The following is a 57,671-nucleotide window of genomic DNA, read 5'->3' on the forward strand; positions in this document are numbered from 1 at the left end:
CACCATCCTGATTGACCGCCGAACCCCGCACCACCGCCAACACCCGATGCCCACGACGCCGCGCATCCGACAACCGCTCCACCAACAACACACCGACGCCCTCACCCCAGCCCGTACCATCCGCCGCCTCCGCGAACGCCTTGCACCGGCCATCGGCCGCCAAACCACCCTGACGACCGAACTCCACGAACGCGCCCGGCGTGGACATCACCGTCACACCACCGGCCAGCGCCAGATCACACTCCCCCGCCCGCAACGACTGCACCGCCAGATGCAACGCCACCAACGACGACGAACACGCCGTGTCCACCGTCACCGCCGGACCCTCAAGACCCAGCACATACGACACCCGGCCCGACGCCACACTCGCCGCGTTCCCCGTGCCCACGTACCCGCCGAAGTCACCCTCCGACACACTCAACAACGCCGGATAATCCTGCCCGTTGGTGCCCGTGAACACCCCCGTACGACTCCCCCGCAACGACCCCGGAGCAATACCCGCCCGCTCCACCGCCTCCCACGACGCCTCCAGCAACAACCGCTGCTGCGGATCCATCGCCAACGCCTCACGCGGCGACACACCGAAGAACTCCGCATCGAAATCACCAACACCGGACAGGAAACCGCCGCGTGCGGTGTGGCTCGCGTAGGGGTTGTCCGGGTCGGGGGCGAAGAGCAGGCCGAGGTCCCAGCCGCGGTCCTCGGGGAAGTCGACGATGCCGTCCCGTCCGTCGGCGAGCAGCTCCCACAGGTCCTCCGGCGACTCCACACCGCCCGGGAAACGGCACGCCATCCCGACGATCGCCACCGGCTCGTCCGGACCGATGCTGCTCTCGGTGGCGACCGAGGTGATGACGTCGTCCCCGTACAGCTCGCCGTACAGGAACGCGGCCAGGGCCCGGGGTGTGGGGTGGTCGAAGACGACCGTGGCGGGGAGCGTCACACCCGCCGCGGCCGCCAGCGCGTTGCGCAGTTCCACCGCGATCAACGAGTCCACGCCCAGATCGCGGAACGCCCGCTCCGCACCGACCTGTTCGGGACCGGAGTACCCGAGAGCGGCGGCCGCCCGGGTGCGCACCACGGTCAGAAGTTCACGACGACGGGACTCGGCGTCGAGGGTGCGGAGGCGGTCCTGCAGTCCGCTGGTGACGGTCTCGGCGCTCGTCCCGGGAGCGCTGGGCGCGCGGAACACCTCGCCGAGCAGGGGGCTGTGGCGGACGGCGGTGAAGGCGGGGCCGAAGCGCTCCCAGTCAATGTCCGCCACGAGCGCGGTGGCCGGTGCGTCTCCCGCACAGGCCGCGAGGGCGTCCAGCGCCTCCTCGGGAGTGAGCAGGCCGACGCCGCCTCGCAGTTGGCGGCCTTCCGCGTCCGCGTCGGCAGCCATGCCACCGCCCGCCCACGGGCCCCACGCGATCGACGTGGCCGGCAGGCCCGCGGCTCGGCGCCGCTCGGCGAGAGCGTCCAACAGGGCGTTGGCTGCCGCATAGTTGGCCTGCCCGGCGGAGCCGACGGCGCCGGCGAAGGAGGAGAACAGGACGAAGGCCGAGAGGTCGCGGTCGCGGGTCAGCTCGTCCAGATGGCGGGCGCCCGTCACCTTGGCCGCGAAGACCGTTCGGAACGCGGCGGGGGTGAGACCGTCGAGGACGCCGTCCTCCAGCACGCCGGCGGTGTGGACGACGGCGTCCACGGGGTGGGTGTCGAGCAGGGCGGCCACGGCCGTGCGGTCCGTGAGGTCCAGTGCCGCGAAGGTCGTCTCGGCGCCGAGGTCCCGCAGTTCCGTGCGCAGTTCCTCGGCCCCGGGGGCCTGGTCACCGCTGCGGCTGACCAGGAGGAGGTGCGCGGCGCCGTTCCGGGCCGCCCAGCGGGCGACCCTGGCACCGAGCGCACCGGTGCCACCGGTCACCAGGACCGTACCGGAGGGCTGCCACGGCGCCTGCGCCCCGGACGGCGCCGCGACGAGACGGCGGCCCAGCAGTCCAACGGGGCGGACGGCGGCCTGGTCCTCGCGTACGCCGTCGGCGAGGAGGGCGACGAGACGGGTGGCCGAGCGCCGGTCCAGCGTGGTCGGGAGGTCGACGAGGCCGCCCCAGCGGTCGGGGTGCTCCAGCGCGGCGACGCGGCCGAGGCCCCACACTGCGGCCTGGTCCGGATCCGGGGCGGGGTCGTTCGCCGTGGCGGTGACGGCTCCCCGGGTGAGCGTCCAGAGCGGGGCCACGACACCGGCGTCACCGAGTGCCCGGGTCAGCACCGCGGTCGCGAGGACTCCGTGAGGAACCCCCTCGTTGTTCCCTGGTGCGAGCGCGAGCGTGGACACGATCCCGCTCACCGGGCCGTCGTCGGTGGCGGCGGAGATACGGCGGGCGAACTCGGTCCGGGTGTCGAGGTGGTGGTGCTCGACGACGGTCAGTTCGGCGCCGGACTCGGCCAGCACGTCGTTCAGCGCGCCGTCCCAGCCGTCGTCGCCGTCCGGTGAGACGGGCCGCACGAGCAGCCAGCGCCCGGACAGGCGCCCGCCCTTGGACCGGCCGGCGACGGTGCGCCAAACGACATGGTGGTGCGGTCCCGGCCCCGCGGCGGCCGAACCGTCCTCGCCGTAGGAGCGCTCCAGCCAGTAGCGGTCACGGCGGAAGGCGTACGTGGGCAGTTCGACCGGACGGGCGCCCGGCAGGAGAGCCTTCCAGTCGACGGCGCCACCGCTCAGGTGGAGCCGTGCCAGGGCGGAGACGAGCGTGTCGGGCTCGGAGCTCTTCTTGCCGAGCACCGGCACGTACAGGGTGTCGCTGCCGGAGGTGCAGGTATGGGCGAGGGCGCTGAGCGTGCCGTCGGGACCGATCTCCAGGAAGCGCGTCACGCCCGCGGCCGCCAGAGCGCCCACACCGCCGGCGAAACGCACCGCTTCACGGACATGCCGCACCCAGTACCCGGCGGACGCCAGCTCTCCCTCGGCGGCGAGCTGCCCCGTCACGTTCGACACGACCGGGACGGCCGGGGACGCGTAGGTGATGCGCTCGGCCACCTCGCGGAAGGCGTCGAGCATCGGCTCCATCAAGGGCGAGTGGAAGGCATGCGACACCCGCAGACGGGTGGTGCGGCGGCCCTGTCGCGTCAGCTCGAAGGCGACCTCCTCGACCGCCACCTCGGCACCGGCGATCACCACGGAGGCCGGACCGTTGACCGCCGCGAGGGACACCTCGCCCGTTCGGCCCTCCAGGAGCGGCAGCACCTCTGCCTCGGCCGCCTCGACGGCCACCATGACGCCACCCGCGGGGAGTTGCTGCATCAGCCGGCCACGCGCCACGACCAGCGCACAGGCGTCCTCCAGCGACATCACCCCGGCCACATGCGCGGCGGCGACCTCACCGACCGAGTGACCGATCAGGAAGTCCGGGCGCACACCGAGCGACTCCATCAGCCGGAACAGCGCGACCTCGAGCGCGAACAGCGCCGGCTGCGTCCACTCCGTACGCTGCAGCCGTTCGACGTCGTCACCGAAGACGACCTCCCGCAACTCCTCCCCCACGTGCCCACAGACCGCGTCGAACGCCTCCGCGAACACCGGGAAAGCCTCATACAGCTCACGGCCCATACCCGGGCGCTGCGCACCCTGACCCGAGAACAGAAACGCCGTCTTGCCCTCATTCGTCGTACCGACGAGAGTCCGGGCCGCCCCGGTCCCTCCACGCTCCAACTCGGACAGAACACCCAGGAGTTCGACTCGGTCGTGACCGAGGACGACCGCCCTGTGCTCGAAGGCGGTGCGTGTGGTGGCGAGGGAGGCAGCCAGGTCGTAGAGGTCCGTGTCCGGGTGTGCGGTCAGGTGGGCGGCCAGGCGGCCGGCCTGGGCGCGCAGGGACTCCTCGTCGCGGGCGGACAGGAGCCACGGGACGACCGGCAGTTGGGCGCGCGGGGCGGTTTCGCCGGGGTCGTCGTCCGCGGTGGGTTCAGGTGCCTGCTCGATGACGACGTGGGCGTTGGTGCCGGAGAGGCCGAAGGCGGACACGCCGACGCGCCGCGGGTGGTCGGTGTGGGGCCATTCGGTGGGCCCCGTCAGGAGCTTGACGTGCCCGGCGGTCCAGTCGACGTGCGTGGAGGGGCGTTCGGCGTGGAGTGTGGGCGGCAGGACGCCGTGGCGCAGGGCGAGGACGGACTTGATGACACCGACGACACCGGCGGCGGCCTGCGTGTGGCCGATGTTCGACTTCACGGACCCGAGCAGCAGCGGGCGGTCGGCGGTGCGGCCCTGGCCGTAGGTGGCGAGGAGCGCCTGGGCCTCGATGGGGTCGCCCAGGGCGGTTCCCGTGCCGTGGGCCTCGACGGCGTCGATCTCGGTCGCGGGCAGGCCGGCGTTGGCGAGTGCGGCGAGGATGACGCGCTGCTGGGAGAGGCCGTTGGGGGCGGTGAGGCCGTTGGAGGCGCCGTCCTGGTTGACGGCGCTGCCGCGCAGTACGGCGAGGACCTGGTGGCCGTTGCGGCGGGCGTCGGAGAGCCGTTCGACGATGAGGGTGCCGGCGCCTTCGGCCCAGCCGGTGCCGTCGGCGTCGTCGGAGAAGGCCTTGCAGCGGCCGTCTCCGGCCAGGCCTCCCTGCCGGCCGAACTCGGTGAAGGCGCCGGGGCCGGACATCACGGTGACGCCGCCGACGACCGCGAGGGAGCACTCCTTGGAGCGCAGCGACTGGGCGGCGAGGTGCAGGGCGACGAGGGAGGAGGAGCAGGCGGTGTCGACGGTGACGGCGGGGCCCTCGAGGCCGAGCGCGTAGGCGACGCGGCCGGAGAGGACGGACATGGAGTTGCCGGTGAGCAGGTGGCCGCGGACGTCGTCGGCGACCTCGCGCAGGCCGGAGGCGTATCCCTGGTCGCTGCATCCGACGAAGACGCCGGAGCGGCTGCCGCGCAGGGTGGTGGGGTCGATGCCGGCCCGTTCGAAGGCTTCCCAGACCACTTCGAGCAGCAGCCGCTGCTGGGGGTCCATGGCGAGCGCTTCGCGCGGGGAGATGTCGAAGAAGGCGGGGTCGAAGCGGTCGGCGTCCGGCACGAAGCCACCGCGCCGGCGGTCTCCGTCGGTACCGGCCGCCGCGTCGGGGGCGGGCCAGCCACGGTCGGTGGGCCAGTCCGTCACCGCGTCGGTCCCCGAGGCCAGGAGGTCCCAGAAGTCGTCCGGAGTGCGTACGTCGCCGGGCAGCCGGCAGCTCATGCCGACGATGGCGACGGGCTCCTGCTCGCGGGCCTCCAGCTGCCGCAGCTTGCGCCGGGTGGTGTGGAGATCGACGGTGACCCGCTTGAGGTAGTCCCGAAGCTGCGCTTCCTTCGTCATGGACTGCCCCCATGCTGTTCGGTTCGGTGACGGAACGGAGTGCGCGCCGGGGCTCCGCGCGTCGGCCCGGGGCGCCCGGTGGGCATGGGTCCGACGGTGTGCTCCGTGTGCGGTGGGGACAGCATGACCCGGGTGACGAGGCTTTTTCGGCGCCCGGCGGGGTTCTCTGGGGAAACGCTTGGAGTTCGGCCGCGCTGCGTCGTTCGCGCAGGCCAAAGCAGTGTCCCGCGGTGCCCCGCACGACGGGACGGGAACCCGAACGACCGTTGCCTGCGGTGGAGTTCGCCTTCCGGCGGTCAGCTGTAAGGGGGTGGGGCGCCGTGGGCGAAGACGGGGCCGAGCACCGCGAAGGCGTCGCGGAGGGCGGCCAGGGCGTCGGGAATGCGCCAGGCCGCGCGGTCGCGCGGCCCGACCGGGTTGGAGACGGTACGGATTTCCAGCATGGGGATTCCGTGCGCGGCGGCGGCCTCGGCGACGCCGAAGCCCTCCATGGCCTCGGCGGCGGCTCCGTGGTGCTCGCGGAGCGTGCGGGCCCTGTCCTCGGTGCCGGTGACGGTGGAGACGGTGAGTACCGGCGCGTGGACGGCGCCGAGGGCGCGGGCGACGGCGGCGGCCAGGTGCGGCGGGCAGGTGTGCTCGGAGGTGCCGAAGCCGAGGCTGTCGACGGGCAGGAAACCGTCGGGGGTCTGGCAGCCGAGGTCCGCGGCGATGACCCGGTCGGCGACCACGACGGAGCCCATCGCGGCGACGGGGGCGAACCCGCCGGCGATGCCCGCGCTGATGACGAGGTCGTACGGCGTCTCCCGGACGGCCGCCAGGGCGAGCGCGGCGCCCGTGGCGGCCGCCGCCGCGGCGGGCCCCACTCCCCCGGCCAGCAGATCGGCGGTCAGCGGGCGGCGGCGGGCGGCCGACGGCACCCGGCGGGTGTCCCCGCAGGCGACCGCCCCGGCGCAGGTGAGACGGAGCAGTTCGCGGCCCGGCGGGCCGGAGGCGGTGACGGGGACGGCGGGACCGAGGCCGGAGACCACGGCGTCGCGCTCGGCCTCGACCGCCGTGACGACGAGCAGGCGGACGGGGTTCATGAGGAGATCTGGACCTGCCCGTGGTCGCCGATGACGAGGCGGTGGGCGGCGGGCAGCCGCGGGGTCAGCGTGACCTTGACGTTGCGGCCGACGAGCGAGGCGGTGACGCGCCTGATGTGCTCGAAGGACGACTCCCGCAGCACGATGGAGTACTCGATCTCGCTGTGGGTGATGCGGCAGTCCTCCGCCACCGATGTGGACGGGCCGATGTAGGAGTCGGTGACCACGCTGCCGGCGCCGATGATCGCGGGGCCGACGATGCGGGAGCGGCGGACCTCGGCGCCCTCCTCGATCCTGACGCGTCCGATGATCTCGCTCTCCTCGTCGACGGACCCGTCGATGCGGGGCTGGAGGCGTTCGAGGAGTGTGCGGTTGACCTCCAGCATGTCGGTGACGTTGCCGGTGTCCTTCCAGTAGCCGGTGATGACGGTGGAGCGTACGGTCATCCCCTGGTCGATCATCCACTGGAGGGCGTCGGTGATCTCGAGTTCGCCGCGGGCCGAGGGCGGGATGGCCCGTACGGCCTCGTGGACGGCGGTGGTGAACAGGTACACGCCGGCGACGGCGAGGTCGCTGCGCGGCCGGCTCGGCTTCTCCTCCAGGTCGACGACGTTGCCGTGGTCGTCGGTCACGGCGACGCCGAAGGCCGTGGGGTCGCCGACCCGGGTGAGGAGGACATGCGCGTCGCGGGGGTCCTTGCGGAACTCGTCGACGACGTCGCCGATGCCGTCGAGGACGAAGTTGTCGCCGAGGTACATGACGAAGTCGTCGTCGCCGAGGAAGGGCTGGGCGATGAGGACGGCGTGGGCGAGCCCGAGGGGTTCGCTCTGCTGGATGTAGGTGACGTCGAGGCCGAAGGCGGAGCCGTCACCGACGGCGGCCTGCACCTCCGGGGCGGTGCTGCCGACGATGACACCGACGTCGGTGATGCCTGCCTCGGCGATGGCTTCGAGGCCGTAGAAGAGGATCGGTTTGTTGGCGACCGGGACCAGTTGCTTGCTGGAGGTGTGGGTGATCGGTCGCAGCCGCGTACCGGATCCCCCCGCGAGCACGAGAGCCTTCATGTTCCATCCAGATCACGGGTGACGGGTAGGGGTGAGAGGGGCGGTCGCCCCGGCCGGGGCATCGGTCGTGGATGCGGCCGGGGCGACCGGGGCCGGGTCAGGCCTCGTCGAGGTCGCCCTCGAGGAAGGCGCGCAGTTCGTCGTCGGACACCTCGTCGGTGTCCGGGCCGGCCGGATCGGCCAGTGGGGCGCCGTCCAGCCGGTCCAGGAGGCCGCGCAACCGGGCACGGACCTGATCGTGCAGCGCGCCGTCCACCGTGCTCTCGCTCAACCGCGATTCCAGTGCGGTGAGTTGATCGAGCAGCGGCGGAGTGTCGGCGGACCGGTCCGTGGGTTCGATGCGCTCCAGGAGATGCGCCGCGAGCCGCCGCGGCGTCGGGTGGTCGAACATCAGCGTGGCGGGCAGTCGTACGCCGGCCAGGGCGCCGATGCGGTTGCGGAGCTCGACGGCGGTCAGGGAGTTGAACCCGCTGTCCAGGAAGCCTCCTTCGGGGTCGAGGGAGTCGGGGCTGTCGTGGCCGATGACCAGGGCTGCCTGGGCGAGTACGGCGTCCAGGACGGCGGTGTGCCGGTCGGCCGGGGCGAGTCGGGCCAGACGCGCGCGCAGCTCGCCGCCCGCCGGTGCCGCCGGAGCGTCGACCTGCGCGGGGGCGGCCGGGCGCCGGGTACGGGCCGGGACGAGGTCGCGGACCAGGTCGGGCACGGTGCCGTCGGAGGCCCGCAGGGTGGCCGGGTCGAGGTCGGCGGGCGCGTACCAGGGTTCGGGGGCGCGCAGTGCCGCGTCGAGCAGGGCCAGTGCGTGGTCGCTGTCCATGGGGCGCACGCCGCTGCGGGCGATACGGCGCAGGTCGGATGTCCCGAGTGTGCCCGTCATTCCGCTGCGTTCGGCCCACAGGCCCCAGGCGAGCGACGTGATCCGGCGTTCGGGGGTGTCGTGGCGTGCGGCGAAGGCGTCGAGGAAGGCGTTGGCGGCCGAGTAGTTGCCCTGTCCGACGCCGCCGAGGGTCCCGGCGAGCGAGGAGTACAGGACGAGTGCGGCGCCGGTGTCGCGGGTGAGTTCCTCCAGCAGGACGGCGGCGTCGGCCTTGGGGCGCAGCACCGTGTCGAGCCGTTCGGGGGTGAGGGACTGCACGATGCCGTCGTCGAGGACGCCGGCGGTGTGGACGACGGCCGTCAGCGGACGGTCGGCGGGTATCGCGCCGAGCAGCCCGGTCAGGGCGTCGCGGTCGGCGACGTCGCAGGCCGCGACGGTGACGTGGGCGCCGAGTCCGGTGAGTTCCTCGCACAGCGCGGGCATGCCCTCGGAGGCGGCGCCGCGCCGGCCGGCCAGGACCAGGGAACGCACTCCGTGGGCGGTGGCCAGGTGGCGGGCGATCTGCCGGCCCAGTACACCCCCCGCTCCGGTGACCAGCACGGTGCCGTCGCCGACGACGGGGCCGGTGGCGTCGGCGGGCGGGGCGGCGGGACCGGTCCTGGTGAGCCGTGGTGTCAGTGCGGTGCCGTCGCGCAGGGCGATCTCGCTCTCCCCGAGGGCCAGTACGGACGGCAGCCGGTCCAGGGACGCGGGGCTGCCGTCGTGGTCGACGAGGGCGAAGCGTCCGGGGTTCTCGGCGCGGGCCGCGCGGATCAGACCCCACACGGCGGCCTGGGCGGGGTCGGTGCGCGGTGCGTCGTCGGGGCCGGTCGTCACGGCGTTGCGGGTGAGCAGCACGAGCCGGGTCCCGGCGAGGGAGTCCTCGGTGAGCCACTCGGTGACGAGCCGCAGGGCGTGGCCGGTGGCGGTGCGGGCGGCGGCGCCGGGGTCGGTGTCCGTGTGGGTCTCCGGCACGGTGGCGAGAACGGTTCCGGGTACGGCCGTCGCGGTGGTGGCCCGCACCAGCGCGGCGGGTCCTGCGTGGCGGACGGCGTCCGGGAGGGCCGGTGCGAAGTCGCCGAGCAGGTGCACGGGCCCGGCCGGGGCCGTGCCGGGTGCGGCGGGCGTCCAGCGGATCCGGTGCAGCGCCCCGCGGCCGGGGGCGGCCGGAAGGGTACGGGTGTCCACGGGCCGCAGGGCGAGGGTGTCGATGTCGGCGACCGGCTGTCCGGTGCCGTCGAGCAGGGTCACCCGGTAGGTGTGTCCGGCCTGGGGAGTGAGACGGACGCGCAGGGCGGTGGGCCCGGCGCCGTGCACGGTGACGTCGGAGAAGGTGAACGGGACGACCGTGCCGCCCGTCCCGTCGGCGGTGAGCGCCACCGTGTGCAGAGCGGCGTCCAGGAGCGCCGGGTGGATGCGGAACCGGTCGGTGCCCTGGAGGTGTTCGCCGTCCTCGGGAGCGATCTCGGCGTACACGGTGTCGCCGTCGCGCCAGGCGGCGCGCAGCCCCCGGAAGGCGGGCCCGTAGGCGAAGCCTCCGCCGGCGATGCGCTCGTACAGCCCGCTCACGTCCACGGGGCTCGCGCCCGGCGGGGGCCAGGCGGCGGGCAGGGGTGCCGGGGCGCCGGCGGCGGGGGTGTCGCCGAGGGTGCCCTCGGCGTGCCGGGTCCAGGGGCCGGGGTCGCCCTCGTCGCGGGTGACGGGCCGGGAGTGGACGGTCAGGGCGCGGTCGCCGTGGTCGTCGGGTGCGGTGACGGTGACCTGGAGCCGGACCGCGCCGTCCTCGGGGAGGACGAGGGGGGTCCGCAGGGTGAGATCGGCGACGCGGGCGGCGCCGGTGTGGGCGCAGGCCTCCATGGCCAGGTCGAGGAACGCGGTGCCGGGGAGGAGGATCCGGCCGTCGAGGGCGTGGTCGGCGAGCCAGGGCCTGGCGTCCACGGACACGGTGCCGGTCAGGACGGTCGCCGAGCCGTCGGCCAGCGGCACTGCCCCCGTCAGCAGAGGGTGGCGTACGGGTTCGAGGTCCGAGCGGCGGGCGTCGGGGCCCGTCGCCTCCAGCCAGTAACTGCGCCGCTGGAACGGGTAGGTGGGCAGGTCGGTGCGGCGGGCGCCGGTGGGGGCGAACCAGGCCTCCCAGTCGACGTGGTGGCCGCGGGTGTGCAGCCGGGCGAGGGCGGAGGTCAGCGACGTCTCCTCCTCGGTCTCGCGGCGCAGTGCCGGGACGAGGGCGGCGTCGCCGTCGACGCACTCCCCGGCCAGCGCGGTGAGGACGCCGCCGGGACCGATCTCGACGTAGGTGGTGACGCCCTGTTCCTCCAGGGCGCGGACGCCGTCGTGGAAGCGGACGCCGTCGCGGACCTGGCGCACCCAGTAGCCGCCGTCGAACGGTTCACCGTCGGTGACGGGGCGGCCGGTGACGGTGGAGACGACGGTCGTCGCGGGCCGGCCGTGCTCGATGCGGGCGGTGTGGGCGGCGAACGCGTCGAGCATGCCGTCCATGTGGTGCGAGTGGAAGGCGTGGCTGACGTTGAGCCGGTGCGTCTTGCGCCCCCGGGCGGCCAGCTCGGCGGCGACCGCGGTGACGGCGTCCTCGTCGCCGGACAGCACGGTGGCGTGCGGGCCGTTGAGAGCGGCGACGGCGACCCGGTCCCGGTGGGCGTCGAGGAGGGGTCTCACCTCGTCCTCACCGGCCTGGACGGAGACCATGATGCCGCCCTGGGGAAGCGCGCCCATGAGGCTGCCGCGTACGGCGACGAGCCGGCAGGCGTCCTCCAGGGTCAGCACGCCCGCGACATGGGCCGCGGCGATCTCACCGACGGAGTGACCGAGCAGCGCGTCGGGCCGTACGCCCAGGCTCTCCAGGAGCCGGTACAGGGCGACCTGCACGGCGAAGAGACCGGCCTGCGTGTAGGCGGTGCGGTCGAGGAGAGCCGCGTCCTTGGTGCCCTGCTCGGCGAACAGCACGTCCCGCAAGGGCAGTTCGGAGCGCGCGCCGGGGTGCGGTTCCAGGTGGGCCTCGAGGTGGGCGCAGACTTCGTCGAGGGCGTCGGCGAAGACCTCGTACCGCTCGTACAGGACCCGCCCGGTGCCGGCCTGCTGGGCGCCCTGTCCGGAGAAGAGGAACGCCACCTTGCCGCCGCGGGCGCGCTCCACGACCGGCAGCGGGTGGTCACGGCCTTCGGCGAGGGCGGTGAGCGCCTCGGCGAGGCCGTCCGTGCCGGCGGTGACGACGGCCGCACGGTCGTCGTGGTGGGCGCGGGTGGTGGCCAGGGACAGGGCGAGGTCCGCCGGGGCGGTGTCCGGGTGGTGGGCCAGGTGGTCGAGCAGGCGTCGGGCCTGGGCGCGCAGCGCGGCGGTGCCGCGTGCGGACAGCAGCCAGGGCAGGACGCCGGGCGTCCGCCCGACCGGCCGGGCCGGCTCCGTGGCGTCGACGGCGTCCGGTTCCTGGAGGATGACGTGGGCGTTGGTGCCGGACACCCCGAAGGAGGAGACGCCCGCGCGGCGCGGGACGTCGCCCGCGGCCCAGGCCCGCTCCTCGTGCAGCAGACGGACCGCTCCGGACGACCAGTCGATGTGCGGCGAGGGCTGCTCGGCGTGCAGGGTGCGCGGCAGGATGCCCTGCCGCATCGCCATCACCATCTTGATGACGCCCGCGACACCCGAGGCGGCCTGGGTGTGGCCGATGTTGGACTTCAGGGCGCCCAGCCACAACGGCCGTTCGGCGGGCCGGTCCGGTCCGAAGACGGCGAGCAGGGCCTGCGCCTCGATCGGGTCGCCGAGGGTGGTGCCGGTGCCGTGCGCCTCCACGGCGTCGATGTCCTGCGGGGACAGCCCCGCGGAGGCGAGCGCCTGACGGATGACGCGCTGCTGCGCGGGTCCGCTGGGCGCGGTCAGCCCGTTGGACGCGCCGTCCTGGTTCACGGCGGACCCGGCCACCGTGGCGAGCACGGGGTGGCCGTTGCGGCGGGCGTCGGAGAGACGCTCCAGCAGCAGCAGTCCGACGCCTTCGGCCCAGCCCGCTCCGTCGGCCTCCGCGCTGAACGCCTTGCAGCGGCCGTCGGGCGACAGGGCGCGCTGCCGGCTGAACTCGACGAAGGTGTCCGGGGTGGAGATCACCGTCACCCCGCCGGCCAGGGCGAGTTCGCACTCGCCGGACCGCAGGGCCTGCACGGCGAGGTGCAGGGCGACGAGGGAGGAGGAGCAGGCGGTGTCGACGGTGACCGCCGGACCCTCCAGACCGAAGGTGTAGGCGATGCGGCCGGAGGCGACACTGCTCGCGCTGCCGGTGGCGAGGTAGCCCTCCAGCTCCTCCGGGGCCCGTCCTGCGCGGCTGCCGTAGTCGTTGTAGTTCGAGCCGACGAACACGCCCGCGCGTGCGCCGCGCAGCCGGTCCGGGTCGATACCGGCGCGTTCGAACGCCTCCCAGGACGTCTCCAGCAGCAGCCGGTGCTGCGGGTCGATCGCGACGGCCTCCCGCGGCGCGATGCCGAAGAACGCCGGGTCGAACCGGTCGGCGTCGTGCAGGAACCCGCCGTGCCGGGCGTAGGAGTGGCCGGTGCGCTCGGGGTCGGGGTCGTAGAGGCTGTCGACGTCCCAGCCGCGGTCGGCGGGGAAGGGGGTGATGGCGTCGGTGCCGTCGGCGACCAGCCGCCACAGCTCCTCCGGTGAGGTGACCCCGCCGGGGAAGCGGCAGCCCATGCCGACGATGACGACCGGGTCGTCGTCCACGGCCGCCGCCGGCAGCTCGGGCCGACCGCCGGCCGCCGGGTCCGCGCCGAACAGTTCACGGTCCAGGTGGGCGGCGAGGGCGCTCGCGGACGGGTGGTCGAAGGCAAGGGTGACCGGCAGGCGCAGCCCGGTGGACTCGGCGAGCCGGTTGCGCAGTTCGACCGCGGTCAGCGAGTCGAAGCCCAGGTCGCGGAAGGCGCGCCCGTCGGGGACGGCGTCGGGGTCGGCGTGGCCCAGCACCGCGGAGGCCTGCCCGCGGACCTCGTCCAGCAGCGCCGCGCGGCGCTCGGCGGGCGCCAGGGCGGCCAGCCGCTTGACCGCCGGCGGCCCGTCGACGGCGTCGCTCTCCTTCTTCTGTACCGCGCCGTCGGCCACGAGGGCCGTGCGGGCCTCGGGGAACTCCCGCAGGGCGGCGAACGCGCGGGCGGTGATGAGCTTCCAGTCGACGTCGGCGACGATCAGGAACTCCTCGTCCTGGTCGAGCGCCTTCTGCAGGGCGGCGACGGCCAGTTCGGGGTCCATCGGGGGAACGCCGTCGCGGCGCAGCCGCTCCGCGACCTCCTCGCCGACCATGCCGCCGCCGGCCCAGGTGCCCCAGCCGATGGAGGTGGCGGGCAGTCCCTCCGCGCGGCGGCGCGCGGCCAGGGCGTCGAGGAAGGCGTTGGCCGCGGCGTAGCTTCCCTGTCCGGGACCGCCGAGGGTGCCGGCCATGGACGAGAAGAGCACGAACGCGTCGAGGTCGAGGTGCCTGGTGGCAGCGTCGAGCGCGAGCGCCGCGTCAGCCTTGGGACGCATGACGCCGTGTGCCCGCTGCGGGGTCAGGGCGTCGATGAGTCCGTCGTCGATGATGCCCGCGGTGTGCACGACAGCGGTGAGTGTGCCGCCGCCCGGCAGGTCGTCGACGAGTCCCCGCACCGCGTCGGCGTCTGCGACGTCGCAGGCGACGACGGTCGCGGTGGCGCCCAGTTCGGCGAGTTCCGCGACGAGTTCGCCGGCGCCGGGAGCGTCCGCACCGCGCCGGGAGGCGAGCACGAGGTGCTCGGCTCCGCCTTGGGCGAGCCAGCGGGCGACGTGCCGGCCGAGTCCGCCGGTCCCTCCGGTGACCAGGACGGTCCCGGACGGCCGCCAGTGGCCGTCGGGCCGGGGGCCCTCACCGGCCCGCACCAGCCGGCGGGCGAAGAGCCCGGACGGCCGTACCGCCAGATGGTCCTCTTCCAGGGTGCCCGACAGTGCGGCGACCAGACGGCGTACCGCACGGCCGTCCATCGTCTCGGGCAGGTCGATCAGACCGCCCCAGCGCTGCGGGTACTCCAGAGCCGCGATCCTGCCCAGCCCCCAGCACATCGCCTGGAGGGGGGTGCGCAGTACGTCACCGCGGTGCACGGACACGGCACCGCGGGTCGCGCACCACACGGGCCCGTCGACCCGGGCGTCACCGACCGCCTGGAGCAGTGCGGTGGTCAGTACCAGACCGGTGGTCAGCACGCCCTCGGTGGACCACGGTGACTCGTCCAGGGCGAGCAGCGAGAGCACGCCGCCGATCTCGACGCCGTCGGTCCGCTGCCGCACGAGGTCGGCCATCCGGTCGCGTTCGGCGGCGTCCGGTCCGGCGACCAGCAGCAGCGCCCCGGCCGACCGTTCGTCGACCGCCTCGCGGACCAGTCGTACCATCGGGTCGTTCTCGTGTCCGGCGGGCACGACGATCAGCCAGTTGCCCGGCAGGCCCTCGACCCGGCCGGACTGCTCGGTGCGCGGCCGCCAGGCGACCCGGTAGCGCCAGCCGTCCAGCGTGGAGCGGTTGATCCGGTCACGTCGCCACGAGGACAGGGCGGGGACGACTTCGGCGAGCGACCGCACGTCCTCGATCCCGAGGCTCTCGGCGAGGGAGTCCACGTCCTCGTTCTCGATGGTGGCCCAGAACCCGTCGTCCACGAGGTCGACGGCGCCCAGGCTCCGGTCGTCGGCGCCATGGCGCGGGGCGACGGGCTCGAGCCAGTAGTGGCTGCGCTGGAAGGGGTAGGTGGGCAGGTCGACCCGGCGCGGCGACCGGTCCGCGAAGAGCGGGGTCCAGTCGACGTCGAGCCCCTTGGCCCACGCCTCGCCCAGGGAGAGGTGGAAGCGGTCCAGGCCGCCCTCACCACGGCGCAGGGACCCGATGACCGGCGCCTGTGAGCCGGCGGCCTCGACGGTCTCGGCGACCGGGACGGTCAGCACCGGGTGGGGACTCATCTCCAGAAACGCTCCGTGGCCTTCGGCGAGGAGCGTGGTGACGGCGGGTTCCAACTGCACCGTCCGACGCAGGTTGCGATACCAGTACCCGGCATCCGTCTGCGCGGAGTCGATCCACTCCCCCGTCACCGTCGACAGGAACGGCACCGACGGCTCCAACGCCACCACCGGCGCCAAAACCTCCGCCAACTCCGCCTCGATCGCCTCCACATGCACGGAATGCGAGGCGTAGTCCACATCGATCCGCCGCACCCGAATGCCGTGAGCGTCGGCGTGGGCAACCAACTCATCCAGCGCGTCGGCGTCACCGGACACCACCGTCGACGTCGGCCCGTTCACCGCCGCCACCGACACCCGCCCCGGCCACCGCGCCGCCAACTCCTCCGCGCCCTGCGCCGGCAAAGCGACCGACACCATGCCCCCACGACCGGCCAACGCCACGATCGCCCGCGACCGCAACGCCACCACCCGCGCACCATCCACCACACTCAACGCACCCGCCACCACCGCAGCGGCAATCTCACCCTGCGAATGCCCCACCACAGCAGCAGGCCTGACGCCATACGACTCCCACACCGCCGCAAGCGACACCATCACCGCCCACAACACCGGCTGCACCACATCCACCCGGTCCAGCCCCGGCACACCCTCCACACCGCGAACCACGTCCACCAACGACCAGTCCACGAACCCACCCAACGCCTCGCCACACTCAGCGAACCGAGCCGCGAACACCGGACACGTGTCGAGGAGCTCCACCGCCATCCCCACCCACTGCGCCCCCTGCCCCGGGAACACGAAGACCGGCTGGACGGACTCGCCGTTGTGCGGGGCACCCCCCCGGACGAGCCTGGTGTCTGCGGTACCGGCGGCCAGGGCTCGCAGACCGTCCAGCAGGGCGGAGCGGTCGGTGCCGACCACGACGGCGCGCTCCTCCAGAGCGGCACGGCCGACGGTCAGCGCATGGGCGACGTCGAGCGGGTCGGTGTCCGTACCCTCCAAGCGGGCCACGAGCCGCACGGCCTGCTCACGCAGCGCCGCCTCCGAACGAGCCGACACCACCCACGGTACGGCCGCCTCGGGCCGTTCGGTGGGCTCCACTTCCGGGGCGGTTTCCGGTTCCGGCTCCTCAAGGATGACGTGCGCGTTGGTCCCGCTGACGCCGAACGAGGAGACGCCCGCCCGACGGGGTCGGTCGTTCTGCTCCCAGGGGCGTGCCTCAGTCAGGACCCGGACCTGTCCGGCGGACCAGTCGACGAACGTGGAGAGCTCGTCGGTGTGCAGGGACTTGGGCAGGATGCCGTTGCGCATCGCCTGGACCATCTTGATGACCCCGGCCATACCCGACGCCGCCTGCGCATGCCCGATGTTCGACTTCACCGACCCCAGCCACAACGGCCGGTCACCCTCGCGCTCCTGACCGTACGTGGCCAACAACGCCTGCGCCTCGATCGGGTCGCCGAGCTTCGTCCCCGTGCCATGCGCCTCCACCACGTCCACGTCCGCAGCCGACAGCCCGGCATCCGCCAACGCCGCGCGGATGACCCGCTGCTGGGACAGACCATTGGGAGCCGTGAGGCCGTTGGACGCACCGTCCTGATTGATCGCCGAACCCCGCACGACGGCGAGGACCTGATGGCCGTTGGCCCGTGCGTCCGACAGACGCTCCAGGAGCAGGACGCCCACGCCCTCTGCCATTCCCATGCCGTCGGCCCCCGCGCCGAACGCCTTGCAGCGCCCGTCGAGGGCGAGGCCGCGCTGCCGGCTGAAGCCGATCAGTCCGACCGGCTCGCCCATGACGGCGGCGCCGCCGGTCAGCGCGAGGGAGCATTCGCCGGAGCGCAGCGACCGCATGGCCTGGTGCATGGCGACGAGTGCGGAGGAGCACCCGGTGTCCATGGTCACGGCCGGTCCTTCGAGACCGAGCGTGTACGAGATCCGGCCGGAGGCGATGCTGGTGACCGTGCCGGTGATGAGGTGCCCTTCGAGGCCCTCCGGGACCTCGCCGGATGCTCCGTAGCCCTGGTGGGAGACGCCGACGAACACGCCGGTGTCGCTGCCACGCAGGCTGTCGGGCGCGATGCCGGCCCGCTCCAGGGTCTCCCAGGCGGTCTCCAGCAGCAGTCGCTGCTGCGGGTCCATCGCGGTCGCCTCACGCGGCGAGATGCCGAAGAAGGCGGCGTCGAACTCGGCCGCGTCGTGCAGGAATCCGCCGTCCCGGGCGTAGGTGGTTCCCGCCCGGTCGGGATCGGGGTCGTACAGGCTCTCCGCGTCCCATCCGCGGTCGACGGGCAGACCGGATATGGCATCGGTCTCTTCGAGGACGAGCTGCCAGAGGTCCTCGGGCGAGTGTGCACCGCCAGGGAAGCGGCAGCCCATGGAGACGATGGCGATGGGCTCGTCCTCGTGCGCCGGACGGGCCGCGGCCAGGGCTGGGAGCCCGGCGGTCTCCTCGGCGGCGCCGTCGTCGACGAGGTGTCCACGCACGTGGCGTACGAGCTCTCGGACGTTGGGGTGGTCGAAGACGATGGTGGCGGGCAGGGCCAGGCCGGTCGCCTCGTTGAGCCGGTTGCGCAGTTCGACCGCGGTGAGGGAGTCGAAGCCGAGTTCGCGGAAGGCGCGGGTGGCGGCGATGTCGTCGCCCTGTGCGTAGCCGAGGACGGCGGCGACCTCGGTGCGGACCACGTCGGTCAGGGCCCGGTCGCGTTCGGCGGGGGGCATGGCGGCGAGTTCGGCGCGCAGTCCGCCGCGCCGGTCGGCGGCGCTGTCGAGCACGGCTTCTTCGGCCTTCATCGCCTCGGCGACTTCGGGGACCTCGTGCAGCAGCGGTCTGGGGTGGGCCGCCGTGAAGACGGGGACGAAGCGTTCCCAGTCGATGTCGGCGATCGCGAGGAACGTCTCGTCGTGGTCGAGGGCCTGCTGGAGGCCGGTCACGGCGAGGTCGGCGTCCATGAACGGGATGCCGCGCCAGCGCAGTTGTTCGCGCACGACGTTCACGGCCATGCCGCCGCCTTCGGGGCTCCAGATGCCCCACGCCAGGGACGTCCCGGTGAGACCGCGGGCCCTGCGGTTCTCAGCAAGGGCGTCGACATAGGCGTTGGAGGCGGAGTAGGCGCCGTGGTCGCCGCTGCCCCAGGTTCCGGCCACGGACGAGTACAGGACGAAGGCGTCCAGCCGGTCGTGGTCGAAGAGTTCGTCGAGGTTGGCCGCCCCGAGGAGTTTGGCACGGGCGCCCTCGGCGAAGAAGGCCGGCTCGGTGTCGACGAGCGGGGCGAGCATGCCGACACCGGCGGTGTGCACGACGGTGCGGATGGCGGGACCTTCGGACTCGACCCGCTCCACGAGGCGGCGAAGCGCGTCCCGGTCGGCCACGTCGCAGGCGGCGATCGTCACCCGGCAGCCGAGGTCGGTCAGCTGCCGTTCCAGCTCGGCCGCTCCGGGCGCCTCGGGACCGTGCCGACTGGTCAGCACCAGGTGCTCTGCGCCATTGCGGGCCAGCAGACGAGCCGCGTGCGCGCCGAGCCCGCCGGTGCCGCCGGTGACGAGCGCAGCGCCGCTGGTGCGCCAGGTGCGCGGCGCGCCACGGCCGGCGAGCGGCGTGCGGATCAGCCGACGGACATACGTTCCCTGTGCGCGCAGGGCGACCTGGTCCTCGTCGCCCCGGGCCGCGAGGAGGGCGACCAGCCGACGTGCGACGTCGTCGTCGACATCCGCGGGCAGGTCGAGCAACCCGCCCCAGTGCCGGGGCTGTTCGAGGGCCACCACACGACCGAGGCCCCACAGGGCACCCTGGAGGGGATGGTTGACGGCGTCGCCCTCGGTACCGGTCGCGACGGCTCCGCTGGTGAGGAACCATGTCCTGGCGTCGATGCCGGCATCCAGCAGGCCCTGGACCAGGAGCAGCGAGGAGACCATGGCCGAGGTGGCACCGGAGAGTCCCGACGCCGGGCGCTCGTCGAGGGCGAGCAGGGAGACAACACCCTGTGTGGGGGCACCATCGGTCCGGGCGACGGCGGCGGCGAGCTGGGAGGCTATCTTCCCGCGGTCGAGGTCGTCGGGCCCCATGATGTAGGTGACGACGGTCGCCCCGGCCCGGCCGAGTGCGCCGGCGACACCGCTGACCAGCGGTGATGCGAGATGCTCGGCGGGTACGACGAGGAGCCAGGTGCCGTCGAGCGTGTCACCCTCCGGGAGCCGGTGCGGCCGCCACACGATCCGGTAGCGCCAGCTGTCCAGCCGGGCGCGGCCCTGGCGCCCTCGATGCCAGGCGGAGAGCGCGGGAACGAGGTCGCCGAGCCCTTCGGTGCCGTCCAGTCCGAGCGTGCCGGCCAGCGCCTCCAGGTCCCCTTCCTCGACGGTCCGCCAGAACGCCTCCTCGGCAGGGTCGGCGCTCACCCGTGCCGTCGGCAGATCGAGCCAGAAGCGGCTGCGCTGGAAGGCATAGGTGGGCAGGTCGACCCGACGCGGAGACAGACCCTCGAAGACCGGGGCCCACTCCACCGACACGCCTCCGGCCCACGCCTCGCCCAGGGAGAGATAGAGGCGGTCCAGGCCGCCCTCACCCCGACGCAACGACCCGACCACCACCGCCTCCGAACCCGCAGCCTCCACGGTCTCGGCGACCGGGACGGTCAGCACCGGGTGCGGACTCATCTCCAGAAACGCTCCGTGGCCTTCGGCAAGGAGCGTGGTGACGGCGGGTTCCAGCTGCACCGTCCGACGCAGGTTGCGATACCAGTACCCGGCATCCGTCCGAGCTGTGTCGATCCACTCCCCCGTCACCGTCGACAGGAACGGCACCACCGGCTCCAACGCCACCACCGGCGCCAAAACCTCCGCCAACTCCGCCTCGATCGCCTCCACATGCGCGGAATGCGAGGCGTAATCCACATCGATCCGCCGCACCCGAATGCCGTCAGCGTCGGCGTGGGCAACCAACTCATCCAACGCGTCGGCGTCACCGGACACCACCGTCGACGTCGGCCCGTTCACCGCCGCCACCGACACCCGCCCCGGCCACCGCGCCGCCAACTCCTCCGCGCCCTGCGCCGGCAAAGCGACCGACACCATGCCCCCACGACCGGCCAACGCCACGATCGCCCGCGACCGCAACGCCACCACCCGCGCACCATCCACCACACTCAACGCACCCGCCACCACCGCAGCAGCAATCTCACCCTGCGAATGCCCCACCACAGCAGCAGGCCTGACGCCATACGACTCCCACACCGCCGCAAGCGACACCATCACCGCCCACAACACCGGCTGCACCACATCCACCCGGTCCAGCCCCGGCACACCCTCCACACCCCGGACCACGTCCACCAACGACCAGTCCACGAACCCACCCAACGCCTCGGCGCACTCAGCGAACCGAGCCGCGAACACCGGACAGGTGTCGAGGAGCTCCACCGCCATCCCCACCCACTGCGCCCCCTGCCCCGGAAACACGAACACCGGGTCCACGGTCGCGCCAGGGCTTTCGGTGAGGCCGCGCGTCACACCAGTGGGCCGCTCACCCCGTGCGAGGGCGTGCAGGCCGTTCAGCAGGGCGGAGCGGTCGGTGCCGACCACGACGGCGCGCTCCTCCAGAGCGGCACGACCGGTGGCCAGCGTGTGGGCGACGTCCACGGCGGACAGGTCGGCGGACTCCACACGGTCGGCCAGTCGCTGAGCCTGCTCCTTCAACGCCGCTTCCGTGCGGGCCGACAGCAGCCAGGGCAGGACCGCGTCGGTCGTGTCGGGTTCTCCGGGCGGTGACTGAGTGACCGGCGCCTGTTCGAGGACGACGTGGGCGTTGGTGCCGCTGCCGCCGAAGGACGAGACGCCCGCTCGGCGCGGCCGTCCGGTCTCCGGCCAGTCGACGGCCTCGGTGAGCAGACGCAGGGTGCCGGAGGACCAGTCGACGTGCGGGGTGAGTTCCTCTCCGTGCAGGGACTTGGGCGCGACCCCGCGCCGCAGCGACTCGACCATCTTGATGACGCCCGCGACACCGGAGGCAGCCTGCGTGTGACCGATGTTGGACTTCAGGGAGCCGATCCAGAGCGGGTGGTCGGCGTCGCGTTCCTGGCCGTAGGTGGCCAGGAGCGCCTGTGCTTCGATCGGGTCGCCGAGTTTCGTGCCCGTGCCGTGCGCCTCCACCACGTCCACGTCCGCGGCCGACAGGTCCGCGTCGGACAGCGCCGCGCGGATGACGCGCTGCTGCGAGGGGCCGTTCGGGGCGGTCAGGCCGTTCGAGGCGCCGTCCTGGTTGATCGCCGAGCCGCGAATGACGGCGAGGACCTGGTGTCCGTTGGCCTCGGCGTCCGACAGGCGCTCCAGGAGCAGTACGCCCACGCCCTCACCCCAGCCGGTGCCGTCGGCTCCGGCCGCGAAGGGCTTGCAGCGGCCGTCGGGGGCCAGTCCGCGCTGGCGGCTGAACTCGACGAAGTTGCGCATGCTGCCCATGACGGTGGCACCGCCCGCGACGGCCATGGAGCACTCGCCGTTGCGCAGGGACCGCACCGCCAGGTGGAGTGCGACCAGCGACGACGAGCACATGGTGTCGAGGCTGACGGCCGGGCCCTCGAAGCCGAAGCTGTAGGCGATGCGGCCGGACAGGACGGCGGCGGACCCACCGGTCAGCAGATGCCCCTCGATGCCCTCGGGGGCGCGGGTGCCGTCGGGGGCGTACGCCTGGTTGCTGGCGCCCACGAAGACTCCGGTGGAGCTGCCCCGCAGGGTGGTGGGGTCGATGCCGGCCCGCTCGAACGCCTCCCAGGTGGTCTCGAGCAGCAGTCGCTGCTGCGGGTCCATCGCGGTCGCCTCACGCGGTGAGATCTCGAAGAACCCGGCGTCGAACTCGGCCGCGTCGTAGAGGAAGGCGCCGTGGCGGACGTAGCTGGTACCGAGGCGCTCCGGGTCGGGGTCGTACAGCCCGTCGATGTCCCAGCCACGGTCGGTGGGCAGGCCCGCGACGGTGTCGACGCCGTCGACGACGAGCTGCCACAGCTCCTCGGGGCTGCGCACACCGCCGGGCAGATGGCAGGCGGTCGCCACGACGGCGATGGGCTCGTGCGCCCGCGTCTCCAGCTCGCCGAGCCTGCTGCGGGTCTGCCGCAGGTCGGTGGTGACGCGCTTGAGGTAGTCCCGCAGCTTGTCCTCGGTGTTGCCCGTGTTGCCCATGCCAGTCAGCCCTTCGAGAATCGGGAAGTCGTGTCGGGGGACCGCTCAGGAGATCCCGAGTTCCTTGTCGATCAGGTCGAACATGTCCTGGTCGGAGGCGCCGACCAGTTCCTCGTCCACGGCCGCGGGGGCCGGCTCGTCGGTGGGTGCCGCCGCCCAGGTGTCGAGCAGGCCGCGCAGCGCGTCCGCGAGTTCCTTCCGGTCGGCGGGGTCGACGGTGGCGCGGTAGGCCGCTTCGACCTCCTTGAGCCGGGGGTCGAGCCCGGGGACGCCGTCGTCGGTGGGGAAGAGCTCCGCGTCCAGGTGGTCGGCGAGCGCCTTCGGTGTGGGATGGTCGAACACGAGGGTCGCGGAGAGCTTGGTGCCGAGGGCGGCGCCGAGCCGGTTGCGCAGTTCCACGGCGGTCAGCGAGTCGAACCCCATGTCGCGGAAGGCCTTTCCGGGCCTGACCGCCTTCGCCGACCCGGAACCGAGGACCGCTTCGACATGCGTCCGGATCAGCTCCGCCAACCGGCGCCCGCGCTTGGCCGGGGCCAGCGCGGCCAGCTCACCGCGCAGCCCGCTCGCCGCGCCGGACGCGTCCGCCGGCTGCCGGGCCTGGTCCTGGGCCTGTTGTGCCGCCAGCAGGGCCCGCACGTCCGGGACTTCCTCGATGAGCGGGCGGTGCCCGTGGGCGCAGTACGCCGCTACGAAGCGATCCCACCGGATGTCCGCCACGACGACGGTGGTGTCGTCCGCCGCCACCGACTCCCGCAGGGCGCGTACGGCGAGTCGCGGCTCCATGGCCGGCACACCACGCCGCAACAGCTGTTCCCCGACCTCGGCGTCGACCATTCCGCCGCCCGCCCACGCCCCCCAGGCGATCGCGGTGGCGGGCAGCCCCGCGGCCCGGCGGGCCTCGGCGAGGGCGTCCAGGTGAGCGTTGGCCGCGGCGTACGGTGCCTGACCGCCGTTGCCCCAGACGCCGGCGCCGGAAGAGAAGAGGACGAAGGCGTCCAACGCGCGTCCGGAGAGCAGCTCGTGCAGATTCCGGGCACCGACGACCTTGGCGTGCATCAGGTCGACTGCCTCGTCGGTGTCGACCTGGGTGAGCGGACGAGCCCGGTCGACGGAGCCCGCGGTGTGCACGACCGCCGTCAGCGGCGGTTCGGCGGGCAGCTCCTCCAGGAGCGCTGCCAGTGCGTCGCGGTCGGCCACGTCACAGGCGGAGATCGTCACCCGGCAGCCGAGGTCGGTCAATTCCTGGGCCAGTTCGGCCGCTCCGGGTGCGTCGGGGCCACGCCTGCTGGTCAGTACGAGGTGCTCCGCTCCCTCGCGGGCGAGATCCCGGGCCACGTGGGCGCCGAGGGCTCCCGTACCGCCGGTCACGAGCACCGTGCCGCGCGGCTTCCACACCGGCGTCGGGGCCGAGCCCGTGGCGGGGAGAGGGGCGCGCACCATGCGCCGGACGCGGATGCCGACGGACCCGCTCCGGAGCGCGAACTCGCTCTCCGAGCCGGAGCTTCCACCCGTGGCCAACAGCGTGGGCAGGTGGGTGAGCACGTCGGTGGAGCCGTCGGCCGGGAGGTCGACCAGACCGCCCGCCCGCTCGGAGTCGTCCAGCGCGGCCACCCGCAGCAGACCCCACACGGCAGCCTGCCCGGCGTTCGGCACCCCCTCGCCGTCGACCGGGACGGCTCCACGGGTCAGCGTCCACAGTCCGGCGCGCACCTCCGTGTCGGTCAGTGCCTGGCTCAACGCCATGGTGGCCAGCAGGCCCTTGGAGACACCGGGGCTGCGCTTGTCCGGTTCGTCGTCGAGCGCGAGCAGCGAGAGCACTCCGGTCGGCGTGGTGTCCAAGTGCGGCACAGCGGCTTCGAGCACTTCGGTGAGAACGACGCGGTCCGCCTGTTCGGGCACGGCAACGGGTACGACACGCGCCCCCGACTCCTCCAGCACACGGCGGGTCCGCACCGTGAGGTCGTCGCCGGATCGGGTCTCGGGTACGACGATCAGCCAGTCCCCCTCAAGGGGACGACGCTTGTCGGGAGCGGGGAAGGGCCTCCACACCACGCGGTAACGCCAGTTGTCGAGCAGGCTCCGCTCATGACGGGTGTGGCGCCAGGCCGCCAGTGCCGGGACGACGGCCTCCAGCCCCTCCTCGACGCCGAGCGTGCCGGCCAGCGCCTCCAGGTCCCCTTCCTCGACGGTCCGCCAGAACGCCTCCTCGACCGGGTCGGCGGCGACTGCCGGCTTCGGCGCATCCAGCCAGAAACGGCTGTGCTGGAAGGGGTAGGTGGGCAGGTCGACGATATGCGGGGACAGACCCTCGTAGGCAGGCGTCCAGTCGACGGGCACGCCTCCGGCCCACGCCTCGCCCAGGGAGAGGTGGAAGCGGTCCAGGCCGCCCTCACCCCGACGCAACGACCCGACCACCACCGCGTCCACGCCCGCGTCCTCGACGGTCTCTCCCACCGGAACGGTCAGCACCGGGTGCGGACTCATCTCCAGGAAGGCTCCGTGACCGGACTCCACCAGCCGCCGCACGACCGGCTCCAGCTGCACCGTCCGGCGCAGGTTGCGATACCAGTAACCCGCGTCCGTCCGAGCTGTGTCGAGCCACTCCCCCGTCACCGTCGACAGGAACGGCACCGACGGCTCCAACGCCACCACCGGCGCCAAAACCTCCGCCAACTCCGCCTCGATCGCCTCCACATGCGCGGAATGCGAGGCGTAATCCACATCGATCCGCCGCACCCGAATGCCGTGAGCGTCGGCGTGGGCGACCAACTCATCCAGTGCGTCGGCGTCACCGGACACCACCGTCGACGTCGGCCCGTTCACCGCCGCCACCGACACCCGCCCCGGCCACCGCGCCGCCAACTCCGCCGCGCCCTGCGCCGGCAAGGCCACCGACACCATGCCCCCACGACCGGCCAACGCCACGATCGCCCGCGACCGCAACGCCACCACCCGCGCACCATCCACCACACTCAACGCACCCGCCACCACCGCAGCAGCGATCTCACCCTGCGAATGCCCCACCACAGCAGCAGGCCTGACGCCATACGACTCCCACACCGCCGCAAGCGACACCATCACCGCCCACAACACCGGCTGCACCACATCCACCCGGTCCAGCCCCGGCGCACCCTCCACACCGCGAACCACGTCCACCAACGACCAGTCCACGAACCCACCCAACGCCTCGCCACACTCAGCGAACCGAGCCGCGAACACCGGACAGGCGTCGAGGAGCTCCACCGCCATCCCCACCCACTGCGCCCCCTGCCCCGGAAACACGAACACCGGAGAAGACGCGCCGGCCGACACCGAACCGGACACCACCGGCTCCCCCGCCACCACCACCGACCGACACTCGAACGCCGAACGCGACCGCCACAACGACCACGCCACATCCACCGGATCCGCGTCAGTGGACTGCAGACAGGCGGTCAGCCGGTCGACCTGGGCTGCCAGGGCCTCCTCGGTACGGGCGGAAACCAGGAAGGGCGGGACGGCTGCAGGCTCACGGTGCGGCGGACGCACGTCGGCGACTCGGCGTGGAGCCTCGACGATGACGTGGGCGTTGGTGCCGCTGATGCCGAAGGACGACACGCCGGCCCGACGCGGACGACCGTCACACTCCTCCCAGTCCCGCTCCCGCGCCAGCAACTCCACCGCACCCGAGGACCAGTCCACCAACGGCGACGGCCGCTCCGCCCGCAACGACCGGGGCAGCGTGCCATAACGCATCGCCTGCACCATCTTGATGACCCCGGCCATACCCGACGCCGCCTGCGCATGCCCGATGTTCGACTTCACCGACCCCAGCCACAACGGCCGTTCGCCCTCGCGCTCCTGGCCGTACGTGGCCAACAACGCCTGCGCCTCGATCGGATCTCCCAGCCTCGTCCCCGTGCCATGCGCCTCCACCACGTCCACGTCCGCAGCCGACAGCCCGGCATCCGCCAACGCCGCACGAATCACCCGCTGCTGCGAAGGACCGTTCGGAGCCGTCAAACCGTTCGACGCTCCGTCCTGATTGATCGCCGAACCCCGCACCACAGCAAGGACGTGATGCCCGTTCGCTACCGCGTCCGACAGACGCTCCAACAGCAGAACGCCCACGCCCTCGGACAGCGCGAAGCCGTCGGCCTCGGCGGAGAAGGGCTTGCAGCGGCCGTCGACGGCCAGGGCACGCTGCCGGCTGAAGGCGACGAACGGTCCCGGTCCCGACATCACCGTGGCCGCACCGGCCACCGCGAGTCGGCACTCCCCCGCGCGCAGGGCGCGGACGGCGAGGTGCAGGGCGACCAGGGACGAGGAACAGGCCGTGTCGACCGTCACCGCGGGGCCCTCCAGGCCCAACGCGTAGGCGATGCGCCCCGACGCCACACTCGCGGCCGCCCCTGTGGCGAGGTACCCCTCGTTGTCTCCTGACGCGGCGCGCAGCCGGGTGGCGTACTCCTGGTCGGTGAGGCCGACATAGACACCGGTGGTGCTGCCCCGGAGGCTCTTGGGGTCGATGCCCGCCCTCTCCAGGGTCTCCCAGGTGGTCTCCAGCAGCAGCCGCTGCTGCGGGTCCATCGCCGTCGCCTCACGCGGCGAGATGCCGAAGAACCCGGCGTCGAACTCGGCCGCCCCGTCGAGGAACCCACTCTCACGTACGTAGCTGGTGCCGAGGTGGTCGGGGTCGGCGTCATAGAGGGCGTCGAGGTCCCACCCACGGTCCGTGGGGAGCGGAGTGATGGCGTCCACGCCGTCGAGGACCAGGCGCCAGAGGTCGTCCGGTGTGCGCACTCCGCCGGGGAAGCGGCAGCCCATCGACACGATGGCGATCGGTTCGTCGTCGCCGAAATCCCGAGGGGACGCCGCGGCGGTGCTCTCCGTGCCGGGCTGTGCGTCCTCGTCTCCCCTGCCGTCGAACGCGAGGTCGTCGAGGCAGGCGGCGAGCGCGGAGACGGTCGGGTGGTCGAAGACGACGGTGGTGGGGAGCTTCAGGCCGGTCGCGCGGTGCAGTCGGTCGCGCAGGGCGACGGCGGTGAGGGAGTCGAATCCCAGTTCCTTGAACGCCGCCTCGGCGCTGACGGCCCCGGCGTCGGCGTGTCCCAGCGTGGCCGCCACATGGGTGCCGACGAGGGTGCGCAGTGCGGCCAGCCGGCGAGCGGGCGGAAGGCCGGTGAGTTCGCGGAGCGCGGCGGAGGTGCCGGCGGCGTCCCCGGCCTCGGCGTCGGCCGGTTCCGTCCGGGCGGCGGGCAGTTCGGCCAGGAGGGCGCTGCCGCGTACGGAAGTGAACACCTCGGCGAACCGGCGCCAGTCGACGTCGGCGACCGCCACGACGGTGTCGTCGTGATCGAGGGCCTGCTGGAGCCCCGTGATCGCGGTGCCCGGCTGGATGACGGGAACGCCCCTGCGGCGCAGGACGTCCTGGACGGACTCGGCGATCATCCCGCCGCCCGCCCAGGGACCCCAGGCCACGGAGAGCACGGGGGTGCCGTTGGCGCGCCGCCGCTCGGCGCAGGCGTCGAGGATCGCGTTCGCCGCGCCGTAGGCGGCGTGGTCGGCGACGCCCCACGTACCCGAGATGGACGAGAAGTAGACGACAGCATCCAGTTCGGTGTCGTCCAGTACCTCGTCGAGGTGGGTCGCGCCGAGCACCTTGCCCGAGAGGGTGGCGGCGAGATCCTCGACGTGGGCCTCCGCGATGGGGCCGAGCACGCTCACGCCGGCTGCGTGGACGACGGAGCGCACGGGTCCGCCCTCTGCGGCGAGGCCGTCCACCAGGCCGGCGAGGGCGTCGCGGTCGGCGATGTCGCAGGCGGCGACGGTGAGCCGCGTGCCGTGACCGGCGAGTTCGTCCCGCAGGTCGCCGAGGTGAGGGCCGTCGCCGCGGCGGCCGACGAGGACGACATGCTCCGCGCCGCGCCCGGACAGCCAGCGCGCGACATGGGCGCCGAGCGCTCCGGTACCGCCGGTCACCAGCACCGTGCCACGCGGCTTCCAGCCGCGCGGGGCCGCCTTGCCGCCCGTGGCCGCGTGGACGAGCCGGCGTCCGTGGGCAGTGCCGTCGCGGAGCGCCACCTGGTCCTCCACGGCGCCCGCCACGACGGTGTCCACCAGCAGGTCCGCGGCACGGTCGGCGTCGGCCGCCGGGAGGTCGACGAGGCCGCCCCATCGCTTGGGGTGCTCCAGGGCGGCGACCCTGCCGATGCCCCAGACGCCTGCCTGTTCGGGTGCGGTCGGCGCCTCGTCCCGGCCGACTCCGACGGCGCCCTGCGTCACGCACCACAGGGGCGCGTCGACCGACGCATCACCGAGTGCCTGTACGAGGGTGAGCGTTCCGGCCAGTCCGAGCCGGACCGCGGGGTGGCGCGGGTGAGGTCGTTCGTCAAGGGCAAGGAACGACAGCACCCCGGTCAACTCGGCCGACTCGGCAGCCGACGTGAGCAGGGCGCCGAGGGCGGTCCGGTCCAGGTCGCCGACGGCGGTCACGACGACCGCACGGGCGCCGCGCGCCTCCAATGCGGAGACCGTGTCGGCGACGACTCGGATGCCTTCCGGCACCTCGGGGACGACCAGCAGCCAGGTCCCGTCGGCCGAGGTTGCGGCGCGGGCAGGCAGGGGGCGCCACTCCGTGCGATACCTCCAGTTGTCGACGACTCCACGCGCATGGCGGGTGTGGCGCCAGGCCGCCAGTGCCGGGACGACGGCCTCCAGCCCCTCCTCGACGCCGAGCGTGCCGGCCAGCGCCTCCAGGTCCCCTTCCTCGACGGTCCGCCAGAACGCCTCCTCGGCAGGGTCGGCGCCCACCCGTGCCGTCGGCAGATCGAGCCAGAAGCGGCTGCGCTGGAAGGGGTAGGTGGGCAGGTCGACGATATGCGGGGACAAGCCCTCGTACGCGGGCGTCCAGTCGACGGGCACGCCTCCGGCCCACGCCTCGCCCAGGGAGAGGTGGAAGCGGTCCAGGCCACCCTCACCCCGACGCAACGACCCGACCACCACCGCCTCCGAACCCGCAGCCTCCACGGTCTCGGCGACCGGGACGGTCAGCACCGGGTGCGGACTCATCTCCAGAAACGCTCCGTGGCCTTCGGCGAGGAGCGTGGTGACGGCGGGTTCCAGCTGCACCGTCCGGCGCAGGTTGCGGTACCAGTAACCCGCGTCCGTCTGAGCTGTGTCGATCCACTCCCCCGTCACCGTCGACAGGAACGGCACCACCGGCTCCAACGCCACCACGGGCGCCAAAACCTCCGCCAACTCCGCCTCGATCGCCTCCACATGCGCGGAATGCGAGGCGTAGTCCACATCGATCCGCCGCACCCGAATGTGGTGAGCGTCGGCGTGGGCGACCAGCTCGTCCAGTGCGTCGGCGTCACCGGACACCACCGTCGACGTCGGCCCGTTCACCGCCGCCACCGACACCCGCCCCGGCCACCGCGCCGCCAACTCCTCCGCGCCCTGCGCCGGCAAGGCCACCGACACCATGCCCCCACGCCCGGCCAACGCCACGATCGCCCGCGACCGCAACGCCACCACCCGCGCACCATCCGCCACACTCAACGCACCCGCCACCACCGCAGCGGCGATCTCACCCTGCGAATGCCCCACCACGGCGGCGGGCCTGACGCCGTAGGACTCCCACACCGCCGCGAGCGACACCATCACCGCCCACAACACCGGCTGCACCACATCCACCCGGTCCAGCCCCGGCACACCCTCCACACCCCGGACCACGTCCACCAACGACCAGTCCACGAACCCACCCAACGCCTCGGCGCACTCAGCGAACCGAGCCGCGAACACCGGACAGGTGTCGAGGAGCTCCACCGCCATCCCCACCCACTGCGCCCCCTGCCCCGGGAACACAAATACCGGAGAAGACGCGCCAGCCGACACCGAACCGGACACCACCGGCTCCCCCGCCACCACCACCGACCGACACTCGAACGCCGAACGCGACCGCCACAACGACCACGCCACATCCACCGCGTCGTACGAGTCGGCCCCGGCGGCGAACTCCCGGAGGCGCGCTTCCTGTTCGGCGAGCGCTGCCGGAGTGCGGGCAGAGACGAGCCAGGGCAGGGTGATGTCGACGTCGCGCCGGCCGATGGCCGGGGTGTCGGCCGTGGCCGGGGCTTCAAGGATGACGTGGGCGTTGGTGCCGCTGATGCCGAAGGACGACACGCCGGCCCGACGCGGACGACCGTCGCACTCCTCCCAGTCCCGCTCCCGCGCCAGCAACTCCACCGCACCCGAGGACCAGTCCACCAACGGCGACGGCCGCTCCGCCCGCAACGACCGGGGCAGCGTGCCATAACGCATCGCCTGCACCATCTTGATGACCCCGGCCATACCCGACGCCGCCTGCGCATGCCCGATGTTCGACTTCACCGACCCCAGCCACAACGGCCGGTCACCCTCGCGCTCCTGACCGTACGTGGCCAACAACGCCTGCGCCTCGATCGGATCTCCCAGCCTCGTCCCCGTACCGTGCGCCTCCACCACGTCCACGTCCGCAGCCGACAGCCCGGCATCCGCCAACGCCCCGCGAATGACCCGCTGTTGGGACAGACCATTGGGAGCCGTGAGGCCGTTGGACGCACCGTCCTGATTGATCGCCGAACCCCGCACCACAGCAAGGACCTGATGGCCGTTCGCCTCCGCGTCCGACAGACGCTCCAACAGCAGAACGCCCACACCTTCCGCCCAGTTGGTGCCGTCCGCATCGGCGGAGAAGGGCTTGCAGCGGCCGTCGGCCGCCAGTCCCCGCTGGCGGCCGAACTCGACGAACATGCCAGGTCCGGACATCACGGTGGCGCCGGCGGCGATGGCCAGCGAGCATTCGCCGGAGCGCAGGGCGCGGACGGCGAGGTGCAGGGCGACCAGGGACGAGGAACAGGCCGTGTCGACCGTCACCGCGGGGCCCTCCAATCCCAACGCGTAGGCGATGCGCCCCGACGCCACACTCACCGTCGTGCCGGTGAGGAGGTGCCCCTCGACGTCTTCTTCCGCTTCGTGCAGGCGGGGTCCGTACTCGGGTGCGGTGGCGCCGACGAAGACGCCGGTGGCGCCGGCGGGCAGGCTGTGCGGGTCGATCCCCGCCCGTTCGACGGTCTCCCAGGTGGTCTCCAGCAGCAGCCGCTGCTGCGGGTCCATCGCCGTCGCCTCACGCGGCGAGATGCCGAAGAAGGCGGCGTCGAACTCGGCCGCGTCGTGCAGGAATCCGCCCTCGCGGACGTAGGTGGTGCCGGTCCGGGCGGGGTCGGCGTCGTAGAGCGCGTCGAGGTCCCAGCCTCGGTCGGTGGGGAACGCGGAGACCGCGTCGGCCCCCTCGCTGATCAGACGCCACAGGTCGTCCGGGGTGCGCACGCCACCGGGGAAGCGGCAGCCCATCGACACGATGGCGATCGGTTCGTCGTCGGGATCACGGCGGGTCAGGGGTGTGCCGTCGGTGGGCGCGGGGGCGGTGAGGTGCGCGGCGAGGCGTTCGGGCGTCGGATACTCGTAGACGGCCGTCGCGGGGAGTCGGGCGCCGGAGAGGGTGTTGATCCGGTCGCGCAGTTCGACGGCGGTGACGGAGTCGGCGCCGAGTTCCTTGAAGGTCCGCCCCGGGTCGACCCGCGTGGGGCCGTCGTAGCCGAGGACGACCGCGGTGGACTCGCGGACCAGGCGGAGCGCACCCTCGTGGTCGAGCACGGCGTCGGTGGGTCCGGTGACAGCAGGGGCGGGGCCCTCGGCGGCCGGTGCGACCGGGGTGCCGGCCGTGCCCGCCGGCAGGTGCCCGCCGGTGTCGGTGATCCAATGGCGGCGGCGCTGGAACGCGTAGGTGGGCAGGGAGACCCGGCGGGGGTTGAGCCCCGCGAAGGCGGGGGTCCAGTCGACGTCGGCGCCTGCGGTCCACAGGGTGCCCAGCGAGGTCTGGAAGCGGGCGGGGCCGCCCTCGCCGCGGCGCAGGGTTCCGGTGACGACGGCCTGGCGGGCGTCCGCGGTGGACTCGACGGTCTCCTGTACCGGGCCGGTGAGCACGGGGTGCGGGCTGACCTCGACGAAGGCGCCGTGGCCGGCGCGGGTGAGGGCGCGGACGGCCGGTTCGAGGAGCACCGGGTTGCGGAGGTTGTCGTACCAGTACCGGGCGTCGGTGTCCGCGCCGTCGAGCCAGTCGCCGGTGACGGTGGAGAGGAAGGGCACCTCGGGCCGGCGCGGGACGATCGTGGCGAGGCGGCGGAGCATCTCGTCGCGGACGGGTTCGACGTGCGGTGAGTGGGAGGCGTAGTCGATGCCGACGCGGCGGGCGCGGATGTTCTCGTGCTCGGCGGTGGCGAGGATGTCGGTGACGGTGCCGATGTCGGCGGAGACGACGGTGGAGGCGGGGCCGTTGAGGGCGGCGACGGTGACGCGGTCGCCCCAGCGCGCGGCGAAGTCGCGCGCCTCCTGTTCGGCGAGGGCGAGCGAGACCATGCCGCTGCGGCCTTCGAGGGGGACGAGGATCCTGCTGCGCAGGGCGACGACCAGGGCGGCGTCCTCCAGGGACAGGGCGCCGGCGACACAGGCGGCGGCGATCTCGCCCTGGGAGTGTCCGACGACGGCGGCGGGCCGGACGCCGTGCGACTGCCAGAGGGCGGCCAGGGAGACCATGACGGCCCACAGGACGGGCTGTACGACGTCGGAGCGGTCCAGGGGCGGGGCGTCCGGGTCGCCGCGCAGCACGGCGGCGAGGTTCCAGTCGACGTGCGGGGCGAGGGCGTCACCGCATGCGGCGAGACGGGCGGCGAAGGCGGGTGCGGTGGCGAGGAGTTCGGCGGCCATGCCGGCCCACTGACTGCCCTGGCCGGGGAAGACGAACACGGGCCGGTGGATGTCTCCGGTGACCGGGCCGCCCGGAACGGCGGTGGCGAGGCCGCCGAGCAGGGTGGCACGGTCGGCTCCCACGGCCAGGGCGCGGTGCGCGAGGGGGGTGCGGGTGGTGAGCAGGGACCACGCGGTGTCGACGGGGTCGGCGTCGGTGGCGCGGACGTGTGCGGCGAGGCGGTCGGCCTGGGCGCGGAGTGCGTCGGGGTCCGCGGCGGACAGCAGCCAGGGGACGGTGGCGGGGGCGGCCCGGTGTTCCTGCCGCGGGGGCCTGTCGGCGGCGGGGGGCTCTTCGAGGACGAGGTGGGCGTTGGTGCCGCCCATGCCGAAGGAGGAGACGCCGGCGCGCAGCGGGGTGTCGGGGACGTCCGGGGTCCACGCGGTGGTCTCGCGCTGGACGCGCAGTCCGAGGGCGTCGAGGTCGATGGCCGGGTGGGGTTCCCGGTGGTTGAGGCTGGGCACCAGCCGGCGGTGGGAGAGGCACAGCACGGTCTTGAGGAGCCCGGCGATGCCGGCGGCCCCTTCGAGGTGGCCGATGTTGGTCTTCACCGAGCCGACGGCGAGCGGGGTGCGGCGGCCCTCGGCGGTGCCCAGGACGGCGCCGAGGGCCGTTGCCTCGACGGGGTCGCCGACGCGGGTGCCGGTGCCGTGGAGTTCGACGTAGCCGATGCCGGCCGGGTCGAGGCCGGCGCGCTGGACGGCGGTGCGCAGGACGGCCGCCTGGGCGTCGGCGTCCGGGGTGGTGATGCTCGCGCCGGTACCGTCGTTGTTGAGGGCGCCGCCGCGGATCACGGCGTGGATGCGGTCGCCGTCGGCGAGGGCGCGGGACAGCGGCTTCAGCACGACGAGTCCGCCGCCCTCGCCCCGGACGTAGCCGTTGGCGCGGGCGTCGAAGGTGTGGCAGGCGCCGTCCGGGGAGAGCGCGCCGAACCCGGCGGCCGCCAGGGAGCTCTCGGGGCTCAGGTTGAGGTGGACGCCTCCGGCGAGGGCGAGTTCGCAGTCGCCGGCGCGCAGGCTGTCGCAGGCCAGCTGCACTGCGGTGAGGGAGGAGGACTGGGCGCTGTCGACGGTCATACTGGGGCCGCGGGTGCCGAGCGCGTAGGACAGCCGGTTGGCGATGAGGGAGCGGTTGAGGCCGGTCAGGGTGTGGTGTCCCGGGCCCTGTCCGGAGGCGCGGACCACGTCGGCGTAGTCGCAGGTGTCCGCGCCGAGGAAGACGGCGGTGGCGCGCGGGGCGTCGGCGACGGGGATACCCGCGTGTTCCAGGGCCTCCCAGCCGAGTTCCAGGGCGAGTCGGGCCTGCGGGTCCATGGCGTCGGCCTCGCGGGGCGAGATGCCGAAGAACGCGGCGTCGAAGTCGGCGGGAGCGGTGATGTAGCCGCCGCGCAGGGGGGCGGTGCCGCCGTGCGGGGTGGGCCAGCCGGCGGCGGGTACGCCCGTGCGGCGGTCCTCGGGGAGGTCGGTGACGGCGCTGCGGCCCTCGGTGAGCAGGTCCCAGAACGCGGCCGGGTCGTCGGCCCCCGGGAGCCGGCACGCGAGGCCGACCACGGCCACGGGCTCGTGGCCCGGGGCGCTGTTCCGGACGTCGGTGGGCACCGGCTCGTTCATCGATGGCACTCCAGATACCGAGGGCGGGAGGGAGGGGAGCGATGCACACGTTCGCACGCGGGCGGGAGCCGTCCGGGGCCCGGAGGAAACGCTCTAGGGGAATCTCTAGGCACGTCGTGGCCTTGGGCGACGGCGTCGGCCGGGGCGCTGTTTCCGTGCGTCCGGCGGGGAGCGGCGGCGGATCATAATCAGCGGGAGGAGCGTCCGCAAGGGGTGGTGATCTAGGCGAATGCCGGAACTCCGGCGGGCACCCTGGGAGGGCGGCGATCGGCTGTGCGTCCTTCCGCGCGGTCGCCTGTGGGGCACCGGTCCGGCGGACCGTGTGCGACGTCGCGTTCCCGACTCGAAAGAAGGGCGGATCCATGACTCCGACGACCGCGCTCGCGTCGTCGCGCGGCGAGGAGGCCGGCACGCCGGCGGCGCTGGCCGTGTCGGCGGCGGCCGACGGCGGTGTGCTGAGCGACGCGGAGGTCGCCGCATGGCTGGAGGACCGGCGCCGCACCCAGCCCCAGCGGGTGGAGCGGGTGCCGTTCGCCGAGCTGGACGGCTGGCGGTTCGAGGAGGGCAGCGGCGACCTGCGCCACACGAGCGGCGGCTTCTTCGCGGTGCACGGGCTGCGGGTCCGCTCGGACTTCGGCCCGGTGTCCGCGTGGGAGCAGCCCGTCATCGACCAGCGGGAGATCGGGATCCTGGGCATCGCCGTGCGGGACTTCGACGGCGTTCCGCACCTGCTCATGCAGGCGAAGTCGGAGCCGGGGAACGTGAACGGGATGCAGGTCTCCCCGACCGTGCAGGCGACACGCAGCAACTACATGCGGGTGCACGGCGGTTCGGCGGTGAAGTACCTGGACTGTTTCCGCCGGCCCGCACCGGGCTCGGTGGTGGCGGACGTGCTGCAGTCGGAGCAGGGATCCTGGTTCCTGGGCAAGAGGAACCGGAACATGATCGTGCGGGTCGGTCCCGAGGTGGAGGCCGACGAGGACTTCGCCTGGCTGACGCTGCGTCAGGTGAACATGCTGCTGCGGCAGGACAACGTCGTGAACATGGACGCGCGTACCGTACTGTCCTGCCTGCCGGACTGGCGGGAGGACGTCACCGGGCCGGCCGCGTCACTGCACACGGACACCGAGATCCGCAGCTGGATCACCCGGCGCCGCGCCGAGCACGAGGTGAGGGTGACGCCGATCGGGCTCGCGGAGACCAGGGACTGGGACCGTGACCCGTACCGCGTGTCCCATGTCAGCGGGCGCCACTTCAGTGTCGTGGCCGTCGACGTCGTCTCCGGGCGGCGCGAGGTGGCCGCGTGGTCCCAGCCGCTGGTCGAGCCGCACGGCACGGGCACGGCGGCGCTGTTCGTCCGGCGGGTGAACGGCGTACCGCACGTGCTGCTGCGGGCACGCGCGGAGGCCGGGTTCCTGTCCGTGGTCGAGCTCGGTCCGACGGTGCAGTGCACCGAGGAGAACTACGCGGACCTGCCGCCCGCCGCGCTGCCGCCGTATCTGGACGAGGTGCGCGGGCGACGCGACGCGGCCGTGTACGACGTGCTGCTGTCGGAGGAGGGCGGTCGGTTCCTCAACGCCCAGAGCCGCTACATGATCATTGAGGTGGACGACATCCCTCCGGTCTCCGACGAGTTCCGCTGGGTGTCGCTGCGTCAGGTCGACGAGCTGCTGCGCTACGGCCACCATCTGAACGTGCAGGCCCGCACTCTGATCGCCGCGTGGAGGTCCCTGTGACGGCGCCCACGGTCCGGCCGCTGCGTCTGGGAGCGATCGGCACGTCGTCGATCGCCCGGCGGCGGGTGCTGCCGACCGTGACACGGATGCCGCAGTGGGACCTGGTGGCCGTGGCCGGCCGTACGGCCAAGAAGGCGGCCCTGTTCGCCGAGCACTTCGGGTGCGCGGCCGAGGACGACGCCGAGTCGCTGCTGGCCCGGCCCGACATCGACGCGGTGTATGTGTCGACCCCGACGGCCCTGCATCACGCGTGGGCCGAACGAGCGCTGCGTGCGGGCAAGCACGTGCTGGTGGAGAAGCCGATCGGGACCACCGCCGAGGAGGCGCGCTCACTGTGCGCCCTGGCGGCGGAACGGGGCCTGACGCTGCGTGAGAACTTCATGTTCCTGCACCATCCGCAGCACACGAGAGTGCGTGAGCTGGTGGCCGGGGGCCGGCTGGGGCGGCCTGCCGCCTTCCGGGCCGCGTTCTGCATACCGCCGCTGCCCGACGACGACATCCGCTACGACGCCCGCCTGGGCGGTGGTGCACTGCTCGACGTCGGGGTGTACCCGTTGCGGGCCGCCGCGCTGCTGCTCGGGCCGGGGATCGAGGTGGCCGGTGCGTCCCTGCGCACCCGGGCCCGGGACGGACTCGAACTGTCGGGGCAGGTGTTGCTCGTCTCGCCGTCGGGGGTGCTGGCGGAGCTGGCCTTCGGCTTCGAGCACGCCTACGCGTCGACGTACACGGTGTGGGGCGACCGGGGGCGGCTGACGGTGACGCGCGCCTTCACCCCGCCGCCCGCCCACCAACCGCTGCTGGTCCTGGAGGAACAGGACCGCGAGGAGCGGCTCACCCTTCCCGCAGCGGACCAACTGATGCTGCTGCTGGAGGAGTTCGCCACCTCCGTGCGCACGGGCGAAGAAGCCGCCGCCGCGCCGCACGCCGCGTCCGTCGCCACGATGGAACTGGTGGAAGCGATCCGCACCACGGCACGACGGGTCGAGGTGTGCTGACAGACAAGGAGCCGCGAGGTGAACGGGGACGGATCTCCACGTGGCCACGGACTCTCGGACTTTAGGAAAAACCCGATCATGATCCGGCTAATCTGAGGCCATGATGGCCAGGACAGCCAATCCGAACAACCGGACCTTCACGCAGAATGCACGGCGGGCACAGATAGTTCAGGCGGCTATCGAGACACTCGCCGAATCCGGATACGCAAAGACGTCGTTCACGAGAATCTCCCGGCAGGCCCAACTGAGCAGTACCGGGATGATCTCGTACCACTTCTCCGGCAAACCCGAGCTGTTCGCGGAAGTCGCCAACACCATAGTCGAGAAGGCCGAAAGAATAGCGGGCGCGCGCATGGGTGACGAGCACACCTATCGCGGCAAGCTCAGCGCGTACATCGCGTCGAGTTTTGAATTCGTCGCCCGCTATCCGGTGCACACACAGGCTCTGACAGAGATCACCAGAATGGTGCGGGACCAGCAGATCACCGGGCTGGAGAGCGTCGAGCGCAGCATCATGTCGGTGGAGCGGCTCGTCTCCCTGCTCGAACAGGGCCACAAGGCGGGTGAGTTCGCCAGTTTCGACTGTTTCACCATGGCTCTGGCCGTGCGCGGCGCCATCGACAGCGTTCTGGGCCACCACCTGCGCCACATGGCGATGGACCTCGACCGGTGTTCCCGCGAGCTGGCCGACATGTTCGACCGCTGCACCCAGTCCGCGTAGCAACGGCATCGGACGGCAAGCCGTCAGTCCCTCACCCCGGGAGCACACCGCATGACCTCCCCCACCCCCGGCTCCGAGCCCACGGCTCCCTCCCCGGGGCATCCCCCGACGACTCCCCCCACCACGTCCGCGACCCCCTCATCACGCTGGGGGTTCGTGATCACCGTCGTCTGCGACATCGTGCTGCCCGTCGGGCTCTACTACGGCCTCCGCGCGGCCGGTGCCGGCGAGATGACGGCCTTGCTGCTCAGCGGATCCGCGCCCGCGCTGCACACACTGCACAGTGCGATACGCCACCGCAAACTGGACTCCATCGGCGTCTTCACGGTCGCCCTGCTGGTGGTGAGCGCGCTGGCCTCACTGCTGACCTCGGATCCCCGTATCGCCCTGGCCCGCAACGGCCTGTTCACCGCTCTGGCCGGTGTCTGGCTGCTGATCACCCTGTTCACCGCGCGCCCCTTCACCTACCAGGCGCTGCGCACGCTGATGCCCGGACGGTCGGCGAAACTGGAGCAGCTGTGGGAGTCGGACGCCGCCTTCCGGCGCGTGTGGCGGGGCCTGACCACGTTGTGGGCCGTCGGCCTGCTGTGCGACGCGCTCCTGCGGGTGATCATGGCGTACACCCTGCCCGTGGACACCGTCCCGGCGCTGGACGGCGTCCTGTACGCGGTCTCCTGGATCCTCCTCCAGGTGATCACGCAGATCATCCTGTTCCGGTCGCACACCCTGACCAAGATCCTGGGCGAGCGCGGGCCGGGACGACGCCCCTTCGCCCCGGCCGCCCGGCAGCCGGAAGCGGGCGACTGACCCCTCCCCCGCCCGGCGCCCCGCGTGACCTGAACGGCGCAAGGATCGGTGTCCCGGGGCGCTTGGACCCGCTCCGGGCGCAACGATCGGACCGATGAGAGGGAGACACCGCTGGAACGGAACGCGCCGCGCACGCGGGCCCGTGCCCCACCCCGGTGACGCCGACGGGCCGGCAAGGGGAGCCTGTGACACGTACGAAGAACGACCGGTCCTCCCAGACGCGGGCCGGGCGACGCTCACTGGCCGGCCAGCTCTCCGACCGGGTGCGCTCCTACCTGGCCACCGAGGCGGGCAGCGCCGGCCTGCTGCTGGTCGCGGTCGTGGTGGCCCTGGCGTGGGCCAACTCGCCCTGGTCGGCCGCCTACACCTCCCTGTGGTCGACCGAGTTGTCCCTGTCGCTCGGCAACGCCGACCTCTCCATGGACCTGAGCCACTGGGTCAGCGACGGCCTGATGGCCCTGTTCTTCTTCGTCATCGGCCTGGAGGTCCGCTACGAGATCTCGGTCGGCGCGCTGTCCGGCCGCGACCGCATCATGCTCCCGGCCCTGGCGGGAATCGGCGGGATGGTCGTGCCCACGGCGATCTACCTCGTGATGGCACCCGCGGGCGAAGCGGCCGGCGGCTGGGGCACGGTCATCGGCACCGACACGGCCTTCATGCTCGGGGCGCTCGCCGTGGTGGGACCCCGGTTCGTCACTCAACTGCGTGTCTTCCTGCTGGCCATCACCGTCATCGACGACATCGTGGCGGTCAGCGTCATCGGCCTGGTCTACTCCGACACGGTCCATCTGCTGCCGCTGCTGGAGGCGCTGGCGCTCTGTGCGGCCCTGGCCCTGCTGACGCGTCTCGGTGCCTGGCGGACGGCCCCGTACGTGCTGCTCGTCATCGCCCTGTGGCTCGCCACCCTCGCGGCCGGTCTGCACGCGTCCATCGCGGGCATGCTCGGCGGCCTCCTCATCCCCGCCCATGCCCCCGTGCCCGAGGTCCTGGACCGTGCCACCCGGCTCTTCCGCGCCTTCCGCCAGTCGCCGCGGGCCGACGTGGGGCTTTCGGCGCGCCTGGGGCTGCAACGCGCGGTGTCGGTCAACGAGCGGCTGCAGCTCATGCTGCATCCCTGGGCGAGTTACGTCGTCGTCCCGTTGTTCGCCCTCGCCAGTGCCGGCATCGACCTGCGCGGGGGCGTCCTGGGAAACGCCCTGGCCTCCTGGCTGACCTGGGCCGTCGTCGTCGGCCTGGTGGTCGGCAAGCTCGTGGGCGTCTGGGGCGGGGCCTACCTCGGCACCCGTTTCGGGCTCGGGAAGCTTCCGAAAGGGGTGGGGCCCGGCCATGTGGTGGGCGGTGCCGTACTGTCCGGGATCGGCTTCACCGTCTCCCTGCTGATCGTCGGACTCGCCTTCGAGGACTCGGCGCTGCGCGCCCAGGCGACCGTCGGCGTCCTGGTCGCGGCCGTCCTCGCCACGGTCCTGGGCTGGCTGGCGTTCCATCTCGCCGCGGTGCTGCGCGGCGAGACGGACGCGGACCTGCCGCGTTTCCTCGACCGTCCGGTCGACCCGGACACGGACCACATCGCCGGCCCTGTGGACGCACCCCTCACCCTGGTGGAGTACGGCGACTTCGAATGCCCCTACTGCGCCCGCGCCACGGGAGTCACCCACGAACTGCGGCAACGCTTCGGCGACCGGCTCCGCTACGTCTTCCGGCACCTGCCGCTCCCCGACGTCCACCCGCACGCCGTGCTCGCCGCCCGGGCGGCCGTCGCCGCCGGCGCGCAGGGACGCTTCTGGGAGATGCACGACCTGCTCTACAGGCATCAGGACAGGCTGGAGTTCGAGGACATCGCCGCCTACGCCATCGAGCTGGGCCTCGACATCGAGCGGTTCCTCGACGCCATCGACGACGAGGGGACCGCCGAACGGGTACGCGCCGACACGGCCAGTGCGGAGGCCAGCGGGGCCCTGGGCACCCCGACCTTCTTCGTCGGCGACCGCCGCCACACCGGGCCGTACGACGCGGAGACACTCGCCCGCGAGCTCGAGGCGTCCGGGGCCGACCCCCCGTCCTGAGCCCGCCGTGACCGGCGTCCGCGGTGTGCCGCGCTCAGCGGCGCAGGCTGGTCTCCCGCTCCATGTGGGACAGCTTCTGGGGGTTGCGCACGGCGTAGAGGCCGGTGACGAGGCCGTCGTCGAAGCGCATCGTCAGGACGCTGTCGAGCGCGCCGTCGAGCCGGAGGACCAGCGCCGGGTGCCCGTTGACCACCGCCGGCCGCAGCGACAGCTCGCCGGAAACCCTGCCCAGTCCGCCCGCCAGCAGCCGGGCCACCTTGTCGGCCCCCACCACGGGCCGCAGGACGGCCTGCTTGATGCCCCCGCCGTCACCCAGCAGGACGACATCGGGCGCGAGGACGTCGAAGAGCCCTTGCAGGTCGCCCGTCTCCACCGCCCGCCGGAACGCCTCGAGGGCCTCCCGGGTCCGCGCCGGGGAGGCGACCCCGCGGGGCCGGCGTGCCCCCACATGGGCCCGCGCCCGATGCGCGATCTGGCGGACGGCGGCCGGCGACTTGCCGACGGCGTCGGCGATCTCGTCGTACGGAAGGTCGAACACCTCCCGCAGGACGAACACCGCCCGCTCGGTCGGTGTGAGCGTCTCCAGCACCAGCAGCATCGCCGTCGACACGCTCTCGGCGAGTTCCACGTCGTCGGCCACGTCGGGCGCGGTGAGCAGCGGCTCGGGCAGCCAGGAACCGACGTAGGACTCCTTGCGGCGGCCCAGCGTGCGCAGCCTGCTGAGCGCCTGCCGGGTGGCGATCCGCACGAGGTACGCCCGCTGGTCCCGCACCGCGCCGAGGTCGACGCCCGACCAGCGCAGCCAGGTCTCCTGCAGGACGTCCTCCGCGTCGGCCGCCGAGCCGAGCATCTCGTAGGCGACGGTGAACAGCAGGTTGCGGTGGGTGAGGAACGCGTCGGTCGCGGGATCCGTACGCCCGCCCCCGGCGGACGGCACGGCCGCGGTCCCGTCGCCTTCGCTGTACTCGCTGGTCACGGCTGCTCCCACCTGTTCGCTCCCGACGCTGCCACGTGCACAGGACGCCGGCCCGCCCGGTTCTGTGACATCCCCGCCCCGTGGCACACGTCACACCGCCGTCCCGTCACAGGGTTCCGGGCACCGGCATCTCGTGTTCGTCAAGCACAACGCCACGAGTGAGGAGCCGACGATGGACGCCCGGTTCAACCTGTTCGAGAACCCGATCGCCGCCAGGTTCGCCAAGCGGTTCGCAGGCGCCGGCCTGGTGATCCACGACTCGCCGCTGCCGAAGGCCACGCAGGAGCTGGTGTCGCTGCGCGCCAGCCAGATCAACGGCTGCGGTCACTGCATCGACATGCACGTCAAGGAGGCCGCGGCCGCCGGGGAGAGCGCGGTCCGGCTGCACCTGGTCGCCGCCTGGCGCGAGTCCACCGTGTTCACCGAGGCCGAGCAGGCCGCGCTGGCGCTCGCCGAGGAGGGCACCCGTCTCGCCGACGCCCACCAGGGCGTCTCCGACGAGACCTGGGCCCTGGTGCGCAAGCACTACGACGACGACCAGACCGCCGCACTGGTCGCCCTGGTCGCCCTGATCAACGCGGCCAACCGGCTCGCGGTGATCGTCCACCAGAAGGGCGGCTCGTACGAGGCCGGCATGTTCGCGGCCGCACTGGCGGACTGACGACCGATCGGCCGGTGGACCGGCCCCGGCTGCTGACGCGGGGCCGGTCCGAGCGGGCGACTGGTGCGTGCCCATCGGGGCGCGCTGTGCGCGACCGGCCGAGGATCGCGACACCCTGCCGACGCCGAATCCTCCCGGGGGGCCGTCGGCGCGCGGTGCATGCCCCCTGGTCGCTCCCGTCCGTCCTCCGACCAGCGTATGACGGTCCCTCAGCTCCATGGGCCACTTCCCCGTGGGCGCGTACGCCTGCAGACGCACACATGCCGCCCTGGGGTCTGATGTGGCGGCGCCGGGCTGCGTGACAGCCTCCGAGCTGTCGCACTCGGTCCGCAAACAGGGAACCCACCTCATGACTACCGACGCCATGCCCCGCGCCTCCGCACGTCCTATGACCGCTGCGCCTGTCCCCCCATGGGCACGACGCGCGGCGGCCGCGGTCCTATGGACATCCATGCCGTCGGCGCTGTGGCGGTTCGCCGTGGTGCTCGGTGTTCCGCTGGGGCTCGCCGAGTCCGAGTACGACGCGATGCTCATTCCCGGCTGGGGATATCTCATCGTGCCGCTGCTGTCCGTGCTGCAGGAGGCGCTGGCTTTCCTGACGTTGGGACTGGTGCGGCCGTGGGGCGAGGTATGGCCGCGGTGGGTCCCGCTCCTGCACCGACGCCGCATCCCCGTGCTCGTCGCGGCCGTACCCGCAGCGCTGGGCGCACTCGCCTGCACGGTCTACGGGGTGCTCTTCGTATGGACGACGCTGCACGCCGACATGGCGATCACGCCGTGGGGCGAATGGGTGATGACCATGTGTTATGTGCCGATAGTGGCATGGGGACCGCTGTTGGCCGTCGTCACCGTGCACTACTGCCGGCGTCGCACACTCCCTTGATCACATGAGCCAGGGGGACCGAAGGTCCCGACTTCACCGGCCCCGGACGCCCCCCTTCCGGTTGACCTGAATCGCGGTTGAGGTCCTAGCGTGCGGCAGACGTGATCACCGGCCGACGGCAGGAGAAGACGACGATGATCCTCGTGACGGGTGCCACCGGAAACATCGGCAGCGCTCTGATACGGCAGTTGCACGGGTCCGGCGCCTCACCCGTGCGAGGCCTGACCCGTGACGCCGCACGGGCCTCGTCCCCCGGCGGAGTCGAAGCCGTCGAGGGTGACCTCGCCCGCCCCGCCTCGCTGAAGCCGGCGCTGGACGGGGTGCGTTCTCTGTTCCTCGTGCCAAGCATGGGCGCGGACGCGGACGTTCTCGCTGCCGCCCGGCAGGCGGGAGTGGAGCACGTGGTGCTCGTGTCCTCCATCACGGTACGCACCCATCCGCACCTGACCGCCGCCGCAGAGAACCTGGCCGTCGAGCGGCTGCTCCGGGACAGCGGGATGAGCTGGACGATCCTGCGCCCGACGCAGTTCGCGTCGAACGCCCTGTGGTGGGCGGAGTCGATCCGGGAGCACCGGGCGATCCGGGTGCCCTATGCGGACATCGGGCTTCCCGCCGTCCACCCCGCCGACATCGCGGCGGTGGCCCGAACGGCACTGACCGAGCCGGGGCACCGCGGACGGACGTACGCGCTGACCGGGCCGGCACGGATCACACCCCGGCAGCAGGCCCGCGCGATCGGGACGGCCCTGGGGCACGAGGTGTCCGTCGAGGAGATCGGCAGGGAAGAGGCCCACCGGCAGATGGCCCCCTTCCTGGGGGACCGGACCGCGCACGCGGTGCTCGACCTGATGGGCGGGGACGTCAACGACGAACTGCTCATGGTGCACGACACGGTTCCGTCCGTCACCGGCTCCCCTGCCAGGCCCTTCGCCCAGTGGGCCGCGGAGAACATCGCCGCGTTCCGCTGACGGCCCCGACGGGACAGCAGGGGCGTGGAAGTCAAGGCTTCCGACCGCCGGCCGCTTCACAAACCGTGGGTCAGCAGTTGGTCGATCCAGCTCGTCACCCGGTACCTCACCGCGTGCCGGCGGTTGCAGTACCGGCGCCACCGGCGCTGCATCAACGGGCGGTCGCACCACTTGCACATCTGGCTCACGGCCCCCATCCCATCATGACGCGGCGTAGAGGTCGCCGCGGCCGTTGCGACGGCCACTACCCGCCGGAGGCAGAGGCGTGCGCGGCGGTCCATGCCGGCCACACGATCAGCAGGTCCGGCAGGAATCAAGTCCTCTGGAGGACCGCCGTGTTGACCGTCACGGCAGCTCCGGGCGTATCAGGGCCCTGGCGAACGGCTCGCCCGTGCGGCGGGCGTACGTCATGCGCTCGCGGACCTCCCTCAGGGTGCGCGGACGGTATCCGGGCCCACTGCAGCAGCTCTTGTGGAAGTGGACGCCGGCGTGGAGGAGAACGGACAGCGTGCGCCAGGCGGCGGTATCCCGTCGCGGGGGCGGCGCGAAGGCCGAACCCACGTGGATCAGCGGTTCCGCGCATCGGGGGCAGATCCGGTGCGGCCTGTCCCTGTCGTACGGCTGCTTGTACGCAGCCCGGCAGGGAAGACAGACGTAGGAACTCTTCGCATGGCCCATGCCGTCAGGGTAGGCGGCGGCCGCGCGTTGCTCGACGGAGTTTTCTGCCTGCCCAAGGCGCAGTCCCCGTCCGGCGGGCGCCGGACGGGGACTGCGTCGGGAAACCGGGTCAGGCCTGCGCCAACGGCTCCTGGGTGAACGTCGCGTGGAAGCGGCGGGTGTGGTTCACCTGGCGTTCGGCGCCCGTGAGGGTGACCGTCGCCGTCAGGCGGGTGTCGGTGCTCGACGCGGCCAGGCGCAGCTCCAGGTCCCCGGGTTCGACGACCCGGCGGCCGTCGCGGCCGGTGAAGGACGCGACGTCGGCGGGGACCGTGACGCGGACCCGCCGGGACTCGCCCGGCTCCAACTCCACCCGGGCATAGCCGACCAGGCGCTGCACCGGCTGGACCACGGACGCGACCGGGTCGTGCAGGTAGAGCTGGACGACCTCGGTGCCTGAGCGGTCACCGGTGTTGCGGACGGTGAGGTCGAGGGTGAACTCGCCGTCCGTCGGGGCCTGGTGCGCGTCCACGGCGAGGTCGCTCCAGGCGAACGTCGTGTACGTCAGGCCGTGGCCGAAGCCGAACGCCGGGGTCGGGTCGATGTTGGACACCTCGCTGACCTGGGCGAGCCGTGCACCGAGGTAGGTGGTCGGCTGGGAGCCCGGCCCGCGCGGCACGCTGACCGGGAGCCGTCCGGAGGGCGCCGTACGTCCGCTGAGCACACCGGCGATCGCCCGGGTGCCGGCGACGCCGGGGAAGAAGGACTGCACGATCGCCGCGGACTCGGCGGTGGCGCGGCCGAGGGCGTAGGGGCGGCCCGCGAGCAGCACGGTCACCACCGGCTTGCCGGAGTCGAGCAGCGCGTCCAGCAGCTGCTGCTGGGCGCCGGGCAGGGCGAGGGACTCGGCGTCGCAGCCCTCGCCGCTGGTGCCGCGGCCGAAGAGCCCCGCGCGGTCGCCGAGGACGGCGATGACGATGTCCGCCTCCCGGGCCGCGTCCACCGCCGCGCCGATGCCGGAGAGGTCCCCGTCGTCGACGCCGGTGCCGCGGGCGACGGTGATGTCCGCGTCCGGGAACTCGGCGGCCAGGGTGTCGTGCAGGGTGGGCAGGTCGATGCCGACCGGGACGTCCGGGTGCTGCACGCCCACGTGCTGGGGGAAGGAGTAGCAGCCCAGTACGGCGGTGCCCTCGGCGGCGTTGGGGCCGACCAGGGCGATGCGGCGGGGCCGGGCGAGCGGCAGGGTGCCGTCGTTGGTGAGCAGGACGACGGCCTTCTCGGCGATCTCGCCGGCCAGTTCCCGGTTCTCGGGGCCGTCCAGGTCGACCTTGCCGCGCAGCGCGTCCGGGTCGTCCAGGTCCGCGCCGTCGAGCGCGGGCGGCACCGGGCTCCAGTCCGGGTCGAGCAGGCCGAGCATCGCCTTCTGACCGAGGACCCGGCGCAGCGCGCGGTCGATGAGCGACTCGGGGACCCGGCCCTCGGCGACGGCCTCGGCGAGCGGTGCGCCGAACGTCTTGACGGTGGGCAGTTCGACGTCGACGCCGGCCTTGAGCGCGGCGCCCGCGGCATCCGCCCAGTCGCCGGCGATGCCGTGCAGGACCTTGAGGAAGGCGATGCCGAAGTAGTCGGCGACAACGGTGCCTTCGAAGCCCCAGGTGTCGCGCAGCAGCCCGGTCAGCAGGCTCTCGTCGGCCGCGGCGGGGACTCCGTCGGTGTCGGTGTAGGAGTGCATCACCGAGCGGGCGCCGCCTTCACGGATCGCCATCTCGAAGGGCGGCAGCAGCACGTCGGCCCGTTCGCGGGCGCCCATGGGCGAGGGGGCGAGGTTGCGTCCGGCGCGGGAGGCGGAGTAGCCGACGAAGTGCTTGAGGGTGGCGACGATCCCGGCGGACTCCAGGCCCTGGACGTAGGCGGTGCCGATGGTGCCGACGAGGTAGGGGTCCTCGCCGATGGTCTCCTCGACCCGGCCCCAGCGGGCGTCGCGCACGACGTCGAGGACCGGCGCGAGTCCCTGGTGGATGCCGACGGACCGCATGTCGCGGCCGATGGCGGCGGCCATGCGGCGCACCACGTCCGGGTCGAAGGTGGCGCCCCAGGACAGCGGCACGGGATAGGCGGTGGCGCCCCAGGCGGCGAAGCCGGCCAGGCACTCCTCGTGCGCGACGGCGGGAATGCCGAAGCGGTTGGCCCCGGTGATGCGGGACTGGGTGCGCAGCAGGGAGAGCGCGCCGAGTGCCGGGTCGACGGGGGCGGTGCCGAAGGGGCGGGTCAGCTGGCCCAGTCCGCTGGGGAGCAGCGCGTCGAGGTCGACGGCCTCCTCCATGTCGTGCTGGTGGGGGGCCACTTCACCGCCGTTGGCGGACGCGCCGACCCACACGCCGTACAGCTGGGCGATCTTCTCGTCCAGCGTCATCGCGGCGATGAGCGCGTCGACTCTGTCGGCGACGGGGCGGTCGGGGTCGTTCCAGAGGGGGATTTCGGGGGTGGTCTCTACGGCCACGTCGGCAGTCACTTTCCTCCGACGCCCATCAGACCCTGGACCAGGGCGCGACGGGCGAACAGGTAGACGAGCAGGATGGGCACCATGGAGAGCACCACGGCTCCGAGCAGACCGGGGATGTCGATGCCGTGTTCGGTCTGGAAGTTGTACAGACCCAGGGTGACGACCTTGCTGGAGTCGGACTGGGTCAGGACGAGCGGGAACAGGAAGCCGTTCCACGCCTGGAGCGCGGAGAAGACCACGATGGTGGACAGTCCGCCCCGCGACAGCGGCAGGACGAGCTGGAAGAACTGGCGCCGCGGGCCGGCCCCGTCCATGGCCATGGCCTCGTACAGTTCCGGCGAGATGTCGCGCATCGCGCCGCTGAGGATCAGCGCCGACATGGGCAGACAGAACGCGGCCGTGGGCAGGATGACGCCGAGCAGGTTGTCGTACAGCCCGGCCTCGCTGATCAGGTAGAACATCGGCACGATGACGGCCTGGGCGGGGATGGCGAGCCCGAGCAGGAACAGCCGGAAGATCGCCGACGTGGCGCGGCCGCGGCTGCGGACGATCGCGTAGGCGAGCGGCGGTACCAACAGCAGCACGATGCCGATCACGCAGGCGGTGACGACGAGCGTGTTGAAGAAGTACTGGCCGAATCCCGAGTCGAAGGCGCCGGTGTAGTTGTCCAGCGTGAAGGTGTCCGGGATGGAGATCGGGCCGTTCTCGGCGTAATCCTGGCGGGTGCGCAGGGTCGCGGCGAGCAGCACGTACAGCGGAAGGCCGACCAGGAAGAGCCAGATGAGCGATCCGGCGCCGGCCACGTAGTTCGGTCGGCGCCTCATGACACACCTTCCATGGAGCTGCGCATCTTGTCGTAGCCGGAGACCCGGACGACGATCAGCGAAATGATCGTGGCCGCGACGACGAGGACCAGGGCGATCGCGGAGCCGGTTCCGTAGTCGAAGCTCTTGAACGCCTTGTCGTACATGTAGTAGGCGCTGATGGTGGTGTCGGTGCCGGGGCCGCCCTGGGTCAGGATGAGGACCGTCTCGAACGTGGTGAGGCCGCCGACGATCATCAGGATCATCGAGGTGATCATCGCGTTGCGCAGCTGCGGCAGGGTGATGTGGAAGAACTGCCGGTAGCGGCCGGCTCCGTCGATCTCCGCGGCCTGGTAGAGGACGTGGGGGATCGCGCGGGCGGCGCCCTGGTAGATCAGGGTGTGGAACGGGGTGAACTGCCAGGTGCTGACGAACGCCAGGACACCGATGGCGGTGGCCTGTTCACCGAAGAGGTTGCCGTCGCCGAACAGCCAGGTGGCGTCGGCGGGAATGCCGAAGTTCGGGTCGAGCAGCGCCCGCCACAGCACGGAGACGGCTGTCGCGGAGAGCAGGAGCGGAATGAAGTAGATGACGGACAGTACGGCCCGGTTGCGCTGGTGGCCGGCGGCCCAGACGCCGAGCAGGATGCTCAGCGGTGTCTGGAGGACGACGCCGAGCACGGTCAGCAGCAGGGTCAGCCAGATGCTCTTGACCATGACGGGGTCGTCCATCAGGCGCGACCAGTTGTCCATGCCGACGAACTGGGGCGAGCTGAGTCCGTCCCAGGTCATGAAGGACAGCACCGCGACCATGATCAGCGGGACGATCGCGAAGAGGGCGAAGAACACTGCGGCGGGCAGCGCCCAGGCGAAGCCGGGGCGGCCCACCTTCGTTGCGGACGAGGCGGGCGGCCGCCGCCGGGACCCCTTGCGGGGGCCGGCGGCGGACCGGGCGCTCGTGATCTGTGTGGTCATGAGCCGTTCGTCACTCGGTGGGGAGGGCCTGCATGGCCTTGATGAAGCCGTCCGTGTCGAGCTGTCCGTTGAAGAACTGCTGGACGGCCTTGTGCATGTCCGAGCTGGCCTTCTGCGGGTACGCCTGGTCCCAGGACAGCTGGAACGACGGGGCGTCGGCGACCAGGTCGTACTGGAAGCGCGAGTACTCGGGAGAGCCCGCCGTCTCGATGAACTCGTCGGTGTTGGTCGTGGTCGGCAGGTTGCCGATCTCCAGCTGCGCCTTGACGAAGTCGTCGGAGTACATGAGCTTCAGGAACTCGGCGACGGCCTCGGGGTGCTTGGTCTTCTTCATCACCGAGTAGTAGTTGTTGGTGTTGCCGGCGACGTTGGCCGGGTCACCCTTGCCGCCCTCGACGGTCGGGAAGGCGCTGTAGCCGAGGTCCTTCTCGGCGAAGTCCTTGTGGTCCGTGAGCTGCTGGGAGTAGTACCAGGAGCCCATCAGCTCGAAGCCGGCCTTGCCCCCGGCCACGAGCTGGACCGAGCCGCCGTTGGTGTACTTGACGGAGTCGTAGTTCTTGCCGAAGGCGCCGGCGTCGACGAGCTCCCTGATCATGTTCAGGGCCTTCTTGCTGTCCGCGCTCTCCCAGGCGCTCTTGTCGCCCCCGACGGCCTTCGCGAACAGTTCCGGTCCTGCGATGCGGTCGTAGAGGTACTGGAACCACATCTGCGTCGGCCAGACGTCGCCGCCGCCGAGCGCGATCGGCGTGACGCCCTCGTCCTTGAGCTTCTCCACCGCGTCGAGCAGCTCGTTCCAGGTCTTCGGCGGCTTGACGCCCGCCTTCTTGAGGACGGCCTTGTTGTGGAAGAGCAGGACCGGCTGGGTGCCGCGCATCGGGATGCCGTACGGCTTGCCGTCGACGACCGCGTTGTTGAAGACGGACGGCAGGAACTTGTTCTCCAGGTCCGGGTTCTTCTTGATGAAGTCGTCGAGCGGCAGCAGGAGATCGGCCTTGACGAACGGCTTGATGCTGCCGCCGCCCCAGTTGAAGAAGACGTCCGGGGCCTGGGGGGTGTTGATGATGGTCTGAAGCTTCTTCTGGTAGTCCGCACCGGGGATGGTGTCGAGGACGACCTTGACGTCGGACGTCTTGTTGAACGTGTCGACGATCCGCTTCTCGACCTTGTTGGTCGCGTCCCCGTAGACCAGGACATGGATCTTGCCGTCGTCCCCCGACGCCCCGCCGTTCCCGTCACCGCATGCCGACAGGCTGAGTGCCAGGGCGAGCGTCGCACCGCAGGCGACCAGTCTGGGCAAGCGCGCACGTGTCTTCATCGTTCGCCTTTCGAAAGTTTCGGCGCCATCACCGAAAGTCCATGCCGTGGGACAGTAGGTCAGACGAGACTTTCGGTCAACGGTCGAGGACTTACGCACCCAAACTGTTATCGTCGCGCGGTGCCGTATCCTGCGTGTATGCACGATGATGACGAGACGGGCGGCAGAGTCACCCTGGCCACGGTAGCGAAAGAGGCCGGCGTTTCGATGCCGACAGTTTCGAAGGTGCTCAATGGCCGATCGGATGTCTCCAGGGCCACCCGGGCCAAGGTGGAACGCCTGCTGGAAGTGCACGGCTACCGCAGGCGCGCCCAGCCGTCATCCCGCTCCCCGCTCATCGAAATCGTGTTCCACGAGCTGGAGAGCATCTGGGCGATGGAACTGATCCGGGGCGTGGAGAACGTCGCCAAGGAGAACCGCGCGACAGTGGTGCTCACCGAGAGCGGCACCCGGCACACCCCCGCGCCCGAGTGGCTGCCCGGCGTGCTGCAGCGCAGGCCGCTGGGCGTCGTGCTGGTCTTCTCCTCGCTCCCGGGAGACATCAAGCGCCAGCTCAGGGCGGCGGCCATCCCGTTCGTCGTCATCGACCCGGCAGGCGACCCCGACCCCGACGTGCCCTCGGTCGGCTCGGCGAACTGGGCCGGCGGACTGGCCGCCACCCGCCATCTCACCGACCTCGGCCACCGGCGGGTCGCGATCATCACCGGCCCCGAGGACATGCTCTGCTCGCTGGCCCGCCTCGACGGCTACCGCTCCGCCATGGCGATGGCGGGCCTGGAGACCGACCCCCGTCTGATGCGCTTCGGCGACTTCCACGTCCAGAGCGGCTTCGAACACGCCATGGAACTCCTGGACGGTCCCGACCGGCCGACGGCCGTCTTCGCGGGCAGCGACCTCCAGGCGCTCGGCGTCCTGGAGGCGGCCCGGGTCAAGGGCCTGCGCGTCCCGGAGGACCTGTCGGTGGTCGGCTACGACGACGTGCCGCTGGCGCAGTGGTCCAGCCCGCCCCTGACCACGGTGCGCCAGCCGCTGCGGCACATGGCCGAGGAGGCGGCCCGCATGCTGCTGCGCCCGGACCGCCCGGACGACCCCGGGACGGCGGCACAGCGCATCGAGCTGGCGACCCACCTGGTGGTACGGCTGAGCACGGCTCGCCATGAAGAGGAGCGAGACCCCGAGGGCAGCTGACGCACCTCGCGGCGGTCAGCGGGCGGTGCCCCGCTCCAGCCGCAGACGGCGCAGTACGACGAGCAGGTCCGCCAGTGCCGTCAGCGCCAGCACGCCGCAGACCACGGCCAGGAAGGTCAGCGGCCCGCGGCCGGGGCTGTCGCCGGGGCCGGCGTCCGCGGCCCACACGGCGAACAGGGCGCAGCCTCCGAGGAAGAGCGGCAGGAAGATCCCCGCGAGCAGCAGGCGCAGCCGCAGCGGGCTCCGGGCGGTGACCGGCTCGGTGCCCGTCCGGGGGGTACGACGGCCGATCGTGCCGGAACGCGCCCGGGAGACACCTTGCCGGGTCCGGTCGGTACGCTCGTCCCGCACGCCGCACACCTCCTCGTCCGCGTTCGCAGGGGCCGGGTAGCCCTCCGCGACGAGAGCAAACGGGCGTCCGTTGGTCCGGGCCCGTTTCCGGGTACCCGGCCCTCGACCATCGCGGATCAGCGCACCATGAGGAAGGACCGCCTCATGCAGCACGATCAGATCATCGGAAAAGTGCAGGCCCTGACTCGGCTGCCGGACCGGGGATCCGCCGAAATGGCGACCCGCGCGGTGCTGACGACGCTGGCCGAACGGCTGCCGTCCGGGCTGACCGATCATGTGGCCGCCCAGCTGCCTCCCACCCTGGCCGCCCCCATGCGACAGGCGAGGGACGCCGCCGGCGAGGGGGCCGAGGGGCCGGCGACCACCTCGGGTGAGCGCTTCGGCCTGACCACGTTCGCCGGCCGGATCGCCGGCCGTGCGGAGACCGACGAGGACGCGGCCCTGCGGGAGGCGGCCGCCGTACTGGAGGTGCTCGACGCCGCGCTCACCCCGGAGCTGACGGAGAAGGTGGCCGCCGCGCTGCCCAAGGACATCGGCAGCCTGCTGCCCGTCGGCCGGGCGGGCGAGGACGCCCGCTGAAGGAGGTGACCGCACATGGTCTCCGAATCCGTGACGGTTCCCTCGGGTGGGGCGGCCTTGGCCGGTGACCTCGAGATTCCCGTCGGGGTGGGCGGGATGGTGCTGTTCGCCCACGGCAGCGGCAGCTCCCGGCACAGCCCCCGCAACCAGGCCGTGGCCACCGCTCTGCAACTGGCCGGGTTCGGCACGCTGCTCCTCGACCTGCTGACCGAACAGGAGGAGATCGAGGACGCGGCGACCGGCCGGCACCGTTTCGACATCGGTCTGCTGGCCCGGCGGCTCGCGGACGCCGTCGACTGGCTGGAACAGCGCCCGGACACAGCGGACCTGCCGGTCGGCCTGTTCGGGGCCAGCACGGGAGCCGCGGCCGCCCTGGTGGCGGCGGCCGAGCGTCCCCAGAGGGTCTCGGCGGTCGTGTCGCGGGGCGGACGCCCCGACCTGGCGGAGGACGCGCTGGCCCTGGTCTCGTCCCCGGTGCTGCTCATCGTGGGCGGTGACGACACGACGGTCCTCGACCTCAACAACCGGGCCGCCGAGCAGTTGTCGGCCGCACCCCACCGCATCCATGTCGTGCCCGGCGCGACCCATCTCTTCTCCGAGCCGGGTGCATTGGAGGCGGTGGCGGACCTGGCCGCGGACTGGTTCCGTGAGCATCTGTGACGGGGCATGCGGCGAGCCGCGGCGCACACCACGCCGCGGCTCGCCCCTCGATCAGCCGGTGCTGCACGAGACCGTCGGCCAGTTCCAGTTGCCGTTGGTCTGGATCGTCACCCCCCAACGGTTGCCGCTGCCGTTGGACTTGGCGACGAGCGTCTGGCTGTCGGGGTAGGAGGCGCTGACGTTCCAGGTCGCGGAGACCTTCGCCGGGGACGGCACCTTCATGGTCACGGTCCAGTTGTCCGAACCGCTGACCGCGACGTCGAGGTTGTAGCGGTCACCCCAGCGGCTGCCCGCCGACAGCGTCGCGGTGCACGAGGTGCCGCCGCCCCCGCCGTCTCCTCCCCCGCCGCCGGAACCGTCGGGGGCCACCGCGCGGCCTGTCTGCGGGGAGATCATGCCGGCGCACAGTCCCCGGGACGCCAGGTTCTGCGCGATGCGCGGAATCGCGGCGATGGTGTTGGCCGGCCAGTCGTGCATCAGGATGACCTGGCCGTCGGTGAGCCGGGAGGCCGCCTGCACGATGGCGTCGGTGCTCGCGTTGTTCCAGTCCTGCGAGTCGACGTCCCAGATGACCTCGGTCAGGCCGTACTTGGCCTGGACCGTGCGCAGGGTCGAGTTGGTCTCGCCGTAGGGCGGCCGGAACAGCTTCGGTGTGCCGCCGCCGGCGTTGGCGATCGCCTGCTGGGTACGGGCGATCTCCGAATCCATCTGTGACTGGCTGAGCTGGGTCATGTGGGGGTGGGTGTAACTGTGGTTGGCGACCCACATGCCCGCGTCCACCTGGGCCCTGACCAGCGAGGGGTTGGCGGCGGCGTACTGGCCCTGGTTGAACATCGTGGCCCGCAGCCCGTTCTGCCTGAGCGCGTTGAGCAGATTCATGGTGGAGCCGGTGGACGGGCCGTCGTCGAAGGTGAGTCCGACGTAGCCGTTGCAGGCGGCCGCCCGCGCCGGTGTGGCGTTGACGGTCGAGGTCACGGTGCCTGCCACGGTGAGTGCGGCGGCGGCCAGCCCGGTGACCAGGTACCGGGTGACCGGCTGTCGCTTCTTGGTGCTCATGTGAGGATCCTCCTCGTACACGGTCAGCCTGCGCTGCAGGAGACCGAGGGCCAGGTCCAGTTGCCGTTCGTCTGGATCGTGGCGCCCCAGTTGTTGCCGCTGCCGTTGGACCTGGCCACGAGCGTCTGGGCGTCTGGGTAGGACGCGCTGACGTTCCAGGTCGCGGAGACCTTCGCCGGGGAGGGGACCCGCATGGTGACGGTCCAGTCGCTGGAGCCGCTCACCGAGACGTTGAGGTTGTAGCGGTCGCCCCACTTCTCACCGGCCGAGAGCGTGGCGGTGCAGCCGCCACCACCACCGCCACCGCCGCCACCGCCACCGCCACCGCCACCGGAGCCTTCACTCACCGTGATGTTGGAGCTGCCGCTGCTCTGGTAGCCCTCGGTGGCCATGATCATGTAGTTGTGGTTGCCCAGGTTCATCCCCTTGCTCGCCCAGGCGTCGAAGTGGTTGCCGCTGGTGATGGTGCCGCCGGTGCGCTTCTGCTGCCGGACGCTCCAGTACTGGTCGAAGGTGCGGGTGCCTTCGATGGAGGGGGCGTTGTACCGGGTGGTCTTGTAGATGTCGTACGTACCGCCGTCGCTGGTGACGGTGCCCTTGTACTCGCCGGTGGGCCGGTAGGTGCCCCAGTTGTCGACGATGTAGTACTCGATGAGCGGGCCGGTGGTCCAGCCGTAGAGCGTCAGGTACGCGTTGCCGGACGGGTTGAAGGAGCCGGAGTAGTTGACGGTCTTGCGTCCGCCGGTGCTCCAGCCCTTGCCCGCGACGAAGTTGCCGGTGTTGCTCCACCGGGTGCTGTAGTTGCCGCCGGAGCCCAGATCCATGGAGACGGTTCCCTGGGAGTCGGTCCAGAACGAGTACCACCAGCCGTTGTTCGTGCCGGTCTGGTTGGTGGTGACGGCGGTGGCGGTGGTGGCGGTCAGAAGCAGCGCGGTGACGGCGGCCAGCGCGATGGTCCAGACACTTCTGACGCTGAGCAGCAGACGGCTGCGTCTGCGGGTCTTCGGGGGTGCGGACATGTTCATGCGGTGCGCCTCCTGTGACGGCTCGATGGGGAGGTCGATGCCGGAACAGTGTTGGTCTGTGCGCGTCAACCGTCAACACTTTCGGTGAATGTTTCGAAATCTTCGATGATGTAATGGAGGTGACGGTCCGGCATATGCGCAGCTCAACTTCCTTACTGAACCGGTCAACCAGTTTCTGAACGCACCATGTGACATGTGAGGGCCGAAGTCTGATGTCATGTCATCGAATGTTTCGTACCGGAGTCGGAGCTCCACGCACCGGAGCCCGGACGCCTGCGGGGCGTCCGGGCTCCGTAGGTACGCGTTCGGCTCAGGTGGGTGTCGTCCAGCGCGGGGCCGTCTCCGCCCAGGCCGTGTCCCAGCGGGCGAGGTTGCGGCGGCGCAGGGCCAGGGCGGCCAGCGCGTAGGAGGCGGCGCCGGTGAGGGCGACACCGACGGCGGCGAGGAGGGCCCAGCCCATGGTGCGGCTGCGGACCTCCTTGGGGGTCAGCGGCGCGTCCGTCGCCTCGCCGTCGGCGGTGACCCAGATGCGTACGGTGTTGTCGGCGGTCAGCCCGGGCCGGACCTCCGCCCGGGTGGTACGAGTGCGCCCCTCACGGGTGACGACGCGGACCTCGACCGGGTAACGAGTCTTCTTCTCCTCGTCCGAACCCGGCTCCGGGTGGCGGGGCGCGTCCTCGGTGAGCGTCGCGTCCGTCTCGTACCTGGTCTGAGTCTGGTGGCGGGCGAGGTCCTCGTAGTGGGTACGGGCGGCATCTCCCACGAGGGCGGCCGCCACGGGTGCCACGGCCAGGACGGCGATGAGCACCCCGAGGCCGAGCCAGGCCTGGAGTACGTCGGTGCGGCGGCGCAGGGGGTTGTGCCGGCGGCGCCACGGCGCGGGGCGCGGAGGCGGACCGGGGGGCGGCTGTGCCGGAGGTGTCTCGCCCGCCACGTCGTCTCTCCCTTCGTGTGGGTCGCAGGCAGCCGGGGGTGGATCAGATGGTTCCGGTGACGGAGGGGTGATAGTGCGCCGCGGCGAGCAGGCCGGCGGCGCCCCGCACGGCGGCGGTGTGCGGGGACGGCACCGGCTGGACCGGACAGCCGAGGCGGTCCGGGAGGTCGCGGGTAAGGTCGGGGCGCAGCGCGCCGCCGCCGGCCAGCAGAACGCCGCGGCGCAGGGCGGTGCGGGTCAGCGCGGTGCGGTCCTGCCGCAGCATCGCCGTCACCATCCCGGTCACCGCCTCGGTGATGAGCTCGGGCTCCGTGCCGTCGGTCAGGTCCGCGGTGCCCAGCGCGGCGCGACGGGCGTCGGTCACCGCGCCGTCGACGAGCAGCACCACCTCGGTGAGGTGGGCGCCGATGTCCACGACGAGCAGCGGCCGGATGTGGTCGGCGCCCGCGGCCAGCGCGACCGCCCGGGCTCCCGGGACGGTCAGCACGGCGCGCGGACGGAGGACCTCCACGGCGGTGCGGGCCTCGGTACGGAAGGCGAGCCCGTCAAGCACCGGTGCCGTGACGACGACCAGCGGCCGGCCGATCCTCGGCATCCGGTGCCCGAGGAGCCGTTCCAGCATGCGGGCCGTGCCGGGGGTGTCGACGATGGTCCCGCGCTGGATGGGGTGGACGGCCCCGGTGCCCGGGAAGGTCACGGTGGGCACGTCGAGGACCATGCCCCGGCCGGCGATCCACGCGCGTGTGCGGGCGCTGCCCAGGTCGAGAGCGATACCTGAGCAGCGCCGGCACAGCGGCCAGTGCCGGTGACGTACGGGAGCCGGCCGGGGGCGCCGGATCACAGTCACCGGCCGGCCTCCCTCACCTGCTGGCAGCGCCCGCAGTAGCGGGCCTGGGGGACGATCAGCAGGCGGTGGCGTTCGACCGGGCGGCGGCACAGATGACACG

The 57,671-nt window shown here is 72.4% G+C and carries 28 protein-coding genes (1 of these 28 running past the window's edge); 11 read left to right on the forward strand and 17 right to left on the reverse strand.

Translation table 11 applies throughout. The annotated features are described in order from the left end of the window. From ACZ44S_RS28110 to ACZ44S_RS28130, 5 genes are all read right to left on the reverse strand, one after another. On the reverse strand, window positions 1–5,311 hold a 5,311-nt coding region (locus ACZ44S_RS28110; RefSeq protein WP_466933766.1), incomplete at its 3' end, for an SDR family NAD(P)-dependent oxidoreductase. 296 nt (window positions 5,312–5,607) lie between these two features. Beyond that, on the reverse strand, window positions 5,608–6,393 hold the full coding sequence (locus ACZ44S_RS28115) for a futalosine hydrolase (protein WP_466933767.1): 786 nt from the start codon (window positions 6,391–6,393) through the stop codon (window positions 5,608–5,610). Beyond that, a complete protein-coding gene (locus tag ACZ44S_RS28120) occupies window positions 6,390–7,457 on the reverse strand; it encodes a glucose-1-phosphate thymidylyltransferase (protein ID WP_466933769.1) in 1,068 nt (355 codons plus the stop codon). Before ACZ44S_RS28120 ends, ACZ44S_RS28115 begins: the two co-directional genes overlap by 4 nt. 97 nt (window positions 7,458–7,554) lie before the next feature. Beyond that, a complete protein-coding gene (locus ACZ44S_RS28125; RefSeq protein ID WP_466933771.1) occupies window positions 7,555–22,431 on the reverse strand; it encodes a type I polyketide synthase in 14,877 nt (4,958 codons plus the stop codon). 45 nt (window positions 22,432–22,476) lie between these two features. Next, window positions 22,477–34,869, reverse strand: a complete 12,393-nt coding sequence (locus ACZ44S_RS28130) for a type I polyketide synthase (RefSeq protein WP_466933772.1) — start codon at window positions 34,867–34,869, stop codon at window positions 22,477–22,479. Window positions 34,870–35,231: 362 nt separating this feature from the next. Here ACZ44S_RS28130 and ACZ44S_RS28135 point away from each other — a divergent pair, with 362 nt between their 5' ends. The 5 genes from ACZ44S_RS28135 to nhaA all read left to right on the forward strand — a co-directional run bounded on the left by ACZ44S_RS28135 (window position 35,232) and on the right by nhaA (window position 41,191). Continuing rightward, window positions 35,232–36,605, forward strand: a complete 1,374-nt coding sequence (locus tag ACZ44S_RS28135; RefSeq protein ID WP_466933774.1) for an NDP-hexose 2,3-dehydratase family protein — start codon at window positions 35,232–35,234, stop codon at window positions 36,603–36,605. Next, the gene (locus tag ACZ44S_RS28140) at window positions 36,602–37,600 is read left to right on the forward strand and encodes a Gfo/Idh/MocA family protein (protein ID WP_466933776.1); all 999 of its coding nucleotides are present in this window, start codon (window positions 36,602–36,604) and stop codon (window positions 37,598–37,600) included. The genes ACZ44S_RS28135 and ACZ44S_RS28140 overlap by 4 nt, the downstream gene beginning before the upstream one ends. A 100-nt stretch (window positions 37,601–37,700) precedes the next feature. Continuing rightward, on the forward strand, window positions 37,701–38,321 hold the full coding sequence (locus ACZ44S_RS28145; RefSeq protein WP_466933778.1) for a TetR/AcrR family transcriptional regulator: 621 nt from the start codon (window positions 37,701–37,703) through the stop codon (window positions 38,319–38,321). A gap of 51 nt (window positions 38,322–38,372) precedes the next feature. Further along, complete coding sequence (locus ACZ44S_RS28150; RefSeq protein WP_466933780.1) at window positions 38,373–39,128, forward strand: VC0807 family protein; 756 nt, start codon at window positions 38,373–38,375, stop codon at window positions 39,126–39,128. Window positions 39,129–39,313: 185 nt separating this feature from the next. Continuing rightward, window positions 39,314–41,191: a Na+/H+ antiporter NhaA gene (gene nhaA, locus ACZ44S_RS28155; protein ID WP_466933782.1), complete on the forward strand. Its 1,878-nt coding sequence runs from the start codon at window positions 39,314–39,316 to the stop codon at window positions 41,189–41,191. 34 nt (window positions 41,192–41,225) lie between these two features. Here the strand turns inward: nhaA and ACZ44S_RS28160 are convergent, their stop codons facing one another. Next, window positions 41,226–42,167 (reverse strand): RNA polymerase sigma-70 factor, encoded by a 942-nt coding sequence (locus ACZ44S_RS28160; RefSeq protein WP_466933784.1) that lies wholly within the window; start codon window positions 42,165–42,167, stop codon window positions 41,226–41,228. Between the two features lie 172 nt (window positions 42,168–42,339). On the opposite strand from ACZ44S_RS28160, the gene ACZ44S_RS28165 reads away from it, so the two are divergent. The 3 genes from ACZ44S_RS28165 (at window position 42,340) to ACZ44S_RS28175 (ending at window position 44,679) form a co-directional block, all read left to right on the forward strand. Continuing rightward, window positions 42,340–42,828 carry a carboxymuconolactone decarboxylase family protein gene (locus ACZ44S_RS28165; RefSeq protein WP_466933969.1) on the forward strand — a complete coding sequence of 163 codons (489 nt, stop codon included), beginning with the start codon at window positions 42,340–42,342 and terminating at the stop codon, window positions 42,826–42,828. A 451-nt stretch (window positions 42,829–43,279) separates the two neighbouring features. Further along, entirely contained in the window at window positions 43,280–43,711 is a 432-nt protein-coding gene (locus ACZ44S_RS28170; protein ID WP_466933785.1) for a hypothetical protein, read from the forward strand. A gap of 134 nt (window positions 43,712–43,845) precedes the next feature. Further along, window positions 43,846–44,679, forward strand: a complete 834-nt coding sequence (locus ACZ44S_RS28175) for an SDR family oxidoreductase (protein ID WP_466933971.1) — start codon at window positions 43,846–43,848, stop codon at window positions 44,677–44,679. 345 nt (window positions 44,680–45,024) lie between these two features. Here the strand turns inward: ACZ44S_RS28175 and ACZ44S_RS28180 are convergent, their stop codons facing one another. The 5 genes from ACZ44S_RS28180 to ACZ44S_RS28200 form a co-directional block, all read right to left on the reverse strand. Further along, window positions 45,025–45,357, reverse strand: a complete 333-nt coding sequence (locus tag ACZ44S_RS28180; protein ID WP_466933787.1) for a deoxyxylulose-5-phosphate synthase — start codon at window positions 45,355–45,357, stop codon at window positions 45,025–45,027. Window positions 45,358–45,466: 109 nt separating this feature from the next. Next, a complete protein-coding gene (locus ACZ44S_RS28185) occupies window positions 45,467–47,848 on the reverse strand; it encodes a beta-xylosidase/alpha-l-arabinosidase (RefSeq protein ID WP_466933789.1) in 2,382 nt (793 codons plus the stop codon). Beyond that, window positions 47,845–48,663 (reverse strand): carbohydrate ABC transporter permease, encoded by an 819-nt coding sequence (locus tag ACZ44S_RS28190; RefSeq protein ID WP_466933791.1) that lies wholly within the window; start codon window positions 48,661–48,663, stop codon window positions 47,845–47,847. The genes ACZ44S_RS28185 and ACZ44S_RS28190 overlap by 4 nt, the downstream gene beginning before the upstream one ends. Continuing rightward, on the reverse strand, window positions 48,660–49,616 hold the full coding sequence (locus tag ACZ44S_RS28195; protein ID WP_466933792.1) for a carbohydrate ABC transporter permease: 957 nt from the start codon (window positions 49,614–49,616) through the stop codon (window positions 48,660–48,662). The genes ACZ44S_RS28190 and ACZ44S_RS28195 overlap by 4 nt, the downstream gene beginning before the upstream one ends. Window positions 49,617–49,626: 10 nt before the next feature. After that, on the reverse strand, window positions 49,627–50,931 hold the full coding sequence (locus ACZ44S_RS28200; protein ID WP_466933794.1) for an ABC transporter substrate-binding protein: 1,305 nt from the start codon (window positions 50,929–50,931) through the stop codon (window positions 49,627–49,629). A 138-nt stretch (window positions 50,932–51,069) separates the two neighbouring features. Here ACZ44S_RS28200 and ACZ44S_RS28205 point away from each other — a divergent pair, with 138 nt between their 5' ends. Beyond that, entirely contained in the window at window positions 51,070–52,119 is a 1,050-nt protein-coding gene (locus tag ACZ44S_RS28205) for a LacI family DNA-binding transcriptional regulator (protein WP_466933796.1), read from the forward strand. A gap of 15 nt (window positions 52,120–52,134) precedes the next feature. Here ACZ44S_RS28205 and ACZ44S_RS28210 read toward each other — a convergent pair whose 3' ends face one another. Next, complete coding sequence (locus ACZ44S_RS28210; protein ID WP_466933798.1) at window positions 52,135–52,470, reverse strand: DUF6343 family protein; 336 nt, start codon at window positions 52,468–52,470, stop codon at window positions 52,135–52,137. A 144-nt stretch (window positions 52,471–52,614) separates the two neighbouring features. Here ACZ44S_RS28210 and ACZ44S_RS28215 point away from each other — a divergent pair, with 144 nt between their 5' ends. Both ACZ44S_RS28215 and ACZ44S_RS28220 read left to right on the forward strand, forming a co-directional pair. Further along, entirely contained in the window at window positions 52,615–53,049 is a 435-nt protein-coding gene (locus ACZ44S_RS28215) for a DUF2267 domain-containing protein (RefSeq protein WP_466933800.1), read from the forward strand. Between the two features lie 15 nt (window positions 53,050–53,064). Further along, window positions 53,065–53,709: a dienelactone hydrolase family protein gene (locus ACZ44S_RS28220; protein WP_466933802.1), complete on the forward strand. Its 645-nt coding sequence runs from the start codon at window positions 53,065–53,067 to the stop codon at window positions 53,707–53,709. A 51-nt stretch (window positions 53,710–53,760) separates the two neighbouring features. On the opposite strand, the gene ACZ44S_RS28225 is transcribed toward ACZ44S_RS28220, so the two are convergent. The 5 genes from ACZ44S_RS28225 to ACZ44S_RS28245 all read right to left on the reverse strand — a co-directional run. After that, window positions 53,761–54,765 carry a polysaccharide deacetylase family protein gene (locus tag ACZ44S_RS28225; RefSeq protein ID WP_466933804.1) on the reverse strand — a complete coding sequence of 335 codons (1,005 nt, stop codon included), beginning with the start codon at window positions 54,763–54,765 and terminating at the stop codon, window positions 53,761–53,763. A gap of 23 nt (window positions 54,766–54,788) precedes the next feature. Further along, window positions 54,789–55,790, reverse strand: coding sequence for a glycoside hydrolase family 11 protein (locus ACZ44S_RS28230; protein WP_466933806.1), 1,002 nt, complete (start codon window positions 55,788–55,790; stop codon window positions 54,789–54,791). A 310-nt stretch (window positions 55,791–56,100) separates the two neighbouring features. Continuing rightward, window positions 56,101–56,724 carry an Rv1733c family protein gene (locus ACZ44S_RS28235; protein ID WP_466933808.1) on the reverse strand — a complete coding sequence of 208 codons (624 nt, stop codon included), beginning with the start codon at window positions 56,722–56,724 and terminating at the stop codon, window positions 56,101–56,103. A gap of 43 nt (window positions 56,725–56,767) precedes the next feature. Next, window positions 56,768–57,571 (reverse strand): hypothetical protein, encoded by an 804-nt coding sequence (locus ACZ44S_RS28240; protein WP_466933810.1) that lies wholly within the window; start codon window positions 57,569–57,571, stop codon window positions 56,768–56,770. Next, on the reverse strand, window positions 57,568–57,671 hold the final stretch of the coding sequence (locus ACZ44S_RS28245) for a TraR/DksA family transcriptional regulator (RefSeq protein ID WP_466933812.1). The gene runs 262 nt beyond the window's last position; 104 of the gene's 366 nt are visible here — the last part of the coding sequence; the start codon falls outside the window, past its right edge — the gene reads right to left on this strand; the stop codon is at window positions 57,568–57,570. Before ACZ44S_RS28245 ends, ACZ44S_RS28240 begins: the two co-directional genes overlap by 4 nt.

This window comes from Streptomyces malachitofuscus (assembly GCF_055571035.1).

Excerpts from the sequence above, each read along its gene's own strand:
- ACZ44S_RS28135 (WP_466933774.1), top strand. The coding sequence starts at position 35,232 with ATGACTCCGACGACCGCGCTCGCGTCGTCGCGCGGCGAGGAGGCCGGC.
- ACZ44S_RS28170 (WP_466933785.1), top strand. The coding sequence starts at position 43,280 with ATGCCGTCGGCGCTGTGGCGGTTCGCCGTGGTGCTCGGTGTTCCGCTG.
- ACZ44S_RS28225 (WP_466933804.1), bottom strand. The coding sequence starts at position 54,765 with ATGAGCACCAAGAAGCGACAGCCGGTCACCCGGTACCTGGTCACCGGG.
- ACZ44S_RS28220 (WP_466933802.1), top strand. The coding sequence starts at position 53,065 with ATGGTCTCCGAATCCGTGACGGTTCCCTCGGGTGGGGCGGCCTTGGCC.
- ACZ44S_RS28190 (WP_466933791.1), bottom strand. The coding sequence starts at position 48,663 with ATGAGGCGCCGACCGAACTACGTGGCCGGCGCCGGATCGCTCATCTGG.
- ACZ44S_RS28205 (WP_466933796.1), top strand. The coding sequence starts at position 51,070 with ATGCACGATGATGACGAGACGGGCGGCAGAGTCACCCTGGCCACGGTA.
- ACZ44S_RS28195 (WP_466933792.1), bottom strand. The coding sequence starts at position 49,616 with ATGACCACACAGATCACGAGCGCCCGGTCCGCCGCCGGCCCCCGCAAG.
- ACZ44S_RS28125 (WP_466933771.1), bottom strand. The coding sequence starts at position 22,431 with ATGGGCAACACGGGCAACACCGAGGACAAGCTGCGGGACTACCTCAAG.
- ACZ44S_RS28230 (WP_466933806.1), bottom strand. The coding sequence starts at position 55,790 with ATGAACATGTCCGCACCCCCGAAGACCCGCAGACGCAGCCGTCTGCTG.
- ACZ44S_RS28180 (WP_466933787.1), bottom strand. The coding sequence starts at position 45,357 with ATGGGCCATGCGAAGAGTTCCTACGTCTGTCTTCCCTGCCGGGCTGCG.
- ACZ44S_RS28150 (WP_466933780.1), top strand. The coding sequence starts at position 38,373 with ATGACCTCCCCCACCCCCGGCTCCGAGCCCACGGCTCCCTCCCCGGGG.
- ACZ44S_RS28120 (WP_466933769.1), bottom strand. The coding sequence starts at position 7,457 with ATGAAGGCTCTCGTGCTCGCGGGGGGATCCGGTACGCGGCTGCGACCG.
- ACZ44S_RS28145 (WP_466933778.1), top strand. The coding sequence starts at position 37,701 with ATGATGGCCAGGACAGCCAATCCGAACAACCGGACCTTCACGCAGAAT.
- ACZ44S_RS28165 (WP_466933969.1), top strand. The coding sequence starts at position 42,340 with ATGGACGCCCGGTTCAACCTGTTCGAGAACCCGATCGCCGCCAGGTTC.
- ACZ44S_RS28130 (WP_466933772.1), bottom strand. The coding sequence starts at position 34,869 with ATGAACGAGCCGGTGCCCACCGACGTCCGGAACAGCGCCCCGGGCCAC.
- ACZ44S_RS28215 (WP_466933800.1), top strand. The coding sequence starts at position 52,615 with ATGCAGCACGATCAGATCATCGGAAAAGTGCAGGCCCTGACTCGGCTG.
- ACZ44S_RS28200 (WP_466933794.1), bottom strand. The coding sequence starts at position 50,931 with ATGAAGACACGTGCGCGCTTGCCCAGACTGGTCGCCTGCGGTGCGACG.
- ACZ44S_RS28175 (WP_466933971.1), top strand. The coding sequence starts at position 43,846 with ATGATCCTCGTGACGGGTGCCACCGGAAACATCGGCAGCGCTCTGATA.
- ACZ44S_RS28115 (WP_466933767.1), bottom strand. The coding sequence starts at position 6,393 with ATGAACCCCGTCCGCCTGCTCGTCGTCACGGCGGTCGAGGCCGAGCGC.